This window comes from Clostridium yunnanense, assembly GCF_016595795.1.
Lineage (GTDB): Bacteria > Bacillota > Clostridia > Clostridiales > Clostridiaceae > Clostridium_AR > Clostridium_AR yunnanense.
On the sequence record NZ_JAENHN010000025.1, the window covers coordinates 66,360 to 124,030 of the forward strand.

General features: G+C 31.3%; 53 protein-coding genes (2 of these 53 cut by a window edge). 13 read left to right on the top strand and 40 right to left on the bottom strand.

What is annotated here, in order from left to right; translation table 11 throughout:
* The 8 genes from JHL18_RS07610 to groES form a co-directional block, all read right to left on the bottom strand.
* On the bottom strand, positions 1 to 237 hold the 5' portion of the coding sequence (locus JHL18_RS07610) for a PilN domain-containing protein (RefSeq protein WP_200267743.1). The gene continues 333 nt to the left of window position 1, outside the view; only the first 237 of its 570 coding nucleotides appear in the window; its start codon is at positions 235 to 237; its stop codon lies off the left edge, out of view.
* 13 nt (positions 238 to 250) lie between these two features.
* Positions 251 to 1,402, bottom strand: a complete 1,152-nt coding sequence (gene pilM / locus JHL18_RS07615; protein ID WP_200267745.1) for a type IV pilus assembly protein PilM — start codon at positions 1,400 to 1,402, stop codon at positions 251 to 253.
* Positions 1,403 to 1,628: 226 nt separating this feature from the next.
* Positions 1,629 to 2,081: a type II secretion system protein gene (locus JHL18_RS26215; RefSeq protein ID WP_200267747.1), complete on the bottom strand. Its 453-nt coding sequence runs from the start codon at positions 2,079 to 2,081 to the stop codon at positions 1,629 to 1,631.
* Positions 2,082 to 2,118: 37 nt separating this feature from the next.
* A complete protein-coding gene (locus JHL18_RS07625; RefSeq protein WP_200267749.1) occupies positions 2,119 to 3,321 on the bottom strand; it encodes a type II secretion system F family protein in 1,203 nt (400 codons plus the stop codon).
* Between the two features lie 34 nt (positions 3,322 to 3,355).
* Positions 3,356 to 5,047, bottom strand: a complete 1,692-nt coding sequence (locus JHL18_RS07630; protein ID WP_200267751.1) for a GspE/PulE family protein — start codon at positions 5,045 to 5,047, stop codon at positions 3,356 to 3,358.
* 330 nt (positions 5,048 to 5,377) lie between these two features.
* Positions 5,378 to 6,121, bottom strand: a complete 744-nt coding sequence (locus JHL18_RS07635; protein WP_420839212.1) for a prepilin peptidase — start codon at positions 6,119 to 6,121, stop codon at positions 5,378 to 5,380.
* Positions 6,122 to 6,574: 453 nt separating this feature from the next.
* Positions 6,575 to 8,197 carry a chaperonin GroEL gene (gene groL / locus JHL18_RS07640; RefSeq protein ID WP_200267756.1) on the bottom strand — a complete coding sequence of 541 codons (1,623 nt, stop codon included), beginning with the start codon at positions 8,195 to 8,197 and terminating at the stop codon, positions 6,575 to 6,577.
* A gap of 20 nt (positions 8,198 to 8,217) precedes the next feature.
* On the bottom strand, positions 8,218 to 8,502 hold the full coding sequence (groES, locus tag JHL18_RS07645; RefSeq protein WP_200267758.1) for a co-chaperone GroES: 285 nt from the start codon (positions 8,500 to 8,502) through the stop codon (positions 8,218 to 8,220).
* 414 nt (positions 8,503 to 8,916) lie between these two features.
* On the opposite strand from groES, the gene JHL18_RS07650 reads away from it, so the two are divergent.
* Positions 8,917 to 9,609 (top strand): TIGR01906 family membrane protein, encoded by a 693-nt coding sequence (locus JHL18_RS07650; protein WP_207752986.1) that lies wholly within the window; start codon positions 8,917 to 8,919, stop codon positions 9,607 to 9,609.
* Positions 9,610 to 9,705: 96 nt separating this feature from the next.
* On the opposite strand, the gene JHL18_RS07655 is transcribed toward JHL18_RS07650, so the two are convergent.
* Positions 9,706 to 10,449 carry a TVP38/TMEM64 family protein gene (locus JHL18_RS07655; protein WP_200267762.1) on the bottom strand — a complete coding sequence of 248 codons (744 nt, stop codon included), beginning with the start codon at positions 10,447 to 10,449 and terminating at the stop codon, positions 9,706 to 9,708.
* Between the two features lie 612 nt (positions 10,450 to 11,061).
* Between JHL18_RS07655 and JHL18_RS07660 the strand changes: the two genes are divergently transcribed.
* Positions 11,062 to 11,358, top strand: a complete 297-nt coding sequence (locus tag JHL18_RS07660) for an HNH endonuclease (RefSeq protein WP_200267769.1) — start codon at positions 11,062 to 11,064, stop codon at positions 11,356 to 11,358.
* Between the two features lie 218 nt (positions 11,359 to 11,576).
* Here the strand turns inward: JHL18_RS07660 and JHL18_RS07665 are convergent, their stop codons facing one another.
* The 9 genes from JHL18_RS07665 to JHL18_RS07705 form a co-directional block, all read right to left on the bottom strand.
* Entirely contained in the window at positions 11,577 to 12,518 is a 942-nt protein-coding gene (locus JHL18_RS07665; protein WP_200267771.1) for a DNA-3-methyladenine glycosylase family protein, read from the bottom strand.
* Between the two features lie 197 nt (positions 12,519 to 12,715).
* Positions 12,716 to 13,882 carry an iron-containing alcohol dehydrogenase gene (locus tag JHL18_RS07670; protein ID WP_200267773.1) on the bottom strand — a complete coding sequence of 389 codons (1,167 nt, stop codon included), beginning with the start codon at positions 13,880 to 13,882 and terminating at the stop codon, positions 12,716 to 12,718.
* Positions 13,883 to 14,171: 289 nt separating this feature from the next.
* Complete coding sequence (locus tag JHL18_RS07675; protein ID WP_200267775.1) at positions 14,172 to 15,020, bottom strand: 3-hydroxybutyryl-CoA dehydrogenase; 849 nt, start codon at positions 15,018 to 15,020, stop codon at positions 14,172 to 14,174.
* Positions 15,021 to 15,114: 94 nt separating this feature from the next.
* Positions 15,115 to 16,119 (bottom strand): electron transfer flavoprotein subunit alpha/FixB family protein, encoded by a 1,005-nt coding sequence (locus JHL18_RS07680; protein ID WP_200267776.1) that lies wholly within the window; start codon positions 16,117 to 16,119, stop codon positions 15,115 to 15,117.
* Between the two features lie 20 nt (positions 16,120 to 16,139).
* Positions 16,140 to 16,919, bottom strand: a complete 780-nt coding sequence (locus tag JHL18_RS07685) for an electron transfer flavoprotein subunit beta/FixA family protein (protein WP_200267777.1) — start codon at positions 16,917 to 16,919, stop codon at positions 16,140 to 16,142.
* Between the two features lie 21 nt (positions 16,920 to 16,940).
* Positions 16,941 to 18,080: an acyl-CoA dehydrogenase gene (locus JHL18_RS07690; RefSeq protein WP_200267778.1), complete on the bottom strand. Its 1,140-nt coding sequence runs from the start codon at positions 18,078 to 18,080 to the stop codon at positions 16,941 to 16,943.
* A gap of 166 nt (positions 18,081 to 18,246) precedes the next feature.
* A complete protein-coding gene (locus tag JHL18_RS07695; protein ID WP_200267779.1) occupies positions 18,247 to 19,029 on the bottom strand; it encodes a short-chain-enoyl-CoA hydratase in 783 nt (260 codons plus the stop codon).
* A gap of 251 nt (positions 19,030 to 19,280) precedes the next feature.
* Complete coding sequence (locus JHL18_RS07700) at positions 19,281 to 19,916, bottom strand: redox-sensing transcriptional repressor Rex (protein ID WP_200267780.1); 636 nt, start codon at positions 19,914 to 19,916, stop codon at positions 19,281 to 19,283.
* On the bottom strand, positions 19,858 to 20,031 hold the full coding sequence (locus JHL18_RS07705; RefSeq protein ID WP_200267781.1) for a hypothetical protein: 174 nt from the start codon (positions 20,029 to 20,031) through the stop codon (positions 19,858 to 19,860). Before JHL18_RS07705 ends, JHL18_RS07700 begins: the two co-directional genes overlap by 59 nt.
* Before the next feature lie 360 nt (positions 20,032 to 20,391).
* Here JHL18_RS07705 and JHL18_RS07710 point away from each other — a divergent pair, with 360 nt between their 5' ends.
* Positions 20,392 to 20,913: a ferritin gene (locus tag JHL18_RS07710; protein ID WP_200267783.1), complete on the top strand. Its 522-nt coding sequence runs from the start codon at positions 20,392 to 20,394 to the stop codon at positions 20,911 to 20,913.
* Positions 20,914 to 21,272: 359 nt separating this feature from the next.
* Here the strand turns inward: JHL18_RS07710 and JHL18_RS07715 are convergent, their stop codons facing one another.
* From JHL18_RS07715 to JHL18_RS07770, 12 genes are all read right to left on the bottom strand, one after another.
* Complete coding sequence (locus tag JHL18_RS07715; protein WP_200267785.1) at positions 21,273 to 21,845, bottom strand: manganese efflux pump MntP; 573 nt, start codon at positions 21,843 to 21,845, stop codon at positions 21,273 to 21,275.
* Positions 21,846 to 22,275: 430 nt separating this feature from the next.
* Entirely contained in the window at positions 22,276 to 23,277 is a 1,002-nt protein-coding gene (gene ilvC / locus JHL18_RS07720; protein ID WP_200267787.1) for a ketol-acid reductoisomerase, read from the bottom strand.
* Between the two features lies 1 nt (position 23,278).
* Complete coding sequence (locus JHL18_RS07725; protein WP_200267901.1) at positions 23,279 to 24,805, bottom strand: 2-isopropylmalate synthase; 1,527 nt, start codon at positions 24,803 to 24,805, stop codon at positions 23,279 to 23,281.
* A gap of 275 nt (positions 24,806 to 25,080) precedes the next feature.
* Complete coding sequence (gene ilvB, locus JHL18_RS07730) at positions 25,081 to 26,742, bottom strand: biosynthetic-type acetolactate synthase large subunit (protein ID WP_200267789.1); 1,662 nt, start codon at positions 26,740 to 26,742, stop codon at positions 25,081 to 25,083.
* A 9-nt stretch (positions 26,743 to 26,751) separates the two neighbouring features.
* The gene (gene ilvD, locus JHL18_RS07735; RefSeq protein ID WP_200267791.1) at positions 26,752 to 28,410 is read right to left on the bottom strand and encodes a dihydroxy-acid dehydratase; all 1,659 of its coding nucleotides are present in this window, start codon (positions 28,408 to 28,410) and stop codon (positions 26,752 to 26,754) included.
* 36 nt (positions 28,411 to 28,446) lie between these two features.
* The gene (gene leuB, locus JHL18_RS07740; RefSeq protein ID WP_200267794.1) at positions 28,447 to 29,526 is read right to left on the bottom strand and encodes a 3-isopropylmalate dehydrogenase; all 1,080 of its coding nucleotides are present in this window, start codon (positions 29,524 to 29,526) and stop codon (positions 28,447 to 28,449) included.
* A 398-nt stretch (positions 29,527 to 29,924) separates the two neighbouring features.
* Positions 29,925 to 30,413 carry a 3-isopropylmalate dehydratase small subunit gene (gene leuD / locus JHL18_RS07745; protein ID WP_200267796.1) on the bottom strand — a complete coding sequence of 163 codons (489 nt, stop codon included), beginning with the start codon at positions 30,411 to 30,413 and terminating at the stop codon, positions 29,925 to 29,927.
* A 14-nt stretch (positions 30,414 to 30,427) separates the two neighbouring features.
* Positions 30,428 to 31,687, bottom strand: a complete 1,260-nt coding sequence (gene leuC / locus JHL18_RS07750) for a 3-isopropylmalate dehydratase large subunit (protein ID WP_200267798.1) — start codon at positions 31,685 to 31,687, stop codon at positions 30,428 to 30,430.
* 14 nt (positions 31,688 to 31,701) lie between these two features.
* Positions 31,702 to 33,297 (bottom strand): citramalate synthase, encoded by a 1,596-nt coding sequence (gene cimA / locus JHL18_RS07755; protein ID WP_200267903.1) that lies wholly within the window; start codon positions 33,295 to 33,297, stop codon positions 31,702 to 31,704.
* A gap of 253 nt (positions 33,298 to 33,550) precedes the next feature.
* Positions 33,551 to 34,078, bottom strand: coding sequence for an acetolactate synthase small subunit (gene ilvN / locus JHL18_RS07760; RefSeq protein ID WP_200267805.1), 528 nt, complete (start codon positions 34,076 to 34,078; stop codon positions 33,551 to 33,553).
* Between the two features lie 491 nt (positions 34,079 to 34,569).
* Complete coding sequence (locus JHL18_RS07765) at positions 34,570 to 36,945, bottom strand: heavy metal translocating P-type ATPase (RefSeq protein ID WP_200267807.1); 2,376 nt, start codon at positions 36,943 to 36,945, stop codon at positions 34,570 to 34,572.
* 220 nt (positions 36,946 to 37,165) lie between these two features.
* Positions 37,166 to 37,528, bottom strand: coding sequence for an ArsR/SmtB family transcription factor (locus JHL18_RS07770; RefSeq protein WP_200267809.1), 363 nt, complete (start codon positions 37,526 to 37,528; stop codon positions 37,166 to 37,168).
* Between the two features lie 229 nt (positions 37,529 to 37,757).
* Here JHL18_RS07770 and JHL18_RS07775 point away from each other — a divergent pair, with 229 nt between their 5' ends.
* Together JHL18_RS07775 and JHL18_RS07780 are read left to right on the top strand one after the other, a co-directional pair.
* Complete coding sequence (locus JHL18_RS07775; protein WP_200267812.1) at positions 37,758 to 37,937, top strand: hypothetical protein; 180 nt, start codon at positions 37,758 to 37,760, stop codon at positions 37,935 to 37,937.
* 329 nt (positions 37,938 to 38,266) lie between these two features.
* The gene (locus JHL18_RS07780; protein ID WP_200267814.1) at positions 38,267 to 39,112 is read left to right on the top strand and encodes a hypothetical protein; all 846 of its coding nucleotides are present in this window, start codon (positions 38,267 to 38,269) and stop codon (positions 39,110 to 39,112) included.
* 117 nt (positions 39,113 to 39,229) lie between these two features.
* On the opposite strand, the gene hisJ is transcribed toward JHL18_RS07780, so the two are convergent.
* The 4 genes from hisJ to JHL18_RS07800 form a co-directional block, all read right to left on the bottom strand.
* Positions 39,230 to 40,072: a histidinol-phosphatase HisJ gene (gene hisJ / locus JHL18_RS07785; RefSeq protein WP_200267816.1), complete on the bottom strand. Its 843-nt coding sequence runs from the start codon at positions 40,070 to 40,072 to the stop codon at positions 39,230 to 39,232.
* Positions 40,073 to 40,564: 492 nt separating this feature from the next.
* Positions 40,565 to 40,708: a hypothetical protein gene (locus JHL18_RS07790; protein WP_200267818.1), complete on the bottom strand. Its 144-nt coding sequence runs from the start codon at positions 40,706 to 40,708 to the stop codon at positions 40,565 to 40,567.
* 85 nt (positions 40,709 to 40,793) lie between these two features.
* Positions 40,794 to 42,074: a helix-turn-helix domain-containing protein gene (locus JHL18_RS07795; RefSeq protein ID WP_200267820.1), complete on the bottom strand. Its 1,281-nt coding sequence runs from the start codon at positions 42,072 to 42,074 to the stop codon at positions 40,794 to 40,796.
* A gap of 307 nt (positions 42,075 to 42,381) precedes the next feature.
* The gene (locus JHL18_RS07800; protein WP_200267822.1) at positions 42,382 to 42,540 is read right to left on the bottom strand and encodes a hypothetical protein; all 159 of its coding nucleotides are present in this window, start codon (positions 42,538 to 42,540) and stop codon (positions 42,382 to 42,384) included.
* A 1,114-nt stretch (positions 42,541 to 43,654) separates the two neighbouring features.
* Between JHL18_RS07800 and JHL18_RS07805 the strand changes: the two genes are divergently transcribed.
* The 5 genes from JHL18_RS07805 (at position 43,655) to JHL18_RS07825 (ending at position 47,408) form a co-directional block, all read left to right on the top strand.
* Positions 43,655 to 44,893: a chitosanase gene (locus JHL18_RS07805; RefSeq protein ID WP_200267824.1), complete on the top strand. Its 1,239-nt coding sequence runs from the start codon at positions 43,655 to 43,657 to the stop codon at positions 44,891 to 44,893.
* Between the two features lie 183 nt (positions 44,894 to 45,076).
* Complete coding sequence (locus JHL18_RS07810; protein ID WP_200267826.1) at positions 45,077 to 45,478, top strand: DUF5412 family protein; 402 nt, start codon at positions 45,077 to 45,079, stop codon at positions 45,476 to 45,478.
* A gap of 33 nt (positions 45,479 to 45,511) precedes the next feature.
* The gene (locus tag JHL18_RS07815; RefSeq protein WP_200267828.1) at positions 45,512 to 45,997 is read left to right on the top strand and encodes a YcxB family protein; all 486 of its coding nucleotides are present in this window, start codon (positions 45,512 to 45,514) and stop codon (positions 45,995 to 45,997) included.
* A 16-nt stretch (positions 45,998 to 46,013) separates the two neighbouring features.
* Positions 46,014 to 46,649, top strand: a complete 636-nt coding sequence (locus tag JHL18_RS07820; RefSeq protein ID WP_200267830.1) for a hypothetical protein — start codon at positions 46,014 to 46,016, stop codon at positions 46,647 to 46,649.
* Positions 46,650 to 46,892: 243 nt separating this feature from the next.
* Positions 46,893 to 47,408 carry a YcxB family protein gene (locus JHL18_RS07825; RefSeq protein ID WP_200267832.1) on the top strand — a complete coding sequence of 172 codons (516 nt, stop codon included), beginning with the start codon at positions 46,893 to 46,895 and terminating at the stop codon, positions 47,406 to 47,408.
* Between the two features lie 157 nt (positions 47,409 to 47,565).
* Here JHL18_RS07825 and JHL18_RS07830 read toward each other — a convergent pair whose 3' ends face one another.
* On the bottom strand, positions 47,566 to 48,606 hold the full coding sequence (locus JHL18_RS07830) for an N-acetylmuramoyl-L-alanine amidase (RefSeq protein WP_200267834.1): 1,041 nt from the start codon (positions 48,604 to 48,606) through the stop codon (positions 47,566 to 47,568).
* Positions 48,607 to 49,054: 448 nt separating this feature from the next.
* Here JHL18_RS07830 and JHL18_RS07835 point away from each other — a divergent pair, with 448 nt between their 5' ends.
* Positions 49,055 to 49,564 carry a YcxB family protein gene (locus tag JHL18_RS07835; RefSeq protein WP_200267836.1) on the top strand — a complete coding sequence of 170 codons (510 nt, stop codon included), beginning with the start codon at positions 49,055 to 49,057 and terminating at the stop codon, positions 49,562 to 49,564.
* 77 nt (positions 49,565 to 49,641) lie between these two features.
* The gene (locus tag JHL18_RS07840; RefSeq protein WP_200267838.1) at positions 49,642 to 50,073 is read left to right on the top strand and encodes a hypothetical protein; all 432 of its coding nucleotides are present in this window, start codon (positions 49,642 to 49,644) and stop codon (positions 50,071 to 50,073) included.
* A gap of 224 nt (positions 50,074 to 50,297) precedes the next feature.
* Here the strand turns inward: JHL18_RS07840 and JHL18_RS07845 are convergent, their stop codons facing one another.
* The 5 genes from JHL18_RS07845 to JHL18_RS07865 all read right to left on the bottom strand — a co-directional run bounded on the left by JHL18_RS07845 (position 50,298) and on the right by JHL18_RS07865 (position 56,554).
* Positions 50,298 to 50,720 carry a phage holin family protein gene (locus JHL18_RS07845; protein WP_200267905.1) on the bottom strand — a complete coding sequence of 141 codons (423 nt, stop codon included), beginning with the start codon at positions 50,718 to 50,720 and terminating at the stop codon, positions 50,298 to 50,300.
* A 305-nt stretch (positions 50,721 to 51,025) separates the two neighbouring features.
* Positions 51,026 to 51,235 (bottom strand): hypothetical protein, encoded by a 210-nt coding sequence (locus tag JHL18_RS07850; protein WP_200267840.1) that lies wholly within the window; start codon positions 51,233 to 51,235, stop codon positions 51,026 to 51,028.
* Positions 51,236 to 51,961: 726 nt separating this feature from the next.
* Positions 51,962 to 54,928: an SH3 domain-containing protein gene (locus JHL18_RS07855; RefSeq protein ID WP_200267842.1), complete on the bottom strand. Its 2,967-nt coding sequence runs from the start codon at positions 54,926 to 54,928 to the stop codon at positions 51,962 to 51,964.
* 478 nt (positions 54,929 to 55,406) lie between these two features.
* Complete coding sequence (locus JHL18_RS07860) at positions 55,407 to 55,967, bottom strand: hypothetical protein (protein WP_200267844.1); 561 nt, start codon at positions 55,965 to 55,967, stop codon at positions 55,407 to 55,409.
* The gene (locus JHL18_RS07865; protein WP_200267846.1) at positions 55,967 to 56,554 is read right to left on the bottom strand and encodes a hypothetical protein; all 588 of its coding nucleotides are present in this window, start codon (positions 56,552 to 56,554) and stop codon (positions 55,967 to 55,969) included. The genes JHL18_RS07860 and JHL18_RS07865 overlap by 1 nt, the downstream gene beginning before the upstream one ends.
* Positions 56,555 to 56,682: 128 nt before the next feature.
* Between JHL18_RS07865 and JHL18_RS07870 the strand changes: the two genes are divergently transcribed.
* A protein-coding gene (locus tag JHL18_RS07870) for a tetratricopeptide repeat protein (protein ID WP_200267848.1) crosses the window boundary here: on the top strand, positions 56,683 to 57,671 show its 5' portion. Its footprint extends 301 nt past the window's final position; the window shows 989 of its 1,290 coding nt (coding positions 1-989); its start codon is at positions 56,683 to 56,685; the stop codon falls past the right edge of the window.

Genomic DNA, 57,671 nt, shown 5'->3' on the forward strand with positions numbered 1-57,671 from the left:
ACTTTTTTTATTTATATCATTTGCCTCAGTTATCTTTGCCTGAAGTTTTGGAGAATTTATATCAGCCTTATACTTTTCTATTTGCTTGTTCGTTATATATATATTTACGCTGTTCCATATAAGAGTTCCCAATATAAAAATCAAGACAACTGCAGATATTGTATAAATATATATCTTTTTATTTACTACTTGTTTTTGCTTCCCTTGATAAGGGGCGAAAAAATTAAAATCATTCATCCTCATATCCCCCTTATAGTCTTATTATAGAACCAATTGCATTTAGGTACTGTTCTATAGTCTCAGTTGCTATTTTTAAATTTAGATTTACATTGGCCATAGTTCTAACCTTTGAAGTAGGTATAGAAAATCTATCATATATATATCTTTCCATTCCTTTTATATTAGAGCTTCCTCCATAAAGAAATATCTTATCGATACTATTTCCAACTTTTTTGTTTCTGTAGAATTGAATTATTCTTTCAAGTTCCATGCTCCATTCATCTACTACATCTCTTATTATTCTGTTAGAAGTATCTTCATTATCACTTAAAATCAATAAATCACCTTTGTTTTTCTTTATATCTTCAGCAACTTCTAAAGATACTCCCATTGCTCTGCTAAGTGCTCCATCTATGTTTGCTCCACCAGACTTTATAAGTCTAGTAAATTCAAACTTACCATTCTTGTATATACTAACACTTAATGTGCTAGCTCCCATATCAATAAAAGCTATGGTTTCTTCTGTACTATAAGCTTCATCATTTACTTTATTGCTGTAGTTTACAAGTTTGTTTAAGGAGTTGTAAGATATATCTAGCGCTAAAGGCTTTAAGTTTGAGTTAGTTAAAAGCTTATAATACTTCATAGCTAACTTTTCTGGATATGTAATTACTAAAGCTTTAAACTTAAGCTTTGATTCTACTTGAAATCTATCAAGTATACTTTGCTGTATCACATAGTCATCCATGTTTATAGGAAGATATTGCTGTATTTCATATTTAACCACAGTACTAAGTTCATCCTCTTGTACTGCAGGTATAACAACTTCTCTATTTATTATACTAGTAGAGTTATTTGTACAGATGGCATCTTTTATATTGATTTTATTATTATTAAGAAGCTGCTCTAAAAAAACAGTCATAACTTCTTGATTTAATATATTTCCATCTCCTACCGCATCTACAGGAGTTTTAGCAGTAATAAGTCTTTCTATCTCTAATTGACCTTTATAGTACTTTCCAACTACAACTTTAGTAGTATCACTTCCAAAATCAAAAGAAACTACTTTTCTATTAAGTTCTTTCTTTTTAACTGGTTTCTTTTCAATAGGCTTATTTTTTATTTTATTTTTAAGATCACTTATATCTACACTCATTAAGTCTTTTACTTTACTGAAATCCATTTACTTGAACCTCCGATTTTCTGTTTTAGTTTTATTCGTCGTATCTATATTTTTATAAAATATGTTTCTCATTGAGTTCAATTTAACTTTAGTTTATATATACTTAAAACTATATTAATACTAAGTTTTAGGCATATGTAAGCTAAGTTATGGGTGGATATAGTTTAAAGTGTAAAGTTATATGGATAACTTTACACTTTATTGTAAATGCTATAATTTCATATTACTAGTTAGCGTATACAGAGTTTGCAGTAGGTGTAGGTAATATTTGTATTGTGCCATTTGCAGTTATAACAGACACAGTTACATTTCCGTCATGATCAAAAGTAGCAGAAAAATCCCCAGTTGAAGCTTTAGGAACTGGTCTAGATTGTAAAAACCTTCTTACTGCTGCAGTAGGAATATCATCATCATTAGGAGTATTGTCTAAAGTTACAGTTGTTGTGCCACCAACTACAGGTACAGTTAATGTATTATCTGCTATTAATGAAGAAATTGACGATTGAATTGTCTTCGCATCAGATCTATCTGCATTAACATTAGCAGTTGCTCTTACTGCTCCAAATCTAGGAATAGCAAGTGCAGCTAATATTCCTATTATAGCTACAACTATAATAAGTTCGATTAAAGTAAACCCTTTCTTTTTCTTTTTTAGTCTTGAAGTTAATGTGTTTGTCATTAATAATTCCTCCTTGAATTGTTTTTATATTTAGTCACTACATATGTTCATACATAGTAAACATTGGTAACATTATTGATATAACTATAAATCCAACTACCAATCCCATAATTAATATAAGCAATGGCTCAATCAATGCAGTGGTTGTCTGTATAGTTGTCTCTACTTCATCATCATAAAAATCGGCAGTTTTATTTAATATGTCATCTAAAGATCCAGACTCTTCACCTATTTTTATCATAGATGCAAGCATTGGTGGAAAGATCTTACTTTCTTCAATGGGCTTAGATAGCCCCTCACCTTTAATAAGTTCTTCTCTTATTTCTAACAGCTTATCTTGAGCTAGCTTATTTCCAACTACCTCTGATACGGTTTCTAAGGCTTGCACCAAACTTACTCCACTAGATAGCATTGTTGATAAAGTTCTAGTAAACCTAGATACAATTATCTTTTGGTTAAGTCCTTTTAGGATAGGAAATGTTAGTTTAAACTTACTTATAAATAGCTGTCCACTATCACTTTTAAAATAATATCTTAAACCTAGTACTATCAATATTATGATTAAAAGTATCACTAAGCCATGTTTACTCAATGCTCCACTTATGCCTAATAAAATTTTTGTTGGCATAGGAAGTTCTACACCACTTTGTGTAAACATATCTATAAAAGTAGGTAATACAAAGGTTAAAAGTATGGTTACAACTCCTACTGCCATTACACTTAATACAGCAGGATAAACCATTGCACCTTTTATTTTATTATTTATCTTATTTTCTTTCTCAAAATGAGTAGACATCCTAAGCATTACATTATCTAGATTACCACTCATCTCTCCAGTCTCCACCATACTTATAAGTAAATCTGGAAATACTTTTCCTTGGAGCTTCATTGACTCAGATAGAGTTTCACCCTTTTTAACATTATCCTCTACCTTTGAAAGCACTTCTCTAAGCTTTTTATTAGGAAGTTGTCTTGCAAGGATATTAAGTGAGCTATTTATGGATACCCCCGCATCTAGCATGGTATAAAATTGTCTACAAAAGATAGCAATATCTTTTGTTGTAACCCTATCAAAGATACTTAAATTAATTGTTGTACCTTGCTGAATTTCCTCTACTAGAAGGGGGTAATAATTATTCGCGCTTATCATATCCATAACTTCATCTCTAGAATCTGCAGCGTAGGTACCTTGCAGTCTATCGCCATTTTCATTCATTGCTTTATATTTAAAATTAGGCATGTGCTTTTAAACACCTCTTTTCTTAAAGAAATTATTACTCTCTTAAGAAAGCAATTGAAGCCATCTCTTCTACAGTTGTTACACCTTCTAAAACAAGCTCCTTGCATGCCGTACCAAGAGTTTTCATCCCATTTTTTATTGATAGGTCCATTAGCTGATTGGAATCTCTAGTATTTAGAATCATATCTCTGTGCTCTCTAGTTACTTCCATTATTTCATACACACCAACTCTTCCTGCGTATCCAGTATTATTGCAGTAGCCACAGCCTGAACCCCTATAAATAGTAATTGGTTCATTATGCTTTTCTCCTAAGATTGCCTTTTCATAAGCTGAAGCTTCATGAGCTTGTCTACAATTAGGGCATATCTTTTTTACTAGTCTTTGAGCAACTATACCGGCTAAAGATGTTGATACCAAATACGGTTGGATACCCATATCTACTAATCTTAATACTGAAGAAGGAGCATCATTAGTATGTAATGTACTTAATACTAAGTGACCAGTTATTGCGGCTCTTATAGCTATTTCCGCTGTTTCACTATCTCTTATCTCACCAATCATTACAACGTCAGGGTCTTGTCTTAATATAGATCTAAGACCGTTTGCAAAGGTAAGTCCAGCTTTGGTGTTCACGTTAACTTGATTTACACCCTTTAAGGTATATTCAACTGGATCTTCAACGGTTACTATGTTAACATCTCCAGTATTTAGTTCATTAAGCACTGTATAAAGAGTAGTTGACTTTCCGCTTCCTGTTGGGCCTGTAACAAGAACAATTCCATGTGGAGATTTTATTATTCTATCTAAAACTTCCAAATCATCATTCTTCATTCCAAGTCTTTCTTTTCCTATTTGATAGCTTTCTCTATCCAGAATTCTTATAACAACCTTTTCACCTGCTACTACAGGTAATATTGAAACTCTCAGATCAACATCCTTATGACCTACCTTGGTAATAATTCTTCCGTCTTGAGGGATTCTTTTTTCCGCTATATTAAGTCCTGCAAGTATCTTTATTCTAGTAACAAGTGCCGCCTGGCTCTCAGGCTCTAAAGAATTTGTGGTCTGAAGCTGGCCATCTATTCTATATCTTATTCTTATCTCATCTTCAAAAGGTTCTATATGTATATCTGACGCTCTCATCTCTATGGCATTCTTAAATAGATATTCAACCATTTTTACAACTGGTGCATTTTTTATATCATCAAACTGTTCTTCTTCTTGAACTTGAATGGTTTTTGCTTCTAGCTTCCCCTTAGAAAGCTCCTCAGCAGCTTTAGTCACCTTCTGACTTGAATATTCCATTTCTATATGCTTTTTAATTTCTTCTCTTGTACATATATAAGTTTCAACTTCAAATCCAGATGAAATCGAAACGTCATCGATAGCAAATATATTAAGTGGATCCCACATTGCTACCAGTATTCTATTTTCATTAAAACCAAAAGGTATTAGTTCATGCTTATCGCAAACGCTTTCTGGTACTACCTTAAGAGCTCTTTTGTCAAAGGTTGTAATGTTAAGGTTTATTCTTTTTATTCCTGTTTGCTTTTCTAAAACTTCCATGATATCTTCTGAAGTTACCATTTTTAGTTCTATAAGCATCTCACCTAACTTTTTACCTGTTATCCTTTGTTTCTTAAGAGCTTCCTGAAGTTGAGGCATAGATATCTTACCAGACTCCACAAGCATGTCACCCAGTCTTCTCTTAATTACTCCCTCCATTAATATCTCCTTCCAACCAAATAGGTTGAATAAATTATAATATTACTTCATATAATAATAAGTATACAAACTGAAGTTTAATAAAGCAACCCAAAAATTCTGCCATGATTTGGTAACTATAGTCATAATTTCTTGGTTACTTTTTATATGAATTAAACTTACTATTAAACATAATCTTAAATTGTCTTAGCTTATCTTAAAACCCGACTTTTAAAGTTTATATTTAGTGTTTTTTACATAACATCTCATATTTTTCGACAAAAGTATAAATATATTAAACCTAAACTTGAAAATTAAATTTAAAATTTCCCACCCAATATCTTCATATATTTATATATTAAGATAAATTTTTATTATTTTATCTCCATATAACATAGCTATCATTGTACCAATAGCTAAAAACGGACCAAACGCAATAGGATCTTTTCTTCCTTTCTTCTTCAATAATATAAGCATCACACCTATAATTGCTCCTATAATGAATGCAAAAAATATTGTAATCAGCGTATTACTCCAACCCAAATATACACCACATATAGCTGCTATCTCAATATCACCTGTGCCCATAGCCCCTGTGATTAAAACTATAAGTCCAATAACCCCAATTCCCACTACTAGTCCAATTAAGTACGTCATTATATCACCATGTAAGTAGAACTTATCTATCAATATAAATAACACTCCAATAAAAAGACATGGATATGTAGTAACTGCGTATACATCTTGTGTATTAAAATCAATAAATGCTATTACTATCAAAAAAACAGCCAATATTAGAAATTTTATAAGTTCCATTGATAATCCATATTGGTTATATATTAGTAAGAATATTATTGCAGTGAATAATTCAAGAGCGGGATATTTAATAGATATCTTACTACCACAGTGCCTGCACTTTCCTCCTAAAAACAAATAACTTATTACAGGTATCAAATCATAAGGTTTAATTTGAGTCTTACAATCTGTACAGTGCGATGGTGGAAAAGAGATAGATTCTCCTCTTGGTATTCTATAAATACATACATTTAAAAAGCTTCCTATAACTAGTCCTAAAATAAAAACTAAAATTCCAATCTCCATGTACTACTCCTAAACTTTCTAAAATTAAATTCAAATTTCATATATTGAAATCAATTTGAATCCATATCAATTATTATCTTTTCAATCCATATATTGCAAGTAAATTTTACATTAAATCTACTAGTTTAATTATAATATTCTTTTATATCTGTTAATTCCTCTTGATTATATCCTATTTCGCCAATTATAATCATTCAGTTAACACACTTAAGTATTTTCTGTAACTTTACATTGTATTATTTGTAGATCCACCTTTCCAAATGTACCTGAGAAAAATCAAAAAGTCGTATAGGTTTTATTTTAGAGCTATATTTAAAATTATTATTGATATAGGAATTTTATATAATAGATTAACTATGCCAATCATACTAACTTAATGATTTTGTACTTTCATCTACATTAAAAAAAGCTAGAATGCAGAAGCATTCTAGCTATAAGTTCTTAATCTTAGTACATTCCTTCCATTCCCATGCCTGGATTTGGCATTGCAGGAGTCTTTTCTGGAATGTCAGCTACAGCTGATTCAGTTGTTAAGAAAGTTGATGCAACTGATGCGGCATTTTGAAGAGCTGATCTTGTAACCTTAGTTGGATCAACAATTCCTGCTTTTATCATGTTATTGTACTCGCCAAGTAATGCATCGTAGCCTACTCCAACTTCACTGTGCTTAACTTTTTCTATTATAACTGAAGCTTCAACTCCAGCGTTAGTAGCTATTTGTCTCATTGGTTCTTCTAATGCTCTAACTATTATATCTATACCAACTTGAGTATCAGCAACTTCTGATGTTAATTTAGCTACTTGTGTTATAACATTTACGTAAGCTGTTCCACCACCAGGTACTATTCCTTCTTCTACAGCTGCTTTTGTAGCTGCTAAAGCATCTTCAAGTCTTAATTTCTTTTCTTTTAATTCTGTTTCAGTAGCTGCTCCAACTTTTATAACAGCAACTCCACCAGCAAGTTTAGCTAATCTTTCTTGAAGTTTTTCTTTATCAAACTCAGAAGTAGTTTCTTCTAATTGAGCTTTTATTTGTGCTACTCTGCTAGTGATTGCTTCCTTGTCTCCTCTACCACCAACTATAGTAGTGTTTTCTTTAGTTACCTTTATAACTTCAGCTTGACCTAACATATCAAGAGTAGCTTCTTTTAAGTCTCTTCCAAGTTCTTCTGATATAACTATACCACCAGTAAGAACTGCTATATCTTCAAGCATTTCTTTTCTTCTATCACCAAAACCAGGTGCCTTTACAGCAACACAGTTAAATGTTCCTCTTACTTTATTAACTATAAGAGTAGCCATTGCTTCTGTTTCTATATCTTCAGCAATTATAAGAAGCTTCTTACCTGTTTGAACTATTTGTTCAAGTACTGGAAGAATCTCTTGAATATTGCTTATCTTCTTATCAGTTATAAGTATTAAAGCATTATCTAAAACAGCTTCCATCTTTTCTGTATCTGTAACCATGTAATGTGATACATATCCTCTATCGAATTGCATACCTTCAACAACATCAAGTTCTGTACCCATTGATCTTGATTCTTCAACAGTTATAACGCCTTCGTTGCCTACTCTTTCCATAGCATCAGCAATAAGCTTACCTATCTCTTCATCGCCTGCTGATATAGCAGCAACTCTAGCTATGTCTTCTTTACCTTCAACTGGTTTTGATATATTTTTGATTTCTTCTACAGCTGTCTCAACTGCCGTTCTTATACCAGTTCTAAGAAGTATAGGGTTAGCACCAGCAGTTACATTCTTTAAACCTTCTCTAATTATTGCTTGAGCAAGTAATGTAGCAGTTGTTGTACCATCTCCAGCTACATCATTTGTCTTTGTTGCAACTTCTTTTACTAATTGAGCACCCATGTTTTCAAATGGATCTTCTAATTCTATTTCTCTTGCAATTGATACACCGTCATTTGTTATAAGTGGTGCACCAAACTTCTTGTCTAAAACAACATTTCTTCCCTTAGGTCCTAATGTTACCTTTACAGTATCAGCAAGCTTATCTACACCAGCTTGCATAGCTCTTCTTGCTTCTTCACCAAACTTTATTTGCTTAGCCATTAAAATCTACCTCCTGTCTATTATTCTACTATTGCTAGTATATCTTCTTGTTTTAGTATGGTGTATTCTTCACCATCAATTTTAACTTCTGTACCAGCATATTTTGAGAATAATACCTTATCCCCAACTTTAACTTCTAATTCAATTCTAGTACCATCAACAATAGCTCCAGGTCCAACAGCTACAACTTCAGCTTCTTGTGGTTTTTCCTTTGCTGCTCCTGTTAAAACTATACCGCTTTTTGTTTTTTCTTCTGCTTCTAATCTTTTGATAACAACTCTGTCACCAAGTGGTTTAATTCTCATTTTCTAAACCCTCCTTATGATTTTTAGAGTATATATAATTTAATATTAAACTTATTTGTTAGCACTCATCAATATCGAGTGCTAATACAATTATTATAATAGACAATACTATTTAATAATTCAACAACTAATTGATATTTTTATCCATTTTTTTAGACCGAATTGTTTAATTTTAAGAAATTATCTCTTTTTTTCTAACTTTTTCTTTGATTTCCTCTATAATTATAGTCTTTATAAAAATTAACTGATATATTTAGCATTTTTTTTAAATATATCAGTTAATTTTCATATAAAAACATAAAAAATTCACAAATTTATTATATTATTTTTTATAAAGCTATTTATTTTTCATGAAAAATGATAATAATTAAAATATGAAACTTTATATTCTATGCTACGTGAAAGGACGTTATGATGATTTCTAAAAATTATAGTTATTTAACTAAGATCTCAAATTTTATTCTCTCTCTTATCTTAACCATTGCTTCAATTGGTTTGTGGTCAATAGCAACCTTAAATTTCACGCCACTATATAAGATAGGTATAAAAGCTTTTGATATTACAAGTGCTACATCCCTCTCAGAAGGACAACTTATGATAAACTACAAAGTACTTATTAAATATCTTCAATCGCCTTTTATACATAAATTGAAATTCCCAGATTTTATAATGAGTGCTGGTGGAGAAACGCATTTTGTTGATGTGAAAAATATATTTATATATCTTCATATTATAACTTGGTCTACTGTGATAATATTTGTATTATTATTTATATTTAAGAAAAAATATCTTTCAAAGGAAATATTTAATATATTTAACCATACTTTTTATATTCTATCTGTTTTTTCAATATCTATACTTATTTTAGTATTAAATAATTTCGATAAAACCTTTGAAAACTTCCACAAGCTATTTTTCAGCAATGATCTGTGGTTATTTGATCCAAATACTGATCCAGTTATAAATGCTTTGCCAGAAAACTTTTTTATGGTATGCGGAATAACAATCATAGCTCTAACTCTTATTCAAGTAATAACATTTAAGATTATTTATCATAGACATAAAAAGATATTAAGATCTTCAAAGAATAATATATTTCAACATTGATACCTATAACTTAATTATTGTGATAACTTATCCTATTGTTAACTATGAAACAGTACATAATAAGAGAGCTAATAAACCTATTAGCTCTCTTACTCTTTAATTATTATCATTGCCTTCCCTATTGATAAACTTTTTCCCCTTTAATACTCCTATAAGAAGAATCAAGGCCATAACTACTAAAATGATAGCTAATATCCATATCTTATCTACGGAAAGGTTATGTCCAAAAAAGATTGATACAAAAAGCATTGGTGTTCTGGCTAAATTAGATATAACAAGGAATTCCTTTAAAGAAAGACTTGATATGCCACATATATATCCTAAAACATCTTTTGGTATTCCTGGTATTAGATATAATAGTAAGACTATCCTTCTTAAGGACTTATGCTTAGCTTCCACGCTCTTCTCAGTACCTTTCTTTCCCTTATGTTCCTCTTTAAAATGCTCAATCTTCTTTAGTAACCATAAATCTTTTTCACTTACTAACTTTTGCACAAAAGGTTTACCCAGTTTTCTAGATAAAATAAAGGTTATAGCACTTCCTATTATTGCTCCTATAATAGATAAGGCAAAGCCTATCCAAGGACCAAAGATATAACCTGCAGCTACCTGAACTATCTCGCCTGGTATTATAAATATAACTATTTGAAGTACCTGCATACCTAAAAATGCTAGCCACGAATAAGGTCCATAGCCTAATATTCTTTCTTTCATTTTCTTTATATCTGTAAATATGTATACATAGTCACCAAGATATTTGTAAAACAATGCTATGAATACTAGTACAGAAAAAGCTGCTATAATATGATATTTATATTTGTTAAGTTTTTCTTTCATCATCACATATCCTCGTAAAATTAAATATATTATACATCAATGTAACACTTTAAAATCAAACCTATATCTTAGGTTTAAACTTATAAATCTGACCTAATGCTACTTTCTACAATTCTCCATGTACGTACATTTTCCGCACGTAAAAAGCATTAATCCTTAATACTTTTTCATTAGAAACCTGTATCTATAGTATAATATACGAAATATATCTATACACTAGCTATTTTCTTAGTATTACCTTAATTTTTTATTAATATTTTATATATGGTTCCAACTTCAGCTATTAATTTATACACATTTAAAACCATAAACTCTGGTTTTTCAACAGGTATAAACTAACTTTCTGTAGATAAGTCTTATGTTTTATCTTACAATATATGTGATTTTTCTACATCCCTCATTATTATAACATCTATCGCATATTCTTCATACAATAATTGTCATATTTTTTAACTTTTCGCATTTAAATTATTTGTTAAGTCTAATAATACTATTGAATTATTAATTTCTAGAATTATCTACATTAATAATTCAGATAATATAATTGATTTGTGATTATCAAATTTCGATTAATTTCTTAAACATAATTAAAACTTTTAACTTGTAGGTGATATTATGCACAATGAAAATTATATTTGTGATTTATGCGGAAGAGAAGTTTCAAAAGTAACAGTACATCATTTGATTCCAAGAGAAGAAGGCGGCAAGGATTTAGCTACTGCAATGTTATGCATTCCTTGTCATAAACAAATCCACGCCCTTTATTCTAACAAGGAGTTATCAGTAAGACTCTATACCATATCAAGACTTAAGGATGATGATAAGATATCAAAATATCTTAAATTCATAACAAAACATCCTGGAGATTCTCATATCTCTGTAAAAAAATCTAAAAGTGTCAGAAAAAAATAGGCAGCAAGATAATAAAAGTTTCTTAAAACTTAAATAGTATCTTGCTGCCTAGTTATGATGGTTTATATTGACTTTAGTTTATACAAATCTAGTATGCCTCTACTATCTTTAAACTATTCAAATCATATAGACAAACCATTTCATTGTTAAATTAATATTTTAAAGTTTCTGCAATAACATTCATGCTAATCTAACCAATACAATATATTTTACTTTCATCAAACTTTTATATTGTTTTCTCTAGCATAGTAGAAGAAATACTGCTGAGCAAAACCTGAAAGTTCCCCAAATTTCTCTCTTCCAAATACCCTTATCTTATTAAGTGATACATCAGGTACTAAATAGAAATGAGACATAGCTCTTTTCACCCATACATCTACTGGAAAGGCTGAGTACTTTTTCATTGAGAACAGCATTACGCAGTCCGCTACTTTAGCCCCAACACCTTTAAAATTCTGGAGAGCTTCATGGCACTGGTCATCATTAAGCTTAGAAATCATTTGTAGATCATAATGAAGCAATTCTTTTTCTTCATCAGTCATTACTTCTATATCCTTATTACTGTTTAGAAGCTCATTACAGCCTCTTACCTTCTCTACAGTATCATAAATGTATTTACTTCTAAATGATGCTCCTGTAGTGTTTATTTCTTCTAAGGATGCCTTTGAAAATTGTTCTACAGTTGGAAAAGCATAATAAGTTTTTCCTTTATATTCGATGGCAGAGCCCCATCTTTCGCTTATTTTATTTATTGTCTTACTGATTACTGGTATAGAATTTCTTGCAGATATTATAAAGCTTATAAGTATTTCGAAAGGATCTTGCTTTAATATCCTTATACCATAACCAAAATCCACTGCTTTTTCTAATAAAGGATCTCCTGAGAATTTCTCCTTTATAGCTGTATAGTTTCTTTCTAAATCGAAATATTCCATCCATATATTATTAAAGTCTTCTTTATTTGCATTATGTATTATTATATCTTTCCCGCTTTCTTCTACCTCAATTACTCTCTCATGAGCTACACCTATGTAAGTACCATTTTCCTGTCTTATCCACCTAAAGCACTGACCACATTCAAAAACCTGTTTTATATTGAAGTTTTCTACTTCTTTAAGAATTACTTTATCGCCATAGTATTCCACATCTCTAAAATCCATTTTTATCACCTTTTCCTACTCATCTATAAGTTGTTATGATCTTTACCAAACATTATGCCAACTTACATATTTTACTTAAATATAATTATACTTTTATATTTATTTTTTTACAATTACTTAAGTAAAATCTTTACCATCAAATATATATTTTCATTTAATAATTAAAATTATTTACGACAAAAGCGTCTTATATTTCACTATATATAAACTTTCGTTCCATGGAAACTACAAACAAATAGTTTCTCCATCTCCGCTTTTGTAATTTTCCTTGGATTTGAGGTAGTACATGCATCTTCCACTGCATTCTCTGATATAAATTGTAGGTTACTATTAAACACTTCTTCTTTAACTCCATATTCTTTTAAGCTATTAGGTATTCCTAGTTTTTCATTAAGAGATCTTATAAGTTCTCTAAGTGCTTCTACTAATTCATTATCATTTTCCCCTTGAAGCTTTAATCTTCTGCTTATATCTGCATATCTTTCCAAACAAGTCTTTTTGTTAAAATCAATAACATAAGGTAAATATATTGCATTAGCACAACCATGTGGAATGTTGAAGATTGCACCAGTTTTATGAGCCATGCTATGGGTTATACCAAGCAAAGCATTGCTAAAGGCCATTCCAGCTAAACACTGAGCATAATGCATCTTTTCTCTAGCTTCTTTATCACCTTGATATGAACCTATTAAATTATCTCTAACCATTTCTATAGATTGCAATGCAAGCGGATCTGTAAAACAGGTATGCCCTGATGCAACATAAGCTTCTATACCATGAGTTAATGCATCCATTCCAGTATGCGCTGTAAGTTTAGGCGGCATTGTTTCAGCTAGCTCTGAATCTACTATAGCTATATCTGGTGTTATATCATAATCAGCTAAAGGATATTTTATTTTAGTTTTATAATCAGTTATAACGGTGAAGGCTGTAACCTCTGTAGCAGTACCTGAAGTAGACGGAATTGCCACAAACCTAGCTTTATTTCTAAGTGTAGGTATTGAGAAAGGTTTTATTATATTTTCAAACTTCTCTTCTGGATATTCATAAAAAATCCACATAGCCTTTGCTGCATCAATGGCTGAACCTCCACCCATCGCAACTATCCAATCTGGCTTAAACTCAAGCATTTTCTTAGCTCCATTAAGAACTGTTTCAACAGACGGATCTGGTTCTACCCCTTCTATCAAATTAACTTCTATATTAGCTTCCTTTAGATAACCTATGGCTCTATCGAGAAATCCAAATTTCCTCATAGATCCTCCCCCTGTAACTATGACCGCTCTCCTGCCTTCTAATTCCTTCAACTGCTCCATAGTTCCTCTTCCATAATATATATCTCTAGGTAACGTAAATCGACTCATCTAATTGCCTCCTAATTCTATCTATAATAATTCTACAAGATTATTAATGATGTACCAATTAAACTACAATTCAACTTTCATAACTCCTGTGTATTTAGATAATAGATTTTAAAATATATTTTTCTCAAATAATACATCATTACATTATTTACAGTGCCCTTAGGATATTATTAGTAATTACAACAAGTTTTATTTACAATACTTGATAAAATCATTTAGCCTTGTTTAAACATAATAAAAAAACACAGTTCTATTAAGAACTGTGTTTCAAAATTCATATAATGAATTATTATTTTGCGTAGTTGTGGAATCCTCTACCTGACTTTCTTCCTAACCAACCAGCTCTAACATACTTTCTTAGTAAGCTATGAGCTCTGTACTTAGTATCTCCAGTTTCACTGTAAAGAACATCCATGATAGCTAAACAAACGTCTAATCCTATAAGATCTCCTAAAGCTAGAGGTCCCATTGGGTGGTTTGCACCTAACATCATTGACTTATCTATATCAACTGCTGAAGCTATATCTTCTGCAAGTATTCCTACAGCTTCGTTGATCATTGGTATAAGTATTCTGTTAACTACGAAACCAGGTGCTTCAGCAACTTCTACTGGTTCCTTGCCTATAGCTATTGAAACTTCTTTAACTGCATCAAAAGCTTCTTGAGATGTAGCCATTCCTCTGATTATTTCAACTAGCTTCATTACTGGAGCTGGGTTGAAGAAGTGCATTCCTATAACTTTATCAGGTCTGCCAGTTGCAGCAGCAACTTCAGTTATTGATAAAGATGAAGTGTTTGAAGCTAATATAGTTTCTGGCTTACAGATCTTATCTAATTCAGCAAATATTTGCTTCTTTATAGCCATGTTTTCTACTGCAGCTTCTATAACTAAATCACAATCAGCAGCTAAGTTCATATCAGTAGTTCCTGATATTCTTGAAAGGATTTCTTCTCTAACTTCTTCAGTCATCTTTCCTTTAGCAACTAATTTGCTTAAGCCATTGCTGATTCCAGTTATTCCTTTATCAACAAATTCTTCCTTTATATCTCTAACTATAACTTCATATCCTTTTTGAGCGAAAGCTTGAACTATACCAGCTCCCATTGTACCAGCACCAAGAACAAATATCTTTTCCATGGGTATACCTCCTAAGATTTATATATTTAGTCCTACCTTTTTAGGTAGGACTTATAATTATATTCAAGAATTATGTTTAACTAATTGAATAATTTTATGCTTCTTCTTTTCTAGCTTTAGCTTTAGCAATAAGTTCAGGAATAACTTTGTTTAAGTCTCCAACTATAGCATAGTCAGCCATCTTCATGATAGGAGCAGTAGCATCCTTATTGATTGCTATGATCATATCAGAATCTTGCATACCAGCAGTATGTTGGATAGCTCCTGATATACCACAAGCTATATATATTGTTGGTTTAACAGTCTTACCAGTTTGACCTACTTGGTAAGCAGCTTCAAGCCAACCAGCTTCAGTAGCAGCTCTTGAACCAGCAACTGTTCCGCCTAAAGCGTCTGCTAATTCTTTTAGAAGTGCGAAGTTTTCTTTGTTTCCAACTCCTCTACCACCTGAAACGATTATGTTTGCTTCACTTATATCAACTATATCTTTAGCTTCTTTAACTACTTTAACAACCTTAGTTCTAACATCAGCATCAGTTAAGCTGATCTTAACTTCTTCAACTACTGCTTTGTTTTCAGTGTCTATCTTTGAGAATACACCTGGTCTTACAGTAGCCATTTGTGGTCTGTGATCAGTACAAGCGATAGTAGCCATTAAGTTACCACCAAATGCTGGTCTTGTAGCAAGAAGGAACTTTCCTTCTGCATCTATATCAAGTGATGTACAGTCAGCTGTTAAACCAGTTGTAAGTCTAGCTGCAACTCTAGGACCTAAATCTCTTCCTATGAATGTTGCTCCTATGAATAGTATTTCTGGCTTTCTTTCAGTAGCTAAGTCACAGATAACCTTTGTGTATCCATCAGTTGTATAGTTTTCTAATAATTCGTTTTCTACAACTAAAACTTCATCAGCTCCGTGAGCTCCTAACTTTTCAGCTAATCCCTTAACGTTGTTTCCTATTAATAAAGCTGTTAGCTTAACTCCTAGCTTATCAGCAATTGTTCTTCCTTCTCCTAAAAGTTCTAATGAAACTTTTTGAAGTTCGCCGTTTCTTTGTTCAGCGAATACCCATACGCCTTTAAAATCTGCTATATTCATAATATTTTACCTCCCAAATCTTAGATGTAGTGTTTTTCGATCAATTTTCTTAATACGTACTCTGCTGCTTCGTTTGCTGGTAATTGAACTAATTCTCCAGCTCCCTTAGTTTCTTTTGTCATTGATTTTTTAACCTTTGTTGGAGAACCTTTTAGTCCTAATACACTCTTATCTACATCTATGTCGTCTGCTGACCATATTTTAATTTCTTTACCAGCAGTTTCGAAGATTAAACCTACGTTCATATATCTTGGTTCGTTTAATTCTTTAATTGCTGTTAAAAGCACTGGTGCTTTAACTTTTATTAATTCATAACCATCTTCTAATGCTCTGTTAACTAGAAGACCGTCTTCTTCAACAGTAACACCTTGAACATAAGTTACTTGAGGTATATTTAAATGCTCTGCTATTTCTGGTCCAACTTGTGCAGTATCTCCATCGATAGCCTGTCTTCCAGCAAATATTATATCATATTCTAATTTTCTTATAGCTCCTGCTAAAGCGTTTGAAGTTGCAAGAGTGTCAGCTCCAGCAAATGCTCTATCAGTTATTAGTATAGCTTCGTCTGCACCCATACATAATGCTTCTCTTAAAGCTACTTGTGCTTGAGGAGGTCCCATACTTACAACAGTTATATGAGCACCTTTTTCTTCTTTTATTCTTATAGCTGCTTCTAACGCATGCTTATCTTCTGGGTTTATTATTGAAGGAACACCTTCTCTTATAAGAGTTCCAGTCTTTGGATCTATTTTAACAGCTGTAGTATCTGGTACTTGCTTTAAACAAACTACTATTTTCATCTTTTTCTGTCCTCCCTAAAACTATTTTAAAATGTTTGCTGATATAACCATCTTTTGAACTTCTGAAGTTCCTTCGTAAAGTTCAGTTATCTTAGCATCTCTCATTAATCTTTCAACTGGGTATTCCTTAGTATATCCGTATCCACCGAATATTTGAACAGCCTTAGTTGTTACTTCCATAGCTACTTCTGCAGCAAATAATTTAGCTCTAGCAGCATCTACTGTGTAAGGAAGTTTATTTTGTTTAAGCCATGCAGCTCTATATACTAAGTATCTAGCAGCTTCAACCTTAACATCCATTTCAGCTATATACCATTGTAAACCTTGGAATGCAGCAAGTGGTCTTCCGAATTGCTTTCTTTCCATCATGTAGTTCTTAGCTTCTTCTAATGCTCCACCAGCAAGTCCTAGTGCTTGAGCAGCTATACCTATTCTTCCTCCATCAAGAGTCTTCATAGCTATACCAAATCCCTTACCTTCTTGACCAAGTAAGTTTTCCTTTGGAACTATACAGTTTTGCATTACAAGTTCAGTTGTTGATGAAGCTCTGATACCCATCTTGTTTTCAACTTTACCTATTGAGAATCCTGGGAATGATTTTTCAACTATGAAAGCTGATATTCCTTTTGTTCCCTTGCTCTTGTCTGTCATAGCAAATATTATGAAAGTTTCAGCAACTCCACCATTTGTTATAAATATCTTAGATCCGTTAAGGATGTAGTTATCTCCATCTAATACTGCAACTGTTTGTTGACCAGCAGCATCTGTTCCAGCACCTGGTTCAGTTAATCCAAATGCACCTAATTTTCTTCCGCTAGCAAGATCTGGTAGGTACTTTTGTTTTTGAGCTTCAGTACCAAATTCATTAACTACTGAACCGCAAAGTGATGTATGAGCTGATACTATAACACCATGAGTACCACAAACCTTTGATAATTCTTCAACTGTTAGGATGTATGATAAAACATCTCCGCCAGCACCTTCATACTTCTTATCAAAAGGAATTCCTAGCATACCTAGAGCAGCCATTTTCTTTGCATTTTCCATTGGGAATTCTTCAGTCTCGTCAATTTCACCTGCTATTGGCTTAACTTCGTTTTGAGCAAAATCTCTAACCATTTGTCTTACTAATTCTTGTTCTCTTGTTAATTGGAAATCCATTTATTTATTCCCTCCTGCTATTTATTTAAGTATAGAGCAACTATTGATTGCCCTTTTATATATGTTCATTATTCACGGAGCAATTTAACTTGCTCCGTCTAGTATTTACTAATATCTTTAAATTTAAATATGAATTAAAGAATTTTTCAAAAAGTCATAAATTTAATTATTGGTTTTTGAAGTTCTTTTCTCTTCTTTCAACAAATGCAGTCATACCTTCTGTTTGATCTTCAGTTGCGAAACACTTACCGAAGTCTTCAGCTTCTATAACTATAGCTTCATCAATGCTTACTTGCATTCCTCTGTCTATAGCATCTTTACATAATTTAACTGCGATTGGAGCATTCTTAGCTATCTTGTTTGCAAGAGCTTTAGCTTCAGTCATTAAATCTTCTAGAGCTACAACTTTATTAACTAAACCTATTCTTAATGCTTCTTCTGCATTAATTATGTCTCCAGTGTATATTAATTCTTTTGCTTTACCAAGTCCAACTATTCTAGGAAGTCTTTGTGTTCCACCAAATCCTGGAGTTATTCCAAGTCCACTCTCTGGTTGAGCGAATTTTGCCTTTACAGAAGCTATTCTTATATCACATGCCATAGCAAGTTCACAGCCTCCACCTAATGCAAAACCTGAAATTGCTGCAATAACTGGTTTGTCCAATACTTCTAACCTTCTGAAAACTTTATTTCCTAAAGCTCCGAATTCTCTACCTTGCTCTTCATTTAAGTCTTTCATTTCAGCTATATCAGCACCAGCAACAAATGATTTCTCACCTGCACCTGTTAAAATAACAGCGTAAACTTCTTTATCTTTTTCTAGTTCTGCTACAACTGTGTCTATGTCCTTTAATGTTTCTGAGTTAAGTGCGTTTAAAGCCTTTGGTCTGTTTATTGTCACAATAGCAATATTTCCTTCTTTTTCAAGGATAACATTTTTTAATTCCATTGTTTTGGCCTCCTTAAAGTAGTTATATTCTTAACAAAGCATATAAGTTTTATTTGCATAATCTTATATTACAATAAAAAGCTTACTAAATTTGTTAAATCTTTTTAATGCTTGTTAATATTATAACAAGCAAAGATAAAAATAATTGAAGTCCGTAAACTTCAATTATGATTATACTTGTTTAAGAATACATTTGCAATATATTTTGTGTCTTTTTTAACAATTTTTAATCTAATATTTGTATTTATTATTTAGTTTTGGGATTCATTTATCAAATATGCCAATGTTAGTAAACTTTCACTTAAGTGAACATTTTCTACAATTACATCTTTAGGCGCTACTAAATCTATAGGTGCAAAGTTCCATATACCCTTTACTCCATTTTCCACTAATTCATCACAAACCTTTTGAGCATTGTTATCTGGAACACATAAAATTGCTATATCAACATGATTTTCTTTTAGAAAATCTTTAATTCCATCTATGCCTTTTATCTCTACGTCTTTTATTCTAATACCTGTCAATCTTGGGTTTGCATCAAACATTCCAAGAAGATTAAACCCTAGTTTTTCAAATTGAGTGTAGTTTGCAAGCGCCTGCCCTATGTTACCAGCACCTATTATTATAGTGTTATAATCTCTCTGAAGGCCAAGAATAGCAATTATTTGATTGTATAAATCTCTTACATTATAACCATAGCCTTGTTGACCAAAATCACCAAAGCAGTTTAAATCCTGTCTTATCTGCGATGCTGTAAACCCTATCTTTTCACTTAATTCTTTAGATGAAATTCTATCAACATCATTTTTTAATAATTCTAATAGATATCTATGATATTTTGGTAGTCTCTTTATGACAGCCATAGATATATTTTTCTTCTTTTCCATTTATGTCACCTCTTCTTAAATTAACAAATAAGTTATCAAATTCTATAAAATCGCTAAAAAACTTAGCCGTATATTTTTTGTAAGCCTGTTTTTCTGAACCTCGTTCACCTGACAAGCCAATAAATCCTATTGTTTTACTTTTAATTTACCCACAAATTAAAAATTTCTAATTATCTAAAGAGTAATAAAATCCACTATACTACTCTATTACCTATATATATTACCACATTTAACTTAAACTTATCTATATGTTAGTTATAAAATTGTTTTAATATGAAATTGTATTAATATAAAATTATATTAATACCTTACGCTTAGTAATTTATCTGAATATTATCATTTATTAAACAAAAGATATTTATTATTTAGCAATATTTCATGTTAAATATTGATTGTTTTCCCATATAAATTTATAATAACAACAACAAATATAAATAACCTAATATATAAACATATTTAAGAGGAGGATAAAAAAATGTTAAGCGAAAGATTAATTGAGGCTTTAAATGAACAAATAAACTTTGAATTCTATTCATCTTATAGTTATCTAGCAATGGCTGCATTTGCTCAATCAGAGGATTTAGATGGCTTTGCAAATTTCTTTAGAGTTCAAGCTCAAGAAGAGCTTTTCCACGCTATGAAATTTTATGATTATGTATATCAAAAAAATGGTGACGTAACCCTTCAGGCTATAGATAAGCCACAGCTAAAATTTGAAAATATGATTGATGTTTTTGAAAAAGGCTACGAGCATGAACAAGAAGTTACAAGAAGAATATATAATCTTGCAGATATAGCAAATGAAGAAAAAGAGCATTCTACTATATCACTATTAAAATGGTTTATAGATGAGCAAGTTGAAGAGGAAGATAATTTTAATAAACTAATTAAAAAACTCAGAAGAGCAGAATCAAATCCTGCAGCTCTTTATATGTTAGATGAAGAATTGGCGCAAAGAGTTTATACTGCCCCTGCAACAGGTACAGCTGCTCAGTAAAAGTATGTGTTGTTAAAGCTACCTGTTGAAATTGAGCGGTTAGTCATCCGATGCTTTAATGACCTTACGCAAAGAATTAATATATAGCATCTCCTGCATAACCACTTAATTTAAACAATATTCTTAAACATAGTGTAAAAAGCAGCTGAACTAAATTTAGTTTCAGCTGCTTTTATTATATAAATATATCTATATGTAGATGTACCACTTCGTAATAAATTTTATATCTTCAAGTTCTCCTCTTAAAACCCATAAGAGGTTTGAAAATAGATTTCGATCGAAACTAGTACCTCTTTAATAACACTGTTAAAAATATAACTGTTCCAATTCTGTTAAGAACCTATCAATGTTTATAACTTCTAATATATATGTAAATGTTCAAGCAGTATGCTCGTCCCTATAACTACCAATATAACTCCTCCAAATAATTCTGCTTTGGATTTTAGTAGTTCTCCAAATTTCTTTCCTATGAATACAGCCATAAAACAAACTACAAAGGTTGTTAACGCTATTGCGAGTATTGCTTCAAGTATATTAACCTTTAAAAAAGCAAAACCTATACCAACAGCTAACGCATCAATACTTGTTGCAATTGCAAGCAGTATGAACTCTTTGTTACTGGTTGTAGCTAATTGTTCTTTCTCTTCATCTTCTTCATCTCTTATAACATCAAGAATCATTTTCCCACCAATTATTGAAAGCAAGGCAAATGCAATCCAATGATCAAACTTCTCTATATACTGTGTGAAATTTATTCCTAGTATCCATCCTAATAGAGGCATGGCTCCCTGAAATCCTCCAAAATATAACGCCGCCTTTAAGGCTATATTTTTCTTATCTTTGTTTGTTGATTTTATTCCTAGCGTAAGAGCTACAGCAAAAGCATCCATTGATAAAGCTAGTCCAGTAAGAAAAATCGATAATACGTTCATATGTCCCCCTAAAATAATTGGTTTTTAATAAAAATTTTATCATAGATTTTTTAAAACTTTAATATGTAAAATTTAAAAATTCGTAAAAATGTGGAAAACTCTATTTTTATTTAAATCTTAGAACATTTTTTTAGATTCATAGATGTATAAAGATAATCAAAATTCGATTAAAACAAAAGGAAAATGAGACTTATGTATAACGCAACCCTCGTTATACATAAGTCTCACAATTTAATACAAAGCCAGATGAAAAGCATCAGTATGTTGACTCTGCAACAACATTAAATGTTGTCTGCTACTCCCTTATGCCTGAAAGTATTCTCAACGAAAACAATTATATTTAATTATCGGACTAATGTCAACACGATTTGTAGTTTTTTTTGTTTTTTTGTCAAATAAAAGCTGTAGTAATTTATGGTAACCTCTAAAACTAGTCTAAATCAGTCTTTATCCAGCTCATCATACCTCTTAATTCTTTTCCAACCTTTTCAATTGGATGCTCTTTTTCCATTCTTCTCTTAGCATTGAAGTAAGGTCTATTTACCGAATTTTCAACTAACCAGTTTCTTGCAAAAGTTCCATCCTGTATATCTTTAAGTACGTCTCTCATAGCTTTTCTTGTGTCTTCAGTAACTATCTTTGTTCCAGTTACATAGTCACCATACTCAGCAGTATCACTTATAGAATATCTCATAGTGCTCATTCCGCCTTGATACATTAAATCAACAATTAGCTTCATTTCATGTAGACATTCAAAGTAAGCATTTTCTGGGGAATAACCAGCCTCAACTAAAGTATCAAATCCAGCTTTTATAAGCTCAGTAACACCTCCACAAAGTACAGCCTGCTCTCCAAATAAGTCTGTTTCTGTCTCATCTTTAAAAGTAGTTTCAAGAACACCAGCTCTTGCTCCTCCTATACCTATAGTATAAGCTAATGCATAATCCTTTGCTTTTCCTGAATAATCTTGCTCTACAGCTATAAGACATGGAACTCCTGAACCTTCAGTGTAAGTTCTTCTTACCATGTGTCCTGGGCCTTTAGGCGCAACCATGAAAACATCAACGAAAGCAGGTGGAACAATTTGTCCATAGTGAATATTGAAACCATGTGCAAACACTAATGCCTTACCTTCAGTTAAAGCTGGTTCTATCTCTTCCTTATATAGCTTTGCTTGTTTTTCATCAGGAACTAATATCATAATTATATCGCAGTTTTCTGTAGCTTCTTTTACAGTAGCTACTTTAAGTCCTGCTGCTTGAGCCTTTTCAAAAGATTTGCTTCCATTATATAAACCTACAGTAACATCTATTCCACTTTCATGTAAATTAAGTGCATGAGCATGTCCTTGGCTTCCATATCCAATTACAGCAACCTTTTTTTCTTTTAATAAATTTAAATCTCCATCTTTTTCATAATACATCTTTACCATGTTATTCCCCATCCTTTTCTATTTTTTCTATCATTTTATTTACTGCATTTATTAATGCGTTTATGCTAGCTTCAATAATATCCCCTGAGAGAGCCTTACCTACAAATATATTATTTGCCTCTTCAATCTTTACAGTAACCTCTCCCAGCGCATCTTCCCCATCACTAACTGATTGTATAGTGTAATCTTTAAGCTTTATCGGTATATTAATAGCCCTCTCAACTGCTTTAAATGCTGAAGCAACAGTCCCATCCCCTACTGAACTTTCTCTTAAAACTTCTCCATTAAACTCAATTTCCACTGTAGTTGTAGGTATACTTCTATTACCTCCAAGAGTCTGAAAGGAAACTAGCTTATAGGTTTCTTCCGCTATATTGGCATTGTTATTTATAATTGCCTCTATATCCTTCCAGGTAATATTCTTTTTTCTATCAGTGAGCTTTTTAAATTTATCAAAAGCATCATTTACAGCTTCTTCATCCATCTCAATACCATTTTCTTTTAAGTAACTAGAAAAAGCATGTCTCCCTGAATGTTTACCAAGAACTATATTATTATTTTGAACTTTACCTATAGATTCAGGAGTGATTATCTCATAGGTGGATTTTTCCTTTAAAACTCCATCTTGATGAATTCCAGATTCATGCGCAAAAGCATTTTCACCTACGATAGCTTTGTTAGGCTGAACTACAATTCCGGTTAAGGAAGAAACAAGTTTACTGCTTCTCCATATTCCATTAATCTTTATTCCTGTCTCCATATCTAAATAACTTTTTCTTGTTTCAATAGCCATAACTATTTCTTCAAGTGATGCATTTCCTGCTCTTTCACCAAGTCCATTAATAGCACATTCCACTTGAGTTGCACCATTCATGATACCACTTAAGGAGTTAGCTACTGCCATTCCTAGATCATCATGACAATGAACTGATACATCTATGTTTTCTATACCTTTAACATTATCCATTATATTTTTAATAAAGTTACCATAATCATTTGGTAATGCATACCCAACAGTATCCGGTATATTTATGACCTTAGCTCCTGCTTTTATAACTTCTGTAAAAAGCCTAATTAGATATTCAGGATTGCTTCTATAAGCATCCTCAGCTGAAAATTCAACATCAGAACACAAGCTTGAAGCATACTTAACCATCTCTACAGCTCTTTCTAAAACTTGATCCTCAGTCATATTAAGCTTGTATTTTAGGTGAATTGGCGAAGTAGCAATAAAAGTGTGTATCCTTGCACTTTCAGCATCCCTTATTGCCTCATAAGCTCTATCAATATCTCCCTTAGTAGCTCTCGCAAGAGCTGCCACTGTTGAATTTTTGATAGTTTTAGCTATAGAAGCAACACTTTCAAAGTCCCCAATGGAGGCTGTAGGAAACCCTGCTTCTATTACATCAACACCTAAGGCTTCTAGATTTTTTGCTATGATTAACTTTTCTTTCAGATTCAAGTTTACCCCTGGCGTCTGCTCCCCATCTCTTAGAGTAGTATCAAAAATCTTGATTTTCTTCACTATTCCACCCCCTATTTTATTTTTTGTTTAGGTATTGTACTGAAATTAATATGCTCCTACCTCCGATACTTTAATGATCTTCGCAAAGAATTAATATGATTTTCTCCAGTGAAATGACTAAAACTTTATAACTCACTTCGTTCAGACAATAAAGTTCCCGAGCGTCATTTCACTTCCAAAAATCATTTAATTCTAGTTGCTTGACCATATAGTATCTCCTGTAGGAACATCTTAATTTCAAAATACTCTCAAACAAAGTACCATTGCTATCTATATACCTACGCTTCAGATATTATGTCATCTATAGGTGCTCCAGGAGCAACCATAGGAAATACCTTTTTATCTATATTTATAACGTAATCTATAACTACAGGTACTTCTGAGGTAAAAGCCTTGTCTAACACTTCATTAAGCTCAGAAGGGTCTGTTACTCTAAAACCTTTTGCCCCGTAAGCTTCGGCAAGTTTAACGTAGTCTGTTCCTCTGTTAAGTGTTGTATAAGAGTATCTGCTTTCATAGAAGAAGCTTTGCCACTGTCTAACCATTCCAAGACAGCCGTTATTCAATATTATTATTACTACTGGCACTCTATTGCTAACTGCTGTTGCAAGTTCTATAGCGTTCATAGAAAAGCTTCCATCTCCAGCTATATTTACAACCTTCTTATGTGGCAGACCTAGCTTCACCCCAATTGAAGCTCCAAGGCCATACCCCATAGTTCCAAGTCCTCCAGAGGTTATAAGGGTTCTTGGTCTTAAGAAAGTATAGTGAAGTGCCGCCCACATCTGATGTTGACCTACTTCGGTAGTCATAACAAGTTCTTCTCCGAAGCTATTATACAAACTGCTAAATAGTAATTCTGGAGTTAAGTTTTCATTATCCTCCTTATGGCCTTTTAAAGCTTTGTACTCCCTGATAAGCTCTAACCACTGTTCATTTCTTTTCTCATCTATAAGATCAATAAGCTTTTCCAAGGTATATCTAACATCTCCAACAATATTTGCATCTGTTTTAATATTCTTATCTATCTCTGCTGGATCAATATCTATCTGTATAACTTTTGCATTTTTAATATGATCTCTACTTCCTACAACTCTATCAGAAAACCTAGTTCCTACTGAAATTATCAAATCGGCTTTTGTTGCTAAAAGATTTGAAGCTTTAGTTCCATGCATCCCAATCATACCTGTATAAAGTTCATGATCTCCTGGAAAAGCTCCCATTGCCATTAAGGAAGTTGTTACTGGTGCATTTATCTTAAGTGCTAATTCTTTTAATATCTCTGTAGCTCCAGAGCTTATAACCCCGCCACCTGCAAATATCAAAGGTCTTTTGGCTTTGTTTATAAAATCTGCAAAGTTTGCTAGAGCTTTGTCTGTCACAAACTTGTATTCTTCTTTTACTTCAATAGGCGCTTTACTTTCGTATTCACAAAGCTTTGCCGTAATATCTTTTGGGATATCTATAAGAACTGGTCCTGGCCTACCTTCTTTAGCTATATAAAAAGCCTTTCTTATAGTTTCTTGAAGTTCTTCTACATCTCTTACTATGAAGTTATGTTTAGTTACTGGCATTGTTATACCTACTATATCTACTTCTTGAAAACTATCTCTTCCAAGCAGTGGAGTTGTAACATTTCCTGTTATAGCAACCATTGGCACGGAGTCCATATAAGCAGTAGCTATACCAGTAACTAAATTTGTAGCACCTGGCCCAGAGGTTGCAAGACACACACCAACCTTGCCAGTAGCTCTTGAGTACCCATCAGCAGCATGAGCAGCACCTTGTTCATGGCATGACAGCACATGTTTTATCCTATTTTCATTTTTGTAGATAGCATCATATATATTAAGTACAGCTCCACCAGGATAGCCGAAAATTATATCTACCCCTTCATCTATTAAAGTATTGATTAATATTTCTGAGCCGTTTATTCTCATAGGATCCTCCTATCTTAGTACTGCCCCAGCACTAGCAGAGCTTACAAGTCTAGCATAACGACTGAGATAGCCTTCTTTTATTTTTGGTTCAGGTAAAACCCATTTTTCTCTTCTTGCCTCTATTTCTTGAGCACTTACCTGAAGTTCTAATTTACCATTTTTTATATCTACTAAAATCTTATCTCCCTCTTCTACTAAAGCTATAAGTCCGCCTTCATAAGCTTCTGGAGATACATGGCCTATAGCAGCTCCACGAGTTGCACCAGAAAATCTTCCATCAGTGATTAATGCAACGGTTTTATCAAGTCCCATTCCAGCAAGAGCTGAGGTTGGAGATAGCATCTCTCTCATTCCTGGACCGCCTTTTGGACCTTCATATCTTATTACAACCACATCACCTTTATTTATCCTTCCACCAAGTATGGCTTCTATGGTATCTTCTTCTGAATTGAATACTCTTGCAGGTCCTTCATGCACCATCATTTCTTCAACTACTGCAGATCTCTTAACTACAGCTCCATCTAATGCTAGATTTCCTCTTAGTACAGCTATTCCACCAGTTTTGCTGTATGGATTTTCTACTGACTTTACAACAGAGTGATCTGCTTCTGAGGCTGCTTCAACTATCTGACCTTGTGTAAGCCCGCTAGCAGTTATACAACCTAAATCTAATAAATCAAGCTTAGCAAGTTCCTTCATAACAGATTTTATTCCACCTGCCCAGTATAAATCTTCTATATGATGTCCACCTGCAGGAGCTAGTTTACAAAGATTAGGCGTTACACTACTTATTTCATTTACCTTGTCTAAATCAAATTCTACTTTAGCTTCATTAGCTATGGCTGCTAAGTGAAGCACACTATTAGTTGAACATCCTAGGGCCATATCTACAGTTAAAGCATTTTTTATACTTCTTTCATTTACTATATCTCTAGGCTTTATATCCGCTTTAACTAAGTCTAATATTTTCATCCCTGCATGCTTTGCCAGTCTTAATCTTTCTGAATAAACAGCAGGTATCGTTCCATTACCAGGAAGTGCTAAACCAAGCACTTCACTTAAACAGTTCATAGAGTTTGCTGTATACATCCCTGAGCATGAACCACAGGTTGGGCATGCTTTTTCTTCTAATTCTTTAAGATCACAGGTACTCATCTTTCCACTGCTGTGTGCACCTACTGCTTCAAATACAGTAGAAAGACTTACATCCTTGCCTTTAAACTTTCCTGCAAGCATTGGACCTCCGCTTACAACCACTGAAGGTACATTTAGTCTTAGTGCGCCCATAATTACACCTGGAACAATTTTGTCACAGTTTGGTATAAGTACTAGACCATCAAAACCATGTGCATTTGTCATACATTCTACGGAGTCAGCTATGAGTTCTCTCGAAGCTAAAGAATATTTCATTCCTATATGACCCATAGCAATCCCATCACATACTCCTATAACAGGAAATTCTATTGGAGTTCCCCCTGCAAGAAGTACTCCTTTTTTCACAGCCTCTACCACTTTATCTAGGTGAGTGTGTCCTGGAATTATTTCATTATGTGAAGTTACAATTCCTATTAATGGTCTATCTAGCTCCTCATCAGTAAAGCCTGCTGCTTTAAATAGAGATCTATGAGGAGTTCTTTCTACTCCTTTTTTAACTACATCACTTCTCATTTCGCTTCCTCCATTACCTATAATTTGTTTCAAAACTTAGTTTTTTCTTAGCTCTTCAATCACTAAGCTTCCCATTTCCTTTGTGCCAACCTTTTTCATACCTTCACTGAATATATCACCAGTTCTATAACCAGCTTCAAGTACACTTAGTACTGCTTTTTCAATTTCATCAGCTTCCTCTTGAAGATTGAAACTGAATCTAAGCATCATAGCTGTAGATAAAATTGTTGCAAGTGGATTTGCCAGTCCTTTTCCTGCTATATCAGGAGCACTTCCATGTATAGGTTCATACATCCCCATATTGTTTTCTCCAATACTAGCAGATGGAAGCATTCCTATAGATCCTGTTATCATTGACGCTTCATCTGATAATATATCTCCAAACATATTGCTAGTTACTATGACATCAAATTGTCTTGGATTTCTAACGATTTGCATTGCTGCATTATCAACATACATGTGATTTACAGTAACATCTGGATAGTCTTTTGCAACTTCTTCAACAACAGTTCTCCATAGTCTTGAGCTTTCTAATATATTTGCTTTATCTACACTTGTTAGAAGCTTGTTTCTTTTAAGTGCAATATCGAAAGCTGTTTTTACAATTCTTCTTATTTCAGTCACTGAATACTTTTCAGTATCATAAGCATATTGCTCATTATTTTCTTCAAATCTCCCTCTGTCTCCAAAGTAGATCCCTCCAGTAAGTTCTCTTACCACTGAAAAATCTATTCCTTCACCAATGACTTCATCCTTTAAAGGTGATGCCGCTCTTAGCGGTGAGTAAAGCAGTGCTGGTCTTAAGTTACAGTAAAGTCCAAGTCCTCCTCTAAGTCCTAAAAGAGCTTGCTCTGGTCTTTGCTTTGCATTTGGGTCATCCCACTTAGGACCGCCAACAGCTCCTAAAAGTACCGCGTCACTTTTTTTGCATTCTTCTAAAGTTTCTTCTGGAAGTGGAGTGCCTTCTTCATCCATAGCACAACCTCCAGCTAGTAAAAATTTATATTCAAATTTGTGATTATACTTTTCCCCAACTACCTCTAATACCTTTAAAGCCTCATCTACAACTTCTGGTCCTATTCCATCACCTTTTATTACAGCTACTTTATATGTCAACTTAAATCCCCCTTTTAACGTTCACGACTATTGCTGAAGCCTTTTCTATTTTCATTTCAATTTATATAGATAATTTAAATTCATAACTTTTTAACTATTTATAAAGTTAAATTCTTATATTTATAACTTCTTAAATTGTTATATTGTTAACTTTTTATATCCCCATATTTAGAATTCTTATTATCTGATTATGCTTAAGATTATTATTCAAATTAATTGATTATACAGGAGACGCCCTATGAGCTAGCTATTAGAATTAAATAATTTTTTCGGATGATTTTGCGTAAGCTCATTAAGGATGAATAACTCTAATCCTAAAAATATAAATTCAATTATAGAGTTGTTCATCTAAAGAGCGTTGGATGTATAATCAATTAATTCCTATAACGCGTTAATCACTATGACTTATTCTTTATATAACCTACTAAACCGTTGTTCTTTATTATTTCCTGCATAAACTCAGGGAATGGCTCTGCTTTGTATTCTTCCTGTTTAGTAAGATTCTTAATTACTCCATCATTAAAATCTATCTCTACTTCATCTCCAGCATCTATACCTGCTACAGCTTCTTCGCACTCTAATATAGGAAGTCCTATATTTATAGCATTTCTATAGAATATTCTTGCAAAGGTAGAAGCTATAACACAGCTTATTCCACTTTCTCTTATTGCTATAGGTGCGTGTTCTCTAGAGGAACCACATCCAAAATTTTTGCTCGCAACCATTATATCTCCATGGTTTACCTTATTAACAAAGTCTCCATCTATATCTTCCATACAATGAGCTGCAAGTTCCTTAAAGTCTGAAGTATTTAGGTATCTTGCTGGTATTATTACATCTGTATCAACATTATCTCCGTATTTAAAAACCTTTCCTCTTGCTTTCATCTTTGCTATTCCTCCTAAACTAATTCTGGGTCAGTTATTACTCCAGTCAGTGCTGAAGCTGCTGCTACTGCTGGACTTGCAAGGTAAACCTCTGACTCTACATGTCCCATTCTTCCAACAAAGTTTCTGTTTGTAGTAGAAACTGCTCTTTCACCTGCTGCTAGTATTCCCATATGTCCACCAAGACAAGGTCCACAAGTAGGAGTAGAAACAATTGCTCCAGCTTCAATGAAGTCTTTTAATAACCCTTCTTCCATAGCCTGCAGATAAATCTTTTGAGTTCCTGGGAAAACTATAGTCCTTACATACTTAGCAACCTTTTTACCTCTAAGGATTGAAGCTGCTACTCTTAAATCTTCTAATCTTCCATTTGTACAAGAGCCTATAACTACTTGATTTATCTTAACCTCACCAGCTTCATCTACAGTCTTAGTATTTTCAGGTAAATGAGGGAAAGCTACTGTTGGTCTTAGAGTAGACAAGTCTATCTCATAAACCTCATCATATTCAGCATCTTCATCTGGTTCATAAACTTTATATCCTCTTGTAGAATGTTCTTTCATATATTCAACGGTTTTTTCATCCACTGGGAATATTCCATTCTTAGCTCCTGCTTCTATTGCCATGTTTGCCATAGTAAATCTGCTATCCATTGAAAGATACTCAAGTCCATCTCCTGCAAATTCCATTGATTTATATAAAGCTCCATCAACACCTATAAGCCCTATGATATGAAGTATCACGTCCTTACCACTTATCCATTTAGCCGGTTTATTCTTTAATACAAATTTTAAAGCTGACGGAACCTTAAACCAACATTCTCCTGTAGCCATTCCTGCTCCCATATCTGTAGAACCTATTCCTGTTGAAAATGCACCTAATGCTCCATAAGTACAAGTATGTGAATCAGCTCCTATAACCACATCTCCAGCTACAACTAACCCTTTCTCAGGTATTAGAACATGCTCTATTCCCATCTCACCGATATCAAAGAAGTTTGTTATTTCCTTTTGCTGCGCAAATTCTCTTATAAACTTACATTGCTCTGCTGCTTTTATATCCTTATTAGGTGTAAAGTGATCTGGTACTATTGCAATTTTATCTTTATCAAAAACTTCTGTATCACCAAGTTTTTTAAATTCCTTTATAGCCACAGGTGAAGTTATATCATTGCCTAAAACCAAATCAAGCTTTGCTTGTATAAGTTGTCCAGCCTTTACAGTTTCAAGACCTGCATGGCTTGCTAATATTTTTTGAGTCATCGTCATCCCCATATTAAAAATACCTCCTAAAAATAAGTTCTTACTTTTCTTTCTATATCTTTTATTAGTTTATATTCTATTGAATCAACTAGCGCTATCCAGCTAGCTTCAATAATATCCTTTGATACTCCAACATTGCTCCATTTTTCTACTCCATCTGTAGATTCTATAAGAACTCTAACCTTTGCCCCTGTATTACTTTCTGAATCCAACACCCTAACTTTATAGTCTACAAGTCGTACACTTCTAAGCTGAGGGTAAAAAACTTCCAAGGCTTTTCTAAGAGCTTTGTCTAAGGCGTTTACCGGCCCATCACCTTCAGCTGCAGTGATTTCAGTCTTACCATCAACTGTTATATTGATTAAAGCTGTTGAACTAAAGTTTCCTTTTAAAGAAGGCTGTTCACCTATTATCTTAAAGTGATTCAGTTTAAAGAATGGCTCATATTTACCTATAACCTTTCTCATAACAAGTTCCACAGTACCTTCTGCTCCCTCAAACTGGTAGCCGTCAAACTCTAATTCTTTGAGCTTATCAGTTATAACCTTTACTTCTTCACTATCTTTTTTTATATTTGGGAAAATCTTTTGAACCTCTTTCCAGATAGTGCTTTTTCCACTAACCTCAGAAACCAAAAATCTTCTCTTGTTTCCTACAAGCTCAGGTTTTATATGTTCATAAGATTTTGGGTCCTTAGCTACTGCATCTATATGCATGCCGCCTTTATGAGCAAAGGCTGAAGCTCCTACATAAGGGGTATCATCACTTAATGTTATATTGGATATTTCAGAAATGTATCTTGAGATTTTTGTTAGCTTATCTAGATTATTACTTGCATTAAGTTCATATTCATATTTGCAAATCAGAGTTGGTAAAATTGTAGATAAATTAGCATTTCCGCACCTTTCACCTATACCGATGAAGGTTCCTTGTATATGAGTAGCCCCCTCTTCAACTGCTATTATTGAATTTGCTACTGCCATCCCCATATCGTTGTGACAATGTATCCCAAGGTTATCTCCTATTACTTTATTTGTTTTACTTACAATCTTAGATATCTCAGAAGGCAAGGTTCCTCCATTTGTATCGCATAAAACAACTACTTCTGCCCCAGCTTCCTTTGCAACTTTTAAGGTTTCTAAGGCATATTCTTCATTATTTTTAAAACCATCAAAAAAGTGCTCAGAATCAAAAATCACCTTTTTTCCTTTATCAACTAAAAACTTTATAGAATCATATATCATAGCTAAGTTTTCTTCTAAGGTAGTTTTTAGTATATCCTTCACTTGAAAGTCCCAGGACTTACCGAAAAGTACTATTATCTCTACTCCTGCATCAAGTAGGTCTTTTAAATTTTTATCATCTTCCGCCTTTGTACCAGACCTTCTTGTGCTTCCGAAGGCCACGAGCTTTGCATGATTTAGCTTGATACTCTTCATAGATTTAAATAATTCTAAATCTTTGGGATTTGATCCGGGATTTCCTGCTTCTATAAAATCTATGCCTAAATCATCTAAGCATTTGCATATCTTGATTTTATCTTCTAGAGAAAATGAAATCCCTTGTCCTTGCGCCCCATCTCTTAAGGTAGAATCTAAGATATAGATTTTTTTATTCAAAATTCACTCCCCCATTTGATATCTAAAGATGAACGACTTCGAACCGCAATCTATTTTCAAAGTCCCCTTTTTATCGCTTATTGCTTACTAGTTGCCTCTTAATTCTTTAGTCCCAGAACTTTACCGAAAATTCTTACTATAAATAATTTTCTGACACTAAATTCTAAAAGCGCCCCACAAATAGAATTCTAAATTAGAATATATAGATTTTCTAATACTTCAGTGGTAATTCTAATACAAAAACCCATACATATCTTTATCCTACATACTCTTCCTCGAAGTAGTCTCCATAAGATTTAATATCTTTACTTCCTCTTTCAATGGCCGCTAGTCCAGTTCTTACAATTTCCTTTACACCATACTCTTCCATTAACTTTATTAATGCAGATATCTTGCTATCATCTCCAGTAAGTTCTATAGTTAAAGTTTCTGTGTCCAAATCAATAACTTTACATCTAAAGATCTTAGCAACATCATTTATAGCTGCCCTTTGCGCTGCATCAGCTTTAACTTTTATCAATACAAGTTCTCTTATAACTGAATTATCAGGTGTTAGTTTTATGACTTTAATAACTTCCTGCAGCTTATTTAACTGCTTTATGAATTGGTCTAAAGTTTCTTCTCCTCCCATGAGGGTTATTGTCATTCTTGCAAAGTCTGGATTTTCTGTTTTACCTACAGATAGACTATCAATATTAAAACCTCTTCTCATAAACAATCCCGAAACTCTGCTTAGCACTCCAGATGTATTCCTTACCAAAACAGATAATACATGTCTCTCCATTACAACCTCCCACTATATATTTTTCTAAAATTAAACTTTATTTATAACTTATTCCATTAAAAAAGGTTAAAAAAATCCCACTCCAATGATATAAATCATTTAAAGTGGGATATGTTATCATCTCCGCCTTATAAAAAAGATATCACCAGGTTCAATCAAACCCTTGCCTATAACGGGGCTTACCGGAAGGTCCTTACTTGCGCCATTGCTTTCAGGTTTCTGCTCAAGAGTGATTGTCACCTAGAAAAAACATCGATTCTCACCTAACCTCGACTCTCTGTGGCTTTTAATAACTAAATGACTGTCTCCGTCAACGCATTTATTTTTAACGGGCATATATTCAAATTGTTTTCTGAATTTATTATTAATTATGATTCTATTTGCGAAATCACAATATGTCAATACTTTTAAAAATTAAATGACAATATAATATTTATTTATATATTATATTGTCATTTTTATAATTGAATAGGTTTTAAAAAACAACTTAGTTAATTATTTCTAATCCTCAATATCCTAGTAGCATTTAGCACAGCTATAAGAGCTACACCAACATCACCGAAAACTGCTTCCCACATATTTGCATATCCAAGAGCTCCAAGCACCAAAATTACAAGCTTTACCCCTAATGCAAATATTATATTTTGCCACACTATTACATTAGTTCTTTTTGCAATATTTATACCCATTGCTATTTTCGAAGGTTCATCGGTCATTATTACAACATCAGCAGCTTCAATAGCAGCATCTGAGCCAACTCCACCCATTGCTATTCCGATATCAGCTCTTGCTAGCACTGGTGCATCGTTTATACCATCACCTACAAAGACTATAGAATCCTTTTCCTGCTTAGCACTAAATATACTTTCTAACTTTTCTACTTTATCCGCTGGAAGAAGCTCTGAGTATACCTTTTTTATTGATAATTTTTCTGCTACTGCTTCAGCTACCTTTTTATTGTCACCAGTTAGCATTACAATATCATCGATTCCCATATCTCTAAGCTTATCAATAGCTTCTTTAGAATCATGTTTTACTTCATCTGCAATCAATATATAACCTGCATATTTTTTATTAACTGCAATATGAATAACTGTTCCTATAGCATCATGTATTTCAGTTTTTATGGAGAACTCCTCCATAAGCTTCACATTACCTGCTAAAACCTCTTGTCCATCAAACTTTATCTTTATTCCTCTTCCTGATATCTCTTCGAAGGAATCTATTTTATTTTTATCAATAGTCTTTTCATACTCTCTAACTATAGATACCGCAATTGGATGATTTGAATAGAATTCTGCATAAGCTGCAAACTCAAGCAACTCATCTTTAGTAAAATCATTTCTATTTTCTAAAGCTGAAACCTTAAATACACCTTTTGTCAAAGTACCAGTTTTATCAAAGACTACTGTCTTTACTCTATTTAATGCTTCAAGGTAGTTTCCACCCTTAATTAGTATCCCTTGCTTTGAAGCTGCTCCTATTCCTCCAAAGAAAGTTAGAGGTATAGATATAACTAAAGCACAAGGACAAGAAACAACCAAAAATACAAGTGCTCTATAAATCCATTCTGAAAAACTGTAACTTCCTGTGACTATTGGAGGTATAAATGCTAAAGCTAGTGCAGCAAAAACTACTGCTGGAGTGTAATATTTAGCAAACTTTGTTATAAATTTTTCTGTTTGAGCCTTTTTATTTCCTGCATTCTCTACAAGATCTAATATCTTAGCTACAGTTGACTCACCATAATCTTTTGTCACTTTCACTTCTAAAAGTCCATTTTTATTTATTGCACCGGAAAGAACTTCATCACCTAGTTTTACTTCTCTAGGTATTGATTCACCAGTTAGAGCTGAGGTATCAATAGATGCTTCTCCTTTTAATATAATTCCATCTAGAGGCACTCTTTCTCCTGCCTTTATGATAATTATATCTCCAACTTCTACACTTTCAGGATCAACTTTTTGTTCTCCTGAAGAAAGCTTTAAGTTTGCATAATCAGGCCTTATATCCATAAGTCCTTGTATTGACTTTCTTGATCTTCCAACAGCCATATCTTGAAAAGCTTCTCCAATTTGGTAAAATAGCATAACTGCTACTGCTTCTGGGAACTCTTTAATTGCAAAAGCTCCAACAGTTGCAAGCACCATTAGGAAGTTTTCATCAAATATTTCGCCTCTTTTAATATTTTTTAAAGCTGCTAAAACTATATCTCCTCCAGCTAACACATAACTAACTAAGAAGATCCCCAGTTCACCATAAAAACCAAAATCAAATATTATTCCTATAGCGTACAATACTATTGCCGCTATTATTCTTCCAACCCTAAACTTAGATAGTTCACCACCATGTTCGTGATCATGACCATGATGATGTCCATCCTCTTCATCCTCATAACTATGCTCATGCTCTACATGTCCATGATTATGTGTATCATTACTATGAGTGTGTTCCTTTGCTTTGTGATCATGATTATGAGAATCAGAGTGGCTGTGATGATTAATAGGTTCTTTATGCTTAAGTTTAGTACTTATATTTTGACCTTCATGAATTTCATCATGGTGGTCATACTCTTCGCAGCAACCATCATTGCAAACTGATATATTTTTAACAGGTTTACTAACCTTTGCCTTTATAGCTTTCGTAGCTTTCCTAACTTTAACATGTGGCTCCAACGCTACTACTATATCTGTAACCTTTGAGATTATATTTTCTTTTTGATCTTCATTAATCGTCATAACTAAAGTTCCATTAGCAAAGTTAATACTTGCTTCCTTAACTTCATCTAATTTATTTACCTTGTCTTCTATCTTAGCTGCGCAATTTGCACAATCCAGTCCATCCAGATAGAGCTTTACTTTTTCCATTTGTTTTATCCCCCTTTGTAGAACTTGTGCCTTCTCATTTAAATTTCAAATACTATATTTTTAGATAAACTACTTCATTTTGAAACTTATCCAAATAAAGATTCGTAGAATCATCGAAATCTTTATTTGGAGTCTAAGGATTGAAGTAGTTTATCGGTAATAACTATAATTTTTACAAATACATTAAACCAGTATCTCTATAGTTATGTTCAGCTTAAATTTATCTTTCTGTAATATGTTCTAAGCCTTGATTGAAAATAGTTTTTACATGTTCATCATCTAAGGAGTAATAAACTATCTTTCCATCTCTTCTAGGCTTAACTAATCTTGCATTTTTTAACACTCTAAGCTGATGTGAAACCGCTGATTGAGTCATCTTTAGTAAAGCAGCTATATCGCATACGCACATCTCAGCTTCGAAAAGTGCACAAATTATTTTTATTCTTGTGCTATCACCAAAAACTTTGAAAAGTTCTGATAAATCATATAAAGTTTCCTCTTGTGGTATCTTATCACTTACTTCTCTTATGACATCTTCATGTATTACGGTACAATTACAACTTTCAATTTTTTCATTTATCATATAATCACCTCGTAACTTTTTCCAACAAACATATGAGCAATTGTTCATATGTTAATATCATTATATGCCTCATATAAATAATGGTCAATTAAAAATAGTAATTATTTTATTTTTTTTAATGATATATTGAGCACCAAATAAGTTGCTTTCCATACATTAATATATTTATAATTTAAACAAGAACTTACTTATAGAGATGATCAACATTATATTATTTTAGGAGAAGATTATGAGATATTATTTTTTTAGTTACAGAGTTGTAAGTCCCCTTGGTGAATTTTTTGAAAATGCTGTATGTGATAAGCATCCTTTTGAAAAAATTAAGGATATGAGAGAATCCACAGACGAGTATGACTTTACACTTTTATTTTTTACTGAAATATCCGCTGAAGAATACAAAAACTTCTAGAAACTTACTAAAAAGCTAATAATAAAAGAGATTTCAAAATAGTTCCCCATACTACTTTGAAATCTCTTTTCCATTAAGCTATAAATACAAATAAAGAATTAAAAATGGCTAAAATACTACACTAATCCCATTCCCCTATTGGATCTATCATATCTTCCCCTCCTCAATACCCTTAATCTAATAATAATTATTTTTACATAAATTGTAAATAGTTGTTCATAAAAATGTATTTTTATGGTAAAATTTCTATTAGCGGCTGTTTTTGCGAATAAAACCACTAATCTGGTCATATATTTCTAACCTAAATATATTCTAAAGGAAGATATAAAATGCGTTTTAAATTATATGATTCTAAAATTGATAAAATTTTAAAAGAAAATGATGATTTATCATACTTGGTAGATAGTGAAGAGGATTCTTTGTCCTTTTATGTAAATCTAGGCGATGAACTTAACTCAAAGGGTAAGATATATTACTCTTATATATGTTTTTCAAAAGCCTACGAACTAGAAAGTAACTATGATGATAGTCTAAAGGCAAAAATTGCAATATGTTTAAGTACTTTAGCTTTGAAACTTAATAAGATATCTGAAGCTAGAAAGATATTAACAGAAACCTTAGATAAAGACCTAAATATCTGTAGCTCTAAGAAAGGTAAATTACTGCTTAATTATATATTAGTATTAAAAATTGAAGGAAACCTTGATGATGCACTAGAAAACATCCTTTTATTTGAGAGTAATTTCAACATAAATGACTTTAATTCTTTTAGCTTGATAACCTTAAAGGCAAATATACTTAAGGAAAAAGGTCTTTTAGATAATGCTGTAAGCATACACAAACTTCTTGTAGCTTCAAGTGATAAATTAGAAAATAAACTTGTTGCTTCATGTAACATTCTTGATATATATATGGAATGTGATGACTTAGCAAAAACCAAAGAACTACTAGATAAATATGAAACTCTAGTACTTCAATATATGAACTTAGATAATAAATTGTACGAAACAGAGATCTATTTTACTCTTTTTAAAAGCTATGATTTTATTGATGACCAGGATAAAGTTATGAAATTCTACAAACTAACTTACGACAGCGCTGTTTGCAATAATGATTATAAAACAATAGATAAATGTATAAATTCAACATATTATTCCAATACTTTAAGCAAGTAATAAAGTCGCTGAAGTTTTCTTCTTCAGTGGATTTTTTGCGTACCTATCTTTCCTAATACAGCAAAAAAGAGATTGTACTAAAAACTACTTTGAGTAGCTTTAGAACAATCTCATATATCAAAGTTTACTATATACCCACTTACTCTCTAAAAGAATCTTTTGCTCATTTATCCCATTGTTCTTTAACTGCTCTGCTGCTTCTTTAAAGCATCCAGCCAGATTATCAACCACATGAGCATCACTGTTTATACTCATAGGAATACTTAGTTCCTTACACCTCTTTATAATCCATTCACTTGGATAATATTCTGAGATATATCCCCTAGTTACTCCACCTGTATTTACCTCAACAATAAGATCATTTTCTTTTATTACCTTTAAGGTCTTTTCAATTTGTTCCACATATCTTGAATCATCTTCTCTAAAGAATAAATTATTTTTATTAAACTTCTTTATTAAATCCAAATGTCCAACTATATCTGGCTTACTGGTTGCTGCCATCTCCCTAATAAAGCCATAATAGGCCTCAACGAATTTATAGGAATCTCCATCATACCCTTTTTCGATTATATTTCTGAGCTCAGCTTCAGTATAATCTACAGTTAAATATTCCCCGGTATCTTTTATAGGCATGAAATGAACAGATCCTATACAATAATCCAGTGGAATATTCTTATATATTTCATCCCCAGGCCCCATAAAATCTTTTATATAATCAATCTCTAGCCCCAGATAAATTTCTATCTTTCCCTTATACTTTTCTTTTAATCCTATTATTTCTTCAACATACTTAGATAAGTCTTCTTGCCTCATCGTCCATTCATTAGGTATATCTACAGGTGCATGGCTAGAAAAACCTATGGCCTTAAAACCTAATTCAATAGCTCTCTTAACATAATCTTCTGGCTCACCTTTTCCATCACAATAGTAGTTGTGCATGTGGTAATTAAATAGATCCATCCTTTTCCCTCCCTTATATTTACTTCTAAATAGTTCATTTATTCTAAAGCTAATAGAGTTTATGTTTATTATATATTATAAAAGGATATCAAATATATATAATTTTTAGTCTTGATTCTTCTCAACGACAAATCTTCAATTTAACTTTTTCTTAGCATAATTAAATTAGTTAATTTAATTAACAGATATTTGATTCATCGAAATACTCTATTTAGTTTACATCTATAGATGAACTACTTAATCTTAATATATATTAAAATAAAACTTAGTAATTTTATCGAAATAATTATTTTCGTTCTAAGGATTGAAATAGTACATCTAATTTAGTGAATATATATCCCAGTTCCATAAATTCAGAAATACTAACAATTATTTTTTTCTATTAACAGTATATTATTCAATATGAGTATCTTATTTGAAGCTGATATCTTAAATGTAAAGCCTAAAAAAGCCAGAAAAAGTATATTTACTTTTTCTGGCTTGTTAATATTACTAGTTTCCTGGATTTGGTGTATCATATCCTAAAGTTGTGATTCTCCCATTACCTATAGTAGTGTTAACTCCTCCAAAGGAAGGAATTATAATTGCACCTAATAAAATAACACCAAAAATAATCTTTGCAACTTTATTTTTCATCCTCATTACCCCCACTTATTAACTATGTTACTATTATAATACAAAAATTAATTAATTGCACTATTATTGATAAATTTAACAATATTTAATTTACAAGCAAGGCTTGTAATCTATTCAGTAAATTAATAGCTTTGTTACTATTATTTTGTTTAATAGTCACCTCTACTAACTTATAAAGTGCAAAACTTTTACCCTTTTCAACATCATTACTTTCTAATATTTCTAAGTATCTACACATAGCCTCTTCTATCTTATTAAAATCTTCTCTCGATTCATATGCATTTACTAGATCTTTATTATTTTCAAAAAGCATATCAAATCTCTGATACTGCTCAGCCATACTTATCGCAAGTTCAAAAAGCATTATACTTTCATCATAAAGTCCTTGTTTAAAGAACACCTTCGCTTTGGTATTCAATGTATTAGCAAGAGTTTCTTTACTAACTTTATTTTTTAATCTCTGAGCCTCGCTAATATATTTTAAACTTTCTTGATAGTTTCCAATGGCATAGTAATACTCACCTACATTATTATAACAATAAGCTAGCAATACATCATTTTTATCCTTATTCTCGTCAATCAAATTAAGATATTCTTGTATAGCTTCATTTTCTCTACCAATAAAACTCAATGCATTAGCTCTTGTTATTCGCGAATCAGTCAGAATTTTATATTCCACTTTCTCGCTATTAGAAAGTATAACTTCATTGATTATATCTATACACTTTTCGTATTGCTTAATATAGAAGTGAGACATCGCTAAATTTGCACTAGATCTGTAAAAATAAAACTTGTTATCTGCTTGTTTAGCATACAGTATTGCCTGCTTATAGTAAAAAATAGATTCTTCTTGTTCATTTCTTCTTGCCTTACAATTACCTAAAATATTATAAATATATACTTGAGCTGCATCATCCTTCAACTCTTTATATTTACCTAAGGCATAATTAAATAATTCAAAGGCCTTAACATATTCTTTTTCTTCAAAGTACTTTTCTGCATCTAATTTGTATACTGTAGCTAACAAATCATCTAAGTTATACTTCTTACCAACTTCTATAAGTTCTTCAAGCTTTTTATGGTTGTTCTCATTTTTTAATTCATTCTCAATATAATATCTAGCATCTTCCTGTGGTTGTCTTGAAAAATACTCATCATCTAAATTTAAGTTTACAGAAATTCTTTTTGCTATTTCATTAAATCTTTCTGCAAGATGTTTAGAACTTGCCTTACTTACGTTTCTCTTACCACTCTCCATCATACTGATGAAGGCTCTAGTCATGTTAACCCCCTCTAGTTCGGCTTGATTAACTCTGAACTTCTTTCTCATACGTCTTATCTTCTCACTTGGATTGTAAAACTCCAAATTAATCCCCCCTTAGCCAACAATTGCCTAATCACTTAGATACTATTAATTATAACTGCTTTTTAATAAAAAATCATAAAAATTTATGAAAAAATGTTAATTTTTTGGGGATAATTTATTCATGCATTTGTAGTTTCTTGTCACCTAATTTATGATTGCTTTATTACTGCTCTTAAAGCAAGGTCATTATCAGTTACTTTGTTACGAAATTTCACAATAATCGTAATCTTTTTAGCAACATTATTTTTAATTAAAAAAAGTTCTAGCTATAATAAATATAACTAGAACTTTTAAACAAACTAGTATCTTATGTCCAACCCTGTTCCTCTGCCATTACTCCACTTTTGTTTTTACTTGGTTCTTCTATTGTGGTAGGAAATCTACTTTTAGCCCATTGATTCTGTGTTTTTGTGCCATTCTTTTTAAAGGTCTTTTCTGTATACTCTCTTCTATGTCTACTATTCATTGCAACACCTCCACAAATTTTTATAGTTTATGGTGTCTAAAGATGCCCATTCGAACCAAAATCTATTTTTAAACTTCTTAAGGTTTTTGTCTAAAGAGTTTAAAATATAAATTTTAATAAGAAATTGGTTCATCTATAGATGCTTCTTAAGTGGAATCTCATGTTATAACCATATAAAACTTCTCTCTAATAAAGTTAGATCAAAAATACATCTTTGGCTTTGGAAAGGTATTACACTCCAGATTTTCATAACTTTTAATCCACAAAGTTCATATTGAAAGCACTGAATTCTAAACTACTTCTGGAATGCTATATATATATTATGCTACAGATTAAAAGTATTATAATGATTACTTTTTATTAAAAACTCCATATGCTAGAAATATAGTAAATCAATATTTTATATATTATCTTTTTATCTATTTATAATATAAATTGTCTTTTTATACCGTAAAATTATATGTTTACACCTTATATTTTGTAATAATTCTATATATTCATAAACATATTGACTGGAAAAATTAGGGTTGATATAATTATATTTGTAATGATACACAACATTGTCACTTCTGTTAATACAAATTTTTGTTCAATCCTTTTCACTTACTTTTTTAACTTTTTACTAGGTTTATTTTTTCATATTAATTATTTTATAAAATAAAAGGAGGGATTTTTTTATTTCTACCACTTAATTTCTTGTCAAAATATACTGTTTTCTATCAAACCTGTAACTTCTCATTTTCTTTATATATCTGCAATAATCTTTTTGAATTGTGATTATTAGCTGATATTTGCATTACTTTTTCCTAAATATACAGCATTTTACATCATCTATGAACAAAGTTAAAAATTTTGTAAATTTCTCTATAAACGCTTAGCATATAACAAAGTTTTTATTTTTTGCAAAACAGCATATATTTTGTCGAAATGTTATGTTTTACAGGTAGAGAGGCAATAGGTAACGATATTAAACTTAGTTACTTTAATAAACTAACGATAAATTTAAAAGTTTGTTTTTCCAACCCAAATTCAAGCTTTATAAATTTTAAGGATGGATAAAAACTTAGTTCTAAGGGATATGTTGTGATCAAATAAAATACGAGGTGATTTATAAATGGAAGCATCAAAAAAATGGACAAGTTCAAAAAAAGCCATATCTACTTTAGTTTTATCTTTTCTTTTCGTATTAGCTTCAGTTATACCTGCTAAAGCTTATACATTTTCAAGTCCTTCAGTGGAAGTAATGTACAAGCTTACTTCTATCTTTGAAAACAGTACTACAACTCTAAAATATTCTTACTGCGAAAATATAGGGGATGGAAGAGGTTATACTTTCGGTTTCCCGGGATTTTGCAGTGGTACTTATGACGGTACATTGTTCTTACAAGAATATAAAAAACTTAACCCTAGTAATAAATTAGTTAAATATATACCTGCTTTTCAAGCCATAGATGCTATGCCTCATCCAGATGGTATGCAAAGCAGTACTGCTGGACTTTCAGGTTTCCCTGCTGATTTTGCATCTTGTGCAAGCGATCCAGCTTTCCAAACAGCTCAGCATAATCTAGTAGACAGGTTGTATTGGAATCCAGCTCAAGTAGCAGCTTCTGAAATCGGTGCAACTTTGCCAATAACAAAAGGCGAACTTTACGATGCATTTATTAACCATGGTGAAGATGGTGCAAGAGATATAATGAGCCAAACAACTAAAGCAGTTGGTGGAACACCTAAGACAGGAGTTTCTGAAAAGACATGGCTTAGCAAATTCTTAAGCATAAGATACAATATACTTGTATCAGATCCAGCTTGGAATGGATCAGAAGACAGAGTTAAAGTATATCAAACACTTTTAGCAAATAATAACGTAAATCTTACTGCTCCTTTAACAGTTACTTGTTATGGTGATACTTTTACAATCACTACTTCAACTACAACTAACCCTACTCCAGTTCCAACTCAATGGTCTACAATAACCTCAGTATATAACGGAAATTATATATCTGCTGCCAACTACGGTAACGATCCACTAGTTGCAAGTAAAACAATAGTTGGAGATTGGGAAAAGTTTCAGGTAATACAAAATAATGATGGAACAATTTCTCTACTTTCAAAAATTAACAACAGATATGTTTGTGCTGATTTAAATAATGGCACAAAGCTAGTAGCAAGAAGCTCATCTATAGACGGATGGGAAAAGTTCAAGATAGTTACCTTAAGTGATGGAAATATTGGACTTCAAGCTATGGCAAATAGTAAATACGTGGCTGCTGACTTCAATAATGGCGGAGTTTTATATGCTAATAGAGATTCTATAAGCGGTTGGGAAACCTTCTCTATAAAAGCAGCTCAGTAATATAACAATATAAAAAAGTACACCTCTAATGCTCAACAAATCTGCTGACATTTTGAGGTGTATTTTTATTTTAAACTCACATTACTTTTATTCATTCATTGAAACCAATATGTAATTAGACATAAAAATAATTATTGCCTATAATTAATATAACAATTAATTATAGATACTAAGGAGTTAATAATGTTTAGAGCTTTTAAGAAAAGTTTTGTATATATCACCCTACTAAGTTTTCTAGTATTATTTACAGGATGCTCTAGTGAATCAAATATAGAAATTTTAAAGGAAACTGCCTCCCCTAACGGATATTACACAGCCTATGCTTACGTATACTCAGGTGGAGCCACAACTTCTTTTGTTCCTAGAGTATCAATACTTGATTCTAAAACTGATAAAAAGAAGATAAAAAAGCTTCTTCTTCAAGGGGGTAATGTATACTCAGCCTATCATAGTAAAGATATAGATGTTAAATGGGAAGATGATAAAAATTTAACGGTTACTTATTCAAATGATGATAAGGATATAGATCTTAAGGTAGATATAATACATGGAATAAAGGTGAAGTATGAAAAGAAAGATAAGTAACATACTGACCACGTGATTAATTGGAGGTCAATTATGAATATTGAATATACTCTCTCAAATGAAGAATTCATAGAAGGAAGCGTAGAAAATAGAATACACCATAAATACTATAAAATAGGTGAATTTATAGAAAATTATATTCTTACATTTCTTAGTGTATTATTACTCACTCTCCTATTTAAAGAAAATATCGTATTTTTTATACTATTATATATAGTTTGCCTACTTACAATACCTTTAGTTAGAAAAAAGAAGAGAAATGATGTTATTAAAAAAAATATAAAATCTAATATATCTAAAAAATCAATTTGTATAAAAGATGATACTATACTAATAACATCATCTTTCTATGAAAAATCTCTAACTAAAAAATCTATTGATAGATTCTTAGAAACTGATAAATATATACATATTTATACTAATAATCATAGAGATAACATCTTTATACCAAAAAGAATATTCGAAGTTGAATCCCATAAAAAAGAATTTCTTGATTTTCTAAATAAGTATCATCAGTAATGCAGGAGGCCCACTAATGTTTAAGAAGATAATATTAACCTTTTTCACATTGATAATTGCAATATGTGCATTTATCTTTATAAAAAATCAACTAAATAAAGATAAATATACACTTTCTAACACCAATGAATTAATTAAATACAATTGTAGCTTAGAGATGAGTATTGAGAATAAAGCATATAATTATCAAAATGTTAGGGCATTCGGGATAGAGTACGGAAAAGAGAGTATAATATCGGATAAAAATATAGAAGTGAAAAATAGTAAATTAAATTACTGCAGCTATCAAATTACTAAAGATCAAGATTATATCTTCACTTTTATAGATGGGAATAGAGCTATGTTTAAAATCAAGGCTCCTTTATCTGAAGATTTAAGATCCTTTTTAGTAAACTCATTTATCAAAGGAAGAATAACGAGTATTATGGTGTACCCTTTTAAGGATACTAACAAATTATTTATCAAAGCTCAAGAAAGTTCCTATTTTGTAAATCTATTATCGAAGAAAATAATTCCTTTAAATAATGGCATATATAAGATTCCTTCTATGAATCTAAAAGAGAATGTATTAACCATCTTAAAGATTGGTCCACTAGCAAATATTACTTATGTTTTTGATGAAGATGGAAATATGATTTGTAAATTTTTATAATGTTTAAATCTATATACCCACGCAGTAAATTTTGTAAAAACTTGTAGTAGACACAAACTTTATGTATGATTTAATTAGATTGATATATTGATATTACTAGATTGTGATTTTTAAACTTAATAAAGATGAACCACTTCAATCCAAAATCTATTTTTAAAACTCTCACGGATTCTGGTGAGAGAATTTAAAAATAATAAACTTTATTACGAAGTGGTTCATCTATAAATAAGGCAGGTGACTACTATGAAAATATCATATATAAATACTGTTGAAGATTTGGTTTCTTTTAACAAAAAGGCTAAATCAAATTATAATAAAAACATTAAGGTAATCTTTACAAGTATTGTTCCACTAATAACAATCTTGTATTTAATTTATGACTATCTTTATTTTGACCAAGGAATCTCTTCTTTCTCTATAGGCGCATTTATATTCTGTTTATTGTGGATAATATTATACCCTAAACTTCTAGATATAACTTATAAGAAACGTCTTATTTCTAAACTAGATACAATCAATTTTGAACCTTTAACGCTAGAATTATCAGAAGAGGGTCTGACTAAAATCAGTAGCTCTTCTAACCATAAATTTGAATGGAAGTCAGTAGATAATATAATCACCACTAAGGATCACATATTTATTTATCTAAATACTAATAATGGTTTAGCAATATCTTTAAGTTCATTTTCGTCTAGTATTGAAACTCAATCTTTTATTAAATATCTCTATGATCACCTTAATAATTCTTCTAAATATTAATTTAAAATTTAAAAAAGTAGTCTATTTAATTGATGTCTGTAAATTAAATAGACTACTTTTTTATTCCTACTTATAGCTACACTAACACATGGAAACTAATGTCTGTAATAAGAAACTTTTAATATTGACACTAGATTTTATATTTATATCTATATAATTAGTCCATCTCTATATACTTTTCTGTGAAATAAGCTGTTTTATACCCTACTCCTGCAAAGTAAGTAGCAAGTACATAATCTCCTTCTGATTTATGAACAAACAATCTTTCACCATTATTTACATATCCCATTCTTGGGCTTTCTGGTAAAGGTTCATACCTAGCATCTAGCTCTGTTACTACATTAATGACACTAGCATTTGTATCTATCGCCAGTACCTCTTGTTTTGAATTTACCCATACTTTTTCTGATGCTTTTGCTAATTCATCCTTCCAGTAAATAACCGGTAGGAAATACTCCTTATCACAAACCTCTGCTAATATCTGAATTCTTTCATTTGCATATATCTCTCCTATATCAATATAAGATGCCTCTCCTTTATCTCTAGCGTCTAAGGCAACTTGAGCAGTTGCGTTAGTCATGAATGTGTTTTTATTTTTAATGCTATTCATAACATCAGGTTGAATCCCTTGTGGATTGGGTTTTGTATAATCTTCGACTCCATCTATTGTGTTATCAGTTATAGCTTCAGCTATACATTTCCCAATTAAGTCATAACCTTTCTCATTGTATATTCTCACATCTTCTGTAGCTTCTACAAAACACACTTCAATTATCATAGCAGGCATAGTAGTTTTTCTTAATTCGTACAAACTAGTAGAAGTCTTTACTCCTCTGTTCTTCAAACCTGTTTCTGACGATATTTTTTTTACAACTCTTGTAGCTATAGGCTCTGCTTTTCCTCCAGTAGAGTATATCCAAACTTCTGTACCAATAGCTCCACTATAACTATCATAAGCTTTGTTAAAATGTATGGATGCAAAAAGTTCTGCTCCGAATCTATTAGCACTATTTACACCATAGGCTAAATCTGTGTTTACATCGCAGTCTCCTGGAGTCACATCCAGCACATTGTGTCCTGATGCTCTTAAATATTTTATAACTGCATCTTTAACCTTTCGGTCTTCTGTAGTTTCATCAATTATTCCTGATGCCCCTACCGCTTGAAAGTTATGACCACCTCTTATGGCTATCTTCATATATAATCGCTCCTTTATTTAAATTTCATTTTTTGATTTTAATACAATGCTTAAACATAATTTAATATGAAAAACTCGCTGAAGCCATTTACTTCAGCGAGTTTTTGCACATCTGCTTTTTCTGAACCGTACATAGAAAAATTGTAGTAAGCTATAAATGATTTTCTTAATAGATTTTTATTTAATCATTATTGTAATTAAATATAATGTGTGAATAATATACTTCCATATATATTCCATTGAGCCTTGTAGTTTATATAGTTTTTATATACAATTTAATTAAAGATGTATCACTTGAATCCGAAACTTATTTTTAAAACTCTCACAGGTTCTGGTAAGAGAATTTAAAAATAATAAATTTCAATATGAAGTGGTACATACATAAATCAATCTGTTGATTATAATATATCTTCTTTTTTTAACTCGATAAATAAGGTAGGTGAATACTGTGAAAATATCATATATAAATACCGTTGAAGATATGGTTGCCTTAAATATAAAAACAAAACCATCCTCTGCTAGTAGGACTGCTACTATATTTTTTATAATTCTCATTCCACTAGTAGCAATATTAAGCTTTATTTATGATTACTACTACTTGTCTAAAAATTTTTTTTACTGGTATATCATAGAATTTATATTCTGTGTATTATGGATTATATTTTATCCAAAGTCCGTCGACATACTTTTCAAGGCGATACTTATTTTTAAATTTAAAAAATTAAATTTTGAATATTTAACTGTAGAATTATCAGATGAAGGCATAACTAAAAGTAGTACTTCTTCTACATATAAATTTGAATGGAACTCGGTATTAAATATAATCAGCACTAAGGATCATATATTTATTTACATTAAACCGAATATAGGTTATTCAATTCCCCTTAGTTCATTCTCTTCTAATGACGAAAAAGATTCTTTTACTCAGTATTTTTATCGACATGTAAATAAAACTTAAACTTCGCCTACTCATATATACCGTCGTTCCCAATAACTATATAATATTAATTAAAATTAATTTACAAGGAGTTAACTATGATTAAATTAGCAAATTTGTTTGGATATGCGGGCGCTATTATCCAGATTTGTATAAGATCAGTATTACTTATGTGGGCTTTTATTTTTATACAAGATTTTAATATGGCTTATTTATTTGATTTGCTAACAGCATATATATTGCCTCTTGTATTAAATGTACTAACTATAAGATTATTAAAAAAATCAACAGTAAATTTTAAATATAGCTTTTTATTATTTATCTTAACTTTCTTACCATTATTAATTCCTCCATTTGTCTCAGTTTTTTTGCATACTCATCAAGGCTTCAATGTTTTTTTAACAATGGTATCGGATTTATTTACAAATCCTCAAAATATATTATTTTGCATATCTTCATTATTAATGTTAATATCAAACTTAATATATTTTATTATGAGTTTTTTATCTATTTCAAAAAAACTCAGCTAATTTTATCCTATAATTATCAATTTATAAAAGAGGCCAATTAAAACCTTTTTTATATCAATATCAAGGTTTTAAACTTACATACTATTACCATATCCTCTACTATATGGATTAATAGATTCTACTATATCATATTTATCTTCTTGAACAGATGTATGCAATATTTTGGCAATGCTATCTCATTTGCAATACCAAATGGGTATGCTTTCATAGCCTCTTCTTAATTATTATTCTTCTCTTTTATTCATATCTTTTCTATTTCCATCCTTAAGCTGAACTAAAGCATCTTGTAATTGTTCTGGTACAGGAAGCCCAAGCTCCACGCAGTTTTCTAGTAGACTTATTCCCTCATTTGCTATATAGAAATAACACACTAAGGTTCTAAATAACCATGTGCCAGTATTTAAAAGCTTGTCTAAAAGAACAGCTACAATAAGAACTATGAATATGACTGACTTTCTAGCTATTCCTTTTAGCCCTACATCACTAGAAATTATCTTGTTTATATAAGCTTTTATAACTCCTGTAGCATATTCCAAGACCATAAAAGCAATAAGCACCATAAGAGCAGTATCCCATACTCCAAAGATCCAAGTTACTCCAGTTCCAATGGCTGCAATAAGTGAAGTTATTATATTTTGTTTATCTATTTTGCATACCTCCTTCTAATGATTTAAATATTATTGTTTGGCATTATAAAACAAAAGACAGTATACACTGATTAAATTCAGTGCTACTGTCGTCTATTTCTATAATACTATTTTGCTATCATTATCTCACGAACTAACTTCAGATTAGTACCTAAATCCTTCTCATATTGTTAGTAATAAATAAAGATTAAGATATTCATTATAACTAACTATTTATTTCCACTATATCATATTCACTTTTTCAAATAGTTGCACGCAATACTTGGGCAATGCTATCTCATTTGTAATACAAAAAGAATACTCTTTCATAGCTTCGTCTTTAGTAAACTCGATAAATTCCCTAGTACCCTGTTGTGTAATGACCTGTATTTAATAGAAGATTTTAATTTTTCACTTGCTATTTCAGCATTACTTTCTTCTGTAATTTTTCTTACAACAGATGCATCTAATGTATCTTTTGATGAAAGCTCTGTTGTATTTACTAGCGCATCTCCTATTATCAGAATAAAACTCAAACATATGTCAATATCCTAGTGTAGAAATTTAGGCAACTATCTGTATCCCACTAATCTTATATAATATAAATAAAATAGTGTTTCATAACGCTCGCTATTATAAAAAATGTAAATAAAATTTAAACTTAGTTTGTTAATATATACATTTGTTATACTTAACGATATAATATTAATTAAAATTAATTTACAAGGAGTTAACTATGACTAAATTAGCAAATTTGTTTGGATATGCAGGCGCTATTATCCAGATTTGTATAAGATTAGTATTACTTATGTGGGCTTTTATTTTTATACAAGATTTTAATATGACTTATTTATTTGATTTACTAACAGTAAATATATTGCCTCTTGTATTAAATGTACTAACTATACTATTATTAAAAAAATCAACAGTAAATTTTAAATATAGCTTTTTATTATTTATCTTAACTTTCTTACCATTATTAATTCCTCCATTTGTCTCAGTTTTTTTGCATACTCATCAAGGCTTCAATGTTTTTTTAACAATGGTATCGGATTTATTTACAAATCCTCAAAATATATTATTTTGTATATCTTCATTATTAATGTTAATATCAAACTTAATATATTTTATTATGAGTTTTTTATCTATTTCAAAAAAACTCAGCTAATTTTATCCTATAATTATCAATTTACAAAAGAGGCTAATTAAAGCCTCTTTTATATCAATATCAATGCTTTAAACTTACATATAACAACCTATTTTTAAAGCTTATTTAGTATATATTTTGCAAAAGCTTTGCAAGTTGCTATTTGTACCTCTTTAGTTGGCTCTATTGATCGAATCACATTATTATTGCTATCTTTTTCGGTATATATTGCAAGTTTATACAACGGCGTTGACACTACACCAAATAGAAAACCTGTAATACCTGTAATCTTACCATATATCTTTTGATATAATACTTCTTCACTTACTAATAAATCGACTCCTAATTCTCCAAATATTATTTCTTTACGTTTACTGGATAAATCAATTCCAGTATATTGCTTCTTTATTATATCTGAAAACCTAGCTATATTAGCATTGGAGGCTATTGCTATTGAATCAATATCTACTGCAATATCAATTCTAGAACAACTATATTCATTGTTTCCAATGACTGACTCTGCGATTTCATCAACAGTTTTATCGGTACCAGATCGAAATTTTATTCCTGTAACATCAGCCATTGCAGTAGCTAAATCTCCTCCCCATCCAATCCAAAAATTCGGAACTACCGGAGACGCTATGTATCCTTCTGTAGTTGCTGCTAGATGAGCCAGATCAATAGCTTCACCATATACATAAGCATTTTCTGCTTTATTATTTATATATCTAATAATCCTATTATAGAGTCCAACATTATTAGTTTTAACGTAATCTATAAACCCATTTTCAGCTATCCCAAGAGTAATAAGCCAAGAAAAACCAGCATTATATCTAATACTTCTCAAGAAATCTAAAACCAATGTATTTTTTACTGATAAACTATCACTATTCCCTAATTTATTTGAATAATTATCAGCCTCCTTTTCCAATTGTTCTATTAGTGATAATACGTATATATTCTTGAATATATAGTCTATTGTTGATAATGTTTTTACTCCAGCTATCCCACTCTCACCTATAACACCGTAAGCTAGCTGAAATTGATTTACTGCCATAGATGTTAAACCATCATAGTAACCAGTAACTATTCCATTGAAAAAACCTAACTCTGTCAAATTTTCTTGTAACGTCTTTACAGCATCTCCTTGAGATCCCTCTCTCAAAGAATTATCTATTGTCGCACTCCCTATTGTCACATAGTCCTTACTAACATATCCCACACCATTTCCATAATATATTTTGTAGAACTCTCCCAGTTGACTAATGATATTAACAATAGAATTCGGTTGTAAGGAACCAATTATACTTGAAGAAATACTTGCACTACTTCTTACATTTAGATTAGATGTAACATTAATAACTTGTCCAGTTTTGTTAATTGGTATTTCTATCACACCTGTTCCACCACTGTTGCTTTCGCCTGAATCAATAATACCTTTAATTGCATTAAATGTCTTTGTAACAAATCCTCTATCAAGAGCCTCTTGAGTACTACTTACTGATGGATATTCAACTAAGGCTGATTCTATTCCTAATGAATTAGCCCATGTCGAAAAATATCCACCACCATAGTTCGGATTATGACTAAAGCCAAATTGATCATCAAAAAACTTTCCAATAACTGAATTTCCTAAAGTTTCATTTAACCAGCCATGGAAATCCAAAAGTACCATTCTGCTAGCTCCACCCTTAAGATTTGTTATAAGTGCTGATAAAGCTTTAGCTTCTGGAGCCAATAATGGTTGACTACCTGTGTAATTTCTTGAGCTTGTATCAACGCTAAATCCAGTTGGAAATGACCTATTAAGATCTATTGATGTTGTAATTGTGCATCTTCCAGGGCCATTATTGGTCCATCCTTCCATCAATCCATCTGGATTCATCGAAGGTGCTACATAAACAGTCCATCCATTTAATCCATTAACTTTATCTATACTTGCTAGTGTTTTTAGTAGTTCTATAGCTATAGTAGCTAGTGCTACCCCATCTCTTGCCCAGTTATCTTCAAACCCATGAATTCTAAATCCAGCAAAGAGAATCTTGCTTCCAGATCCAACTTTATAAACTTGTAACTCTCTTCCTTTTCCACTTAAACCATAAACTTGTTTCTGCACATTATATTCATTAATTGTTGGTATAGTTACACTAGGAGGCATTGCACTACCTTCATATCTAACATAGCCAGACTTAGTATTTGGTCCTTTATCGGTATTATAAACAACATGTGTCATTCCATTTTTCTTATATAGTGGTGTTGCTGCTTCGTATGAATTTAAAGAACCTAAGTGAGCTCCATTTTCATCCAGTACTTCTTCTGCAGTTGATCCATTATGCCATTCACCTTGTCTATCATATTTTATTAACGCTGTAGCGTTACTAACATATCCTTGTCTTACTACACTTCCTGCTGGATATTGAACTAAAGTTAGTTGCTTAGTATACCCTACGTCTAATACAGTAATTCTATCTCCATTCGATACTTGTCTTCCTGATATCATATTTCCATTTGCATCTCTTAAATATAAATCATCGCCTACTACTTGTGCGTTGTTAGGATAAGTAAATCCACCTGGTACTACTTCTCCAGGAACTATACCACCTGTAGGATTTGTTGAACCAGTTCCACCACCATATACAACATAACCTGACTTTGTGTTTGCTCCTTTGCTAGTATTGTATACTACATGAGTCTTTCCATTACTAGCTTTATATAATGGTGTTGCTACTTCGTATGGATCTAACGAACCAAGCACCGCATCATTTTCATCATATACTGTTTCTGATGTAGAACCATTCTTCCAAGCCCCTTGATTAAGATACTTTATTATATTAGTAGAGTTAGTTACATACCCTTGTCTTACTGCTGTTCCTGCTGGGTATTGTATTAATGTAAGCTGCTTAGTATAACCTACATCAAGAACAGTTATCTTGTCACCATTGTCTACTTGCCTTCCTGAAATTACATTTCCATTTGCATCTCTTAGATAAAGAACATCTCCTACTACTTGAGCATTATTTGGATACGTAAATCCTCCTGAAACTATTTCTCCTGGTTTTATATCTGGATAATTTTTTGCCATTTTTCATTCCTCCATTAATTTTGTAATTTTGTAATTTAAATTTTTAAGTTTTTAATAATTTGCTTAACTAAAATTTGTGTTTCTTCTTGCTTGTAAATTTATAACCTCATAAGCATCACATCCTTTCACGTTAGAAAATTTAGTCAAAAGAAAAAGCACCTAGTGATTAACTAAGTGCTTTGCTCTTAAACAATTTCTATGATGTAATACTAACACATGGAAACTAAGGTATGTAATAAGCTGTTTATAAGAATAATATTAGATTTTTATTAGATTTTCATTTATCATATAATACAGTCTACGTATTACTTAAAGAATAACTTGTACTCTTATACAGATATATACCAATAGGCTTTGCTTTGGAGCAATTAATCTATGGATGCACCACTTCGTAATGAAATTTATTATTTTAAAATTCTCTCACCAGAAGCCGTGAGAGTTTTAAAAATAGATTGCGGTTCGAAGTGGTACATCTATACTATCCCTCCCTAGTTATACAACTTTCTGATACATAACTGGATAATTCTTTAATAAAATCATTTATATCAAATGAAATATTCTCTTTATAAATTCTAGTTATAGGGGTGCCATCTCTTCCTATTATATCAACCTCTTCATCCTTTATTATAACCTTCAACACAAAACTCCACTTATAAAGAACTTCTCCATACTCTTTTTTAATCATTAATCCATCTGATAATAACTCCAAACTGAATTTATTATATCCAGTAGCTAGTCTATGTTTTAATAAACTCAAAGTATCTTCTGAGAATTTCTTGGAATCGTATTGGATATTTTTAAATATCTTAATGAAGACAACTACAATAAATATTATAGTTATTACTATATAAATATTTAATCTAGTAGGTATAACCTTTAGCGTAGCATCATAAAAAGAATATATAAATACACAAAAAATATATAACAAAGGAATATTTATAAGGAAGAATACTTTTTTTAATTTTCTTCTTAAACCAGCCTTATCTCGTTCATTCTTTTTAGCAATAACTTTATCATCTATATAATACTCGTAACTCATTAATGCACCTCTTTAACTACCTTTTTGTAGTTTTTTCCCAAAAGATTATCAAGCTCATTTCTTGAAGTTTCAATTTTCTTTGTTGGTACAACACTAAGCAATAAATCCCTATCTCCAAAGAAATATAAATATTCATTACTTATCACTATTTCTTTAATATAATCTATATTTATTGATTCTATAAAGCTATCATTTTGTAACTTTATACCTGATTCATTTATAGCTAAGGTATTGACATAGTTATTGATAGCAGTTTTCTGAGATACTGATATTAATAAGCTTCTCCAAATAAAAAAAACGAATAAATATATTATTGTTATAATTATCAATGAATATAGATCAATAAAAAAACTTTCGTATAACTTTTTAAAGAATCCTATAACATGGTATTCTAAAGATTTATTTTTCTCTGCCCCTACGAACGTTAATAAGAATGTCTTGTAAAATATCGGTATCATATATATTAGTAATATTTCTTTTACTATACGACTCATACTATAAGATTTATTTAAGTAGCTATCTTTTTTCAATAAGAAACTTGTTATTTTAAATTTATCTATCATTGATAATTTATATCTTATTTCCAAAACCATTCCTCCTTATACTTAATCACATAAATGTATTAATTTTACTAATACCTATTATAACACAGCTTTAATGTCATATAAAATTAATGATATAATGGCATTAACCCCAATACATTAGGAGTGATAAAATGACCTTCATAATAATAGTCATCCTTATCTTTGTTGCATTTGTAGTTCTATTAAATCGCGCTGGCAATAAGAAGGAAACCATAAGAAAATACAATATGTACATATTAAAAGGAACAGAATATCTTAACTCAGGAAATGTTGAAAAAGCATTTGAATTATATGATAAAGCTATTTACATATATCCTGAACATTTCTATGCCTACAGCTTAAAAGGTCAATTATATTATAATAATAGAGACTTTGCGGTATCTCTTGATGAGTTCGATAAAGCAATAGAACTATGTGATAGCGATGTTGACACCTACTATTTTAGAATATTATGTAACCTTACACTTAAAAATCACAATAATGTAATAAATGATTGTACAAAAATTCTGGAGCTTAATTATTTTAATATAGATGCGTATTATTTAAGAGGTAAATCTTATTTCGAAATTGATGATTTTGAGAATGCCTTATCAGATATGAATACTTACTTAAATAGTGTAAACACTAACGAATTTGCTTACTACATTAGAGCAATGTGTTTTTTTCACATAAATAAATATAATTTGGCTCTTAAAGATATGGAAAAGTTTATAGACTTGAATCCTAGTAATATTTCCTACTATATGAGAAAGATTTCTATATATAGTAAATCAAAACTAACTAAAGATGTTTTAAAATTGTTGTATGATTACATAAAAATACATCCCAATGAAATACTCCTTTACATCATGATTGTTAATAATCATATATTACTTAAAGAATACGATAAAGCTATTTCTATAGCTGAAAAAGCTATCGCTATTAATGATAATATCAGAACTAATAGCTTGTTATGGGGAGCATATGTAGAAAGTTCTGATTTTAATTCTGCACTTATTGTTTCAAACAAAATAATAAGCTTCGATATCAATAGCAATGTAGCATTAAACAATAGAGCTTTTGTATTAATTAGACTTAATAAATATGAAGAAGCTCTAGAAGATATTACAAAATCCATAGA

What these genes read in the sequence shown, in the direction of transcription:
- pilM (WP_200267745.1), bottom strand. Translation starts at nt 1,402, where the DNA reads ATGGATTTCAGTAAAGTAAAAGACTTAATGAGTGTAGATATAAGTGAT.
- JHL18_RS26215 (WP_200267747.1), bottom strand. Translation starts at nt 2,081, where the DNA reads ATGACAAACACATTAACTTCAAGACTAAAAAAGAAAAAGAAAGGGTTT.
- JHL18_RS07625 (WP_200267749.1), bottom strand. Translation starts at nt 3,321, where the DNA reads ATGCCTAATTTTAAATATAAAGCAATGAATGAAAATGGCGATAGACTG.
- JHL18_RS07630 (WP_200267751.1), bottom strand. Translation starts at nt 5,047, where the DNA reads ATGGAGGGAGTAATTAAGAGAAGACTGGGTGACATGCTTGTGGAGTCT.
- groL (WP_200267756.1), bottom strand. Translation starts at nt 8,197, where the DNA reads ATGGCTAAGCAAATAAAGTTTGGTGAAGAAGCAAGAAGAGCTATGCAA.
- groES (WP_200267758.1), bottom strand. Translation starts at nt 8,502, where the DNA reads ATGAGAATTAAACCACTTGGTGACAGAGTTGTTATCAAAAGATTAGAA.
- JHL18_RS07650 (WP_207752986.1), top strand. Translation starts at nt 8,917, where the DNA reads ATGATTTCTAAAAATTATAGTTATTTAACTAAGATCTCAAATTTTATT.
- JHL18_RS07655 (WP_200267762.1), bottom strand. Translation starts at nt 10,449, where the DNA reads ATGATGAAAGAAAAACTTAACAAATATAAATATCATATTATAGCAGCT.
- JHL18_RS07660 (WP_200267769.1), top strand. Translation starts at nt 11,062, where the DNA reads ATGCACAATGAAAATTATATTTGTGATTTATGCGGAAGAGAAGTTTCA.
- JHL18_RS07665 (WP_200267771.1), bottom strand. Translation starts at nt 12,518, where the DNA reads ATGGATTTTAGAGATGTGGAATACTATGGCGATAAAGTAATTCTTAAA.
- JHL18_RS07670 (WP_200267773.1), bottom strand. Translation starts at nt 13,882, where the DNA reads ATGAGTCGATTTACGTTACCTAGAGATATATATTATGGAAGAGGAACT.
- JHL18_RS07675 (WP_200267775.1), bottom strand. Translation starts at nt 15,020, where the DNA reads ATGGAAAAGATATTTGTTCTTGGTGCTGGTACAATGGGAGCTGGTATA.
- JHL18_RS07680 (WP_200267776.1), bottom strand. Translation starts at nt 16,119, where the DNA reads ATGAATATAGCAGATTTTAAAGGCGTATGGGTATTCGCTGAACAAAGA.
- JHL18_RS07685 (WP_200267777.1), bottom strand. Translation starts at nt 16,919, where the DNA reads ATGAAAATAGTAGTTTGTTTAAAGCAAGTACCAGATACTACAGCTGTT.
- JHL18_RS07690 (WP_200267778.1), bottom strand. Translation starts at nt 18,080, where the DNA reads ATGGATTTCCAATTAACAAGAGAACAAGAATTAGTAAGACAAATGGTT.
- JHL18_RS07695 (WP_200267779.1), bottom strand. Translation starts at nt 19,029, where the DNA reads ATGGAATTAAAAAATGTTATCCTTGAAAAAGAAGGAAATATTGCTATT.
- JHL18_RS07700 (WP_200267780.1), bottom strand. Translation starts at nt 19,916, where the DNA reads ATGGAAAAGAAGAAAAATATATCTATGGCTGTCATAAAGAGACTACCA.
- JHL18_RS07710 (WP_200267783.1), top strand. Translation starts at nt 20,392, where the DNA reads ATGTTAAGCGAAAGATTAATTGAGGCTTTAAATGAACAAATAAACTTT.
- JHL18_RS07715 (WP_200267785.1), bottom strand. Translation starts at nt 21,845, where the DNA reads ATGAACGTATTATCGATTTTTCTTACTGGACTAGCTTTATCAATGGAT.
- ilvC (WP_200267787.1), bottom strand. Translation starts at nt 23,277, where the DNA reads ATGGTAAAGATGTATTATGAAAAAGATGGAGATTTAAATTTATTAAAA.
- ilvB (WP_200267789.1), bottom strand. Translation starts at nt 26,742, where the DNA reads ATGAGAATAAACGGCTCAGAAATATTAATCAATACTTTAATAGATGAA.
- ilvD (WP_200267791.1), bottom strand. Translation starts at nt 28,410, where the DNA reads ATGAGAAGTGATGTAGTTAAAAAAGGAGTAGAAAGAACTCCTCATAGA.
- leuD (WP_200267796.1), bottom strand. Translation starts at nt 30,413, where the DNA reads ATGAAAGCAAGAGGAAAGGTTTTTAAATACGGAGATAATGTTGATACA.
- leuC (WP_200267798.1), bottom strand. Translation starts at nt 31,687, where the DNA reads ATGGGGATGACGATGACTCAAAAAATATTAGCAAGCCATGCAGGTCTT.
- ilvN (WP_200267805.1), bottom strand. Translation starts at nt 34,078, where the DNA reads ATGGAGAGACATGTATTATCTGTTTTGGTAAGGAATACATCTGGAGTG.
- JHL18_RS07765 (WP_200267807.1), bottom strand. Translation starts at nt 36,945, where the DNA reads ATGGAAAAAGTAAAGCTCTATCTGGATGGACTGGATTGTGCAAATTGC.
- JHL18_RS07770 (WP_200267809.1), bottom strand. Translation starts at nt 37,528, where the DNA reads ATGATAAATGAAAAAATTGAAAGTTGTAATTGTACCGTAATACATGAA.
- JHL18_RS07775 (WP_200267812.1), top strand. Translation starts at nt 37,758, where the DNA reads ATGAGATATTATTTTTTTAGTTACAGAGTTGTAAGTCCCCTTGGTGAA.
- JHL18_RS07780 (WP_200267814.1), top strand. Translation starts at nt 38,267, where the DNA reads ATGCGTTTTAAATTATATGATTCTAAAATTGATAAAATTTTAAAAGAA.
- hisJ (WP_200267816.1), bottom strand. Translation starts at nt 40,072, where the DNA reads ATGGATCTATTTAATTACCACATGCACAACTACTATTGTGATGGAAAA.
- JHL18_RS07790 (WP_200267818.1), bottom strand. Translation starts at nt 40,708, where the DNA reads ATGAAAAATAAAGTTGCAAAGATTATTTTTGGTGTTATTTTATTAGGT.
- JHL18_RS07800 (WP_200267822.1), bottom strand. Translation starts at nt 42,540, where the DNA reads ATGAATAGTAGACATAGAAGAGAGTATACAGAAAAGACCTTTAAAAAG.
- JHL18_RS07805 (WP_200267824.1), top strand. Translation starts at nt 43,655, where the DNA reads ATGGAAGCATCAAAAAAATGGACAAGTTCAAAAAAAGCCATATCTACT.
- JHL18_RS07810 (WP_200267826.1), top strand. Translation starts at nt 45,077, where the DNA reads ATGTTTAGAGCTTTTAAGAAAAGTTTTGTATATATCACCCTACTAAGT.
- JHL18_RS07815 (WP_200267828.1), top strand. Translation starts at nt 45,512, where the DNA reads ATGAATATTGAATATACTCTCTCAAATGAAGAATTCATAGAAGGAAGC.
- JHL18_RS07820 (WP_200267830.1), top strand. Translation starts at nt 46,014, where the DNA reads ATGTTTAAGAAGATAATATTAACCTTTTTCACATTGATAATTGCAATA.
- JHL18_RS07825 (WP_200267832.1), top strand. Translation starts at nt 46,893, where the DNA reads ATGAAAATATCATATATAAATACTGTTGAAGATTTGGTTTCTTTTAAC.
- JHL18_RS07830 (WP_200267834.1), bottom strand. Translation starts at nt 48,606, where the DNA reads ATGAAGATAGCCATAAGAGGTGGTCATAACTTTCAAGCGGTAGGGGCA.
- JHL18_RS07840 (WP_200267838.1), top strand. Translation starts at nt 49,642, where the DNA reads ATGATTAAATTAGCAAATTTGTTTGGATATGCGGGCGCTATTATCCAG.
- JHL18_RS07855 (WP_200267842.1), bottom strand. Translation starts at nt 54,928, where the DNA reads ATGGCAAAAAATTATCCAGATATAAAACCAGGAGAAATAGTTTCAGGA.
- JHL18_RS07860 (WP_200267844.1), bottom strand. Translation starts at nt 55,967, where the DNA reads ATGAGTTACGAGTATTATATAGATGATAAAGTTATTGCTAAAAAGAAT.